Here is a 47,960-nt window from a genome sequence, read left to right as displayed (position 1 = left end):
CTTAACGACTACTTGATAATCAATTCTGTTGGTTGAACCTCGTACGGTGTTCTCTTCCCTTTAATGACGTCTAACATTTCGGCATGGGTAGCCTTGATTTCTCGCACAAAGTCTTCATAGGGCCGATGGCAGACGTCGACGATTCCGATTTGATAGTTTTCTCCGTCGAAACGGCCCAGCGTAGCTTGATCATTCAATATAAAATAATGCGTCCCTACCAAATACTTCTGACTTGCTGCAAATTCCGTGTAATAACGGTAGGCTTTGCCGCGATCGGCTTGGGTGTACACGCCTTTCAACCCGGGGCTTAACAGCCCAACATCCGGGGCTCCAAAATGGAACTCTCCGATCAGGATCGGTTTACCGGTTCGTTCGTAGATCGCGCGGAGGTCAGCCTCATCCGGTCTAAACTTATAACAGTTATAAGTAAAGACATCATAGTACTCACTTCCCTCCAGGACCAGTTCCGAAGAAATAAAAGCATACCGCATTCCGAGATTTAAATGATGGGGATCGATCCTCTTCAACGCTTGAGCCGGGATGCGAACATACTCATGGGCCATCCGACGTGAAAATTCTAATAAATCCGTATCGGCCGCATCAGAAAATTCCTCAATGCGAAGTTTGCGGATCGCGTCGAAATCCACCAACTCCATCCCCCATGCTTCACGTAGGGCGTCCGCACTGCCTTCATATTTCTCCTCCAAATAGCGAATCAACGCTTCCTTACTTGCCAAAGAATGTCCGCTGCGAAACATTTCCCGTGCCAGATTGACTCGCTCGCCAAACGCCCAATGCGGTTCATTCGTCATAAAATACCCAATCAGGCAACGGTCCTCCTTAAACGGCTCCAGCTGAGCGGCATACCGTTCGGAAGCCTCGAGGTATTCCTCGCTGAATACGTCCGGGAAATCCCGGTACACGGTCTCTTGGGTTGTCGGAAATCCGGCCAACGGCATAACATAGGGCAGCTTCGCTTCTTGGGCAAAGTTCAGATCCGACCAGTTCCCGATCGTATTAAACCCCCAATCGATCAGCCGAGATCGGGTCATTTGGCCCCACGCCACATGATAATCCTCGCCGAAGGCCCGAATGAGATTGCTGACGGCGTAATTATAATAACGATGCCCGTTTAGCGTTTCTCCCGCCTGGAACGCCGGTTGGAAAGGTCCATCCTCTTCCGGGATCCACTCCAGACAAGGCTCAATGCCATCGATTCGTCCCGCTTCCCCAGAATTGACCACATCCAGCCCCTTACTATAGAAAGCGTATCCCTCCGGGTCCACCAGCCAGAACCGCTCCTCCTGCTGCGTGACATAAAAGAATCCCGTAGGTTCAAAAGGAATGGATTTGCATCCCCCATAGGTACTGTATTCCGGTCCAAAATGCGCGGTCGAGCCGGCTTTCACCTCCATCTGCAAATAACGGACAAGTTCCTCTGCGGACTTGGTTTTGCCGTTCCAATCCTTGATTTTCAATTGACCCAGCTCGTCGACGATCGGCTCTCCCCCCTGTCCCAGGCTGCAATCGGGCTTCTCGTCTGCCAGATACAAATCATGCAAAATAAAGGAACGGTTCGTATAGAACGGCAAGAAAATCATTTCAAAATGTTGGACTTGCTCCGGTTCCATGGCGGTTCCCTGCAAAAATGATTTTAGTTTACCCGGTGTCCGCTCCAGAAAGATATGCTGGGCATCTAAATGCTCGAGGTCAAAAAACGTTCGAATACGGATCTGCGGCAAGAATCCCGTCAGGCAATACAAGTCCGGTATACTTTGTTCCGAACTGGGAGTACGCTTCGAAAAGCCAAGCGCCATCTGAAACTCCGTGATCGATTGAACGGTCAATTCCAGCACCAGGTATTGGCCTTTCTTAAACTTCAGGCCTTCGAAATGGAGCCTTCCCCCCTCCGGGGAAATATCGATCAAACGCCCGCCCTCTGGAAGCGATTTCATTTCTATGTTGCCGCTCACGTTAATCTTTATTGGTCTCATTGGTTCAGTCGCCCCTTCGGATTGGTTAATTCACAAAAATTATACGACATTTCGAACACCTTCTAGCTGTTATCCGAAATTGTGTGACCAAGCCCGAAATTGCGTGAACCTTCCGAAATTATCGAACAGCCATAACGCGCTTATTCCAAGGAAAACGAAGCCAAGTCCGCGCTTCCGTTCCCGGTATACTTGAGATATACGGCCTGTACGCCGTACGGAATGGCAATGTCTGCAGCGTATTCCGTCCAGACGTTCGTGAAGTCAACCGGGATAATTCCAAGCGCCGGACCCTTCCAAGCCGTCAGGACTTCGAAAGCCCCTTGGCAATACCCGCGCACCTTGATTTTGACTCTGTTAACGCCACGGCAGTCGAAATACTTGAACCCGGCCGTAGCTGAATCCGTCATATTGGCGATATATCCGATTTCCTTCTCCCCGTCCCTGCCCTCTTGGGTGATCTTCGGAAACCGGCTGTCCATCCAGGCTCCTGCGCCGAAGCCTCCGGTATACATCGCCTCATCTTTACTAAACAGATGGCACGCTAGATAGGCCGGATATTCCCCGCGACCTTCAAGCGGACCTCCATTCGGGCCGCAGGAGGTCATCTCCGCTTGGGGGATCGTTCCGTCTTCACGGAAGCGAATATGCTCCATGCAGCCCTGTCGACTGAACGCTGTACCGTTGGTATGCCGGTGATAGAAGACGTACCATTTCTCATGGATTTGTTCGATGCTGCCATGATTATTTCCGCCGTAATACATCGGCTTGTCCGCCGGTTTATAGGAATCGATATGAAGATCGTTGTTGCTGATGATAACTCCTTGATAGACAAAGCCGTGAGTCGGAAATCGACTGGTGGCGTAACACAGCTCATGCATGACGATAGAGGAATAAATCAAGTAATAAATATCGCCTTTCTTACGGATCGAGGGGGCTTCAAAAAACGCATGCCCTTCAAACCCGCTCCCCTTGCTATAAGGTTCGCTTGGCATGACAAAAGCCGGTTCCTCTATGATCGTAAGCATGTCAGGACCCAGCACCGTAACCATCGCGCCGTGTCTGGATCGGTCCCCGGCCGCACAGAATCCGGTATATAAGTAAGTCAACTCCCCCTCCGTCAACACCCCGGGGTCAAACTGAGGCTCATCGCCGGCTTTTTCTCCCAAACGCGTACCGTCAGCATACTTAGCGTACCCGTAGAATTCAAACTTCCCTGCCGGTGTCTCGCAGACGGCGACAGAAACAACCGGAACCTTATCGAGCACATAATAAAGGTAATACCGCCCATCCGGCCCGACGGTAACGTCTGGGGCATAAAGGCACATCCGGCCGTCCGGATTCAGCGGGTCATCGGTTTTCTTGTAGATGACGCCTTCGTATCGCCAGTCCCCCAAATCCTCCACCGGAGCCGACCAGCACACATAGTCGTTCAAGCAAAATACATGGCCGTTAAACCGGTCATGCGACCCGTATACGTAAACTCTATCGCCCCAGACATGCGGCTCCCCGTCGGGGACATACTCCCAGGACGGCAGATACGGATTGAATCCTTGCTTTTTCATCGGCGGGTCCCCTCTCCCGGTTCACTTCTGAAAATCCGTTTAGAAAACTCGCTAAGTCCGTTTCTCCATACAGGCCAGTCGTGGCCTCCCTGCTCCTCCACCCAAATGTGGGGGACCCCCTGCTCAGCGAAGTAAGCATGTGTCCGGTCGCTGACGTATTTCAAATTGTCCTCATCGCCGCAAGAGAGCCATAGCAGGCTCATTCGCGTCGCCAACTCCTGCGGATTCGGAGCCAGTTGCTCGGGAGTTTTCGTATTGGGAGCCGGGGAGAATGCGCCGATCCAGGCGAATTGATCCAAATGGCTTAATCCGATGTTCAAGGACTGCCCGCCGCCCATGGACAAGCCGGCGATGGCGCGGCTCTCCCGCCCGGCACGGATCGGATAATTAGCTTCTACAAATGGGATCAGGTCATGAAGTAAGTCCCATTCGAACCGTTCGAACGCCTGAAGCTTCTCAGGAGCGAACAGGTCGCCCTCGGCCCGATCCTCCGGCATCGCGCGGCCGTTAGGCATCACCACAATCATGGGTACAAGCTTCCCGTCCGCATAAAGCCGATCCAAAATGAGATGCGGGTCCCCATGATCAAACCATTCGTTTTCATCTCCGCCTATGCCATGTAATAAATAAAGTACCGGATACGTTTGATTCCGGGAAAATCCGGGAGGGGTATATACTCTAGCTTTACGCTGGGTTCCAACGGTTGCGGAGTAATATTCCACGACCTCGAGGCTTCCGCATTGCGGAATACTGGATGCCTCCGATGGTTTCCTATCCATAATCCTCATCCTCTCCATTATTAGATAGATGAATTATAGCGCTTCCAAAAAAACGATCGCTAGGCTAAAAATAAAGAATTCATCCGCATTTCTTTAAAACAAAACAAGCGATCGTCAAGAGAGTCACCCCACTTGACGATCGCCTGTGTATTTAGAGAGGTACGTCCTTTATTTTGCGGTAAAGCCCAATGCTTTCATCATCTTCGTGAAGATTTCCGTATTCTCGAAGGCGCCGGTGAACAGATTCGCGTTCTTGCCCATCGCCGTAACCGGAATGTCGACCGCCGTATGTCCGGACGTCGTCCAGTCCACAATGAATTGCTCCTTGGAACCCGCGATTACAAACGGTCCGTCTTCCTTAGAGATAGCGTCCCCAGATTCATCCTCCGCATCAACCGACTCGATCGAAAGACCGCCGGTTTCATGGTCGGCCAAGACCAATACGAGGGTATCCGGGTTTTTCTTGGCGAAATCCTTAGCGACTTGCACGGCTTTATCCAGCTGTTGACCGGCTTTAATGGTCAATGCGGCGTTGTTCTCATGCGCCATCTCATCGGTTGCTTCCTCCTCAACCATGAGGAAGAAACCCTTTTTGTTTTGGGACAATGTGTCAATCGCCTTCTTGGTCATATCCGGAAGAGAAACGACCGGGTTATAGATATCGCCGTCCCCTTCTTCTCTTTGCTGGAACATCTCTTCATTCGCGAACAAACCGAGCAGCTTACCGCTTTTTGCTTTTTGCAGGTCCGCTTTATTGGTGACGTAGGTGTAACCCAGTTGTTTGGCTTTGTCGACCAGATTGCCTTGGGTCCCCTTGCTCTTCTCGGAAGGATCCTCCGCCGGTTCGTCTTGGAACGCGCCCGGGTTACCGGCCGGGAACCAGAAATCCTCGCCGCCGCCCAACAGCACATCCACTTTGCTCTTCGTCAAAAATTGCAGCGCGATATCGCTTTGCGCCGACCGATTCTCCACATGGGCACCAAACGCCGCTCCCGTCGCGTCCGTCACCTGACTCGTCGTAACGACCCCCGTGGACAATCCCGCTTGTTTCGCGTATTCCATAATCGTTTTAACCGATTTCTTGTTCGCGTCCATACCGATTGCACCATTATACGTTTTCACCCCGCTGGCATACGCCGTAGCGGAAGCCGCCGAGTCGGTTACGGCCGACGTCGAGCTCGTATGTACCAGTCCGGCATACGGCATGTCGTCCATCGCCAGTTTGCCTTTCTCTCCTACTGTAGCCAACCGGATGGCGTTGCGTGCGGCATTCCCCATCCCGTCCCCCACGAACAGGATCACGTTCTTCGTCTTAGAGGAGGCTGCCACTGCCGGACTCGGGGTTTGTGCGGTCAAAATGCCGGTTATCGCTACCGCTGCCGCCGCAGTCACCACAAATGCCGTTCTTAAGCGCATGTTTTTTACAAGTTTCATAAAGTACGAACCTCCTAAATGTTTTGAGTTCCGTACTCTATGATAAATACCATATATTATGAAAATGTATGAAGTATGTAAAATAATGTTAAACCGATCGCTGCAGACTGCGCCAACCGCTCACTTCTAATTGGCCGTAATGATTATCGCCTGAAGCGATCACCTTGCCATCCGACTTTAGGCCAAGCGTATGGGCACACCCCGCGACGATCGCTACAACCTCTCGCCAGTTGCTGATCTCACCTTGCCCATGTTGATTCGAGCCGGTTGCCACGACGGTTCCGTCCGATTTTAAACCAAGGGTATGATAGCTGCCCGCTGCTACCGCCACGATATTACGCCAGTCCTCAACCTTGCATTGGCCGTGTTTAGGATCGCCGACAGCGATGACCGTCCCGTCCGATTGAAGCCCGACGGAATGCCGTGGGCCTGCCGCCAGCGTCGCTTTATATAATGTAGGGTCCATGTCTTACCTCCTTGTGTCATGGATTCCGATTGAATTCATCATACGAAAAGCTTCTGAAAGAAATCAAACAAAATCATAAGATTAACGTCTCGAACCCGGGGGCCGCTGAAACTTATGATGAGAGTGTGACATAGCTACCCGCCCTACAAATCGGGTACCCCGGGGGTGATGTATGAATCAACCTGCGCAAGTCATTCTGATTACGGACGCCGACCATCCCACAGGCAAGGCCATGATCCGCCGCTTCGTCGAGGATGGCGCCCATTTCCTGTTGAACAGTTTGTCTGATGGCACGCAAATTGCCGCCGAGATCGACATGGCTAAAGCTTCCAGATCCAAAGTGATCGTGAAGAATGTCGACTTGAGCGCCGGGGCGAACGCAAGCGAGCTTGTCCTGCTGGCCGAGCGAGAACTCGGCGCGCTTACTGTCCTGATCCATAATAACGACCGGTACGTCCCTATATCCGTTGAAGCCGGATCCGAAGCGTCGTACCGTGAAGTAATGAATACCAACGCAAAGTCGGCCTTTCTTTGCACGCAAGCGGCCGGAAAGGCGATGGCCGCACGGGAGGCGGGCAATATCATCTTCGTCTCGTCCATCCATGCCGAGAAGCCGACCGGCTCCTCCTTCGCCTACAGCGCCTCCAAGGGCGCCGTCAAGATGCTGGCCAAAGAAGCGGCCCTTGAGCTGGGGCGGCACGGCATCCGCGTGAATACGATTGAGGCCGGCCTGATCGAAGGCGACGGTGAACGGTTCCGCAGTCCGCTGACGACGCTCTACCGCAGTTACGAACTCAAGGTTCCGAACGCTCGGCTGGGCACAGCGGAAGACATTGCAAACGTCGCCCACTTCTTGGCGTCAAAAGAAGCGGGGTATGTGAACGGCGCGGATATCCGGCTGGACGGAGGGTTCCTCCTGCATTATATGGATCACAAAATGAAACGGCCAAGGAGCAGTGATTCGCCATGAGCTTAGCGGGCAAGGTCGCACTCGTAACCGGAGCCGGCACCGGCATCGGCCAGGGCATCGCCATCGAGATGGCAAATAGAGGCGCAAGAATGGCACTCCACTATAACCGGAGTGAAGCCGGCGTGCTCGAAACGAAGAGACGAATTGACGAAGCGGGGGGCGACAGCTTCATTGTCCGGGCGGATGTCTCGAATCCGCAAGAGATCGCCGCGATGGTGCGCCACATTGAGAGCCGCGCCGGCGATATCGATATTCTGGTCAACAACGCCGCCGTACAACTGAACTACGATCTCTTTAAGCATGATGGCGATACGTTCGACCGCATGTTTGATACGAACGTAAAGGGCTACTGGCAGTGTATCCAAGCCGTTATTCCCGGCATGAAGCAGAAAGGAACCGGTCGAATCATCCTGATCTCCTCGGTACATGCCAAACGGCCGACGGATTTCGACCCGGTTTATGCCATGACCAAAGGCGCGATCCGCATGCTCGGGCGGGAAAGTGCGATCGAGCTGGCCCCGTACGGCATTACGGTGAATACGATCGAGCCGGGAGCCGTCGATGTGGGCAAATACAACCTCATCTCGCCGGACGATCCGGATGCGGAGAAGAAGCGGGAGGCGCGGCGCAAGCACCAGTTGGAGAAGTTTCCGCTGGGGCGCGTGGGACTCCCGCTTGATGTCGCTCACCTCGCCTGCTTTATCGCCTCGAACGAAAGTGAGTATATGACAGGCTCCGCCATCCGGCTCGACGGCGGAAGCATGCTGCTGTAACGAGGCTGCAGTACACCAACCGATTAGGAGTGATTTCATGGTAAACAAAGAAACGTACGAACAAACGCTGGCCCATGTTCGTACCTCCTCCAGCCCTTCGGAGCTGCGGATTACCGATATCCGCTTTACCGATATCGTCGGCGGGCCTTTCCACAGCAGCCTGATCAAGGTATACACGAACCAGGGGCTGGTTGGTTTCGGGGAAGTCCGCGACGGTGCGGATAAGGTTTACGCCCTCATGCTGAAAAGCCGGTTACTCGGGGAGAACCCGTGCAACATCGACAAGCTGTTCCGCCGGATCAAGCAGTTCGGCGGACATGCGCGTCAAGGCGGTGGCGTCAGCGGAATCGAGCTTGCGCTCTGGGATCTGGCCGGCAAGGCATATGGCGTACCTATCTACCAAATGCTCGGCGGCAAGTTCCGCGACCGGGTCCGCATGTATTGCGACACGGATGTTGTCGGCAAGGACACCGGTAAAGCGATGGGCGAAGCGCTCAAGAAGCGGATGGAAGCCGGCTTCACCTTCCTGAAGATGGATCTTGGGATCGGCCAGCTCATCGACGAACCAGGCGCACTTAGCGCACCGCTGGGTTTCCTGGAAGAGATGCGGGAGATCTCGAAACGCCGTTACCGCCGTGACAAAGGCAATCTCACCGAACAGGAGCTGCGCGAAATCAAGAACCGTCACTACGATATTTACAACATCCCTCATCCATTCACCGGCATTCATGTGACGGAAAAAGGCCTCGACATCCTGGAACAATATGTCGCGGACGTACGGTCGGTCATCGGCAGCTCGGTGCCGCTCGCCATCGATCACTTCGGCCATATTGGACTTGAGGACTGCGTAAAGCTGGGTAAGCGCATCGACAAATTCAATCTGGCCTGGATGGAGGACATGATTCCATGGCGGTATACGGATCAATACGCCCGCCTCTCCCGCGCCGTGACGACACCGATCTGTACGGGAGAAGACATTTATTTGAAGGAGAACTTCAAACCTCTCCTTGAAGCCGGCGGGGTGTCCGTCATCCATCCGGACGTGCTGACGACCGGAGGCATTCTCGAGACGAAGAAAATCGGGGACATGGCGCAGGATTACGGGGTTGCGATGGCGATCCATATGGCGGAAAGCCCCATCGCCTGTCTGGCCGCCGCTCACGTCGCCGCGGCGACGGAGAACTTCCTTGCGCTCGAATACCATTCCTGCGAAGTGGAATGGTGGGATGACATCGTCATCGGCAGCCGCCTCCCGGATAAGCTGGTCCAGAACGGCTTCATCACCTTGACGGACGCTCCCGGACTGGGAATCGACGATTTGAACGACGAAGTATTGGCTGAGCATCTTCATCCCGAAATCGGCGGCCTCTGGGAATCAACGGATCAATGGAATCATCATTATTCTAACGACCGGCAGTGGAGCTGAGGCTCCTCTGCTTTTTCTTTCACAAGAAAAGGATCGTCCTGTCCGGCATAGGCCGGTCAAGACGATCCTTTCCATTTCTATTAGCGGGGGGCGGAAGCGCGGCTCATCTTGGCCGCCGCCTCCATCAAGCCGGTGATATACCCTACGCCAAACAGGCGGCCAAGCAGCTCATACCCCGGGTTTTCGTTATCCTCGCCTTCCATTGTCGGTACGTGGTCTGGTCTAGCCGGGCCGCTAAAACCAACTTCGTAATACGTCTTCATCGCTTCGAGCATATCCGTCTGGCCATCGTCATGGAACGTCTCCTCGAATTTCTCCGGCGTCCCCTTCACGTCGCGGAAATGCACGAAGAACAGCTTCTGCTGGTCGGCGAACTGCCGAATGACCGCCGGAATATCCTCTCCGGCTGTCGCCAGAGTCCCCTGGCATAACGTAATGCCGCTGTAGGCGTTTGGCACCAGATCGATGGCCCGCTGCAGAGCCGATGCGTTCCGCAAGATCCGCGAGACGCCGCGGATCGGCGTAATCGGTGGATCGTCCGGATGAAGCGCAAGCTTCACCCGGGCGGATTCCGCAACGGGAACGATCTTTTCCAGGAAATAATGGAGATTCTCCCACAGATGCTCCTCCGTCACAATTCCGGCTTCCGTGAGCGGCGCATCCGCCATCAGGCTGTGATCGTAGCTGGAGACCAGCGCCCCGCCCCGCGTTCGGGTCGTCGTCGACGTTCGGAACCAGTTGAACTGAGCCATAAAGTTATAGCAGAGCACGGGAATGCCGGCGGCTCCCATATTCACGATCAACTGTTGAAAATTCTCGATCTCCTCGTCACGGCCGGGCGCACCCAGCTTAATCTTGTTGCTTGGAGGCATCGATTCGATCACGGACAACGTCAGACCAAAATCGGCGTAACGTTGCTTCATCCGGATCAGCGGCATCAAATCCCAAGGTTTCTCCGTTTTCTCTTCCCACGGCAGCCCGCTGACCGCGTAATTGACGTTCATCTGTTTCGCCAAATGCCACAGCCGGCTTGGCTGGGATGGAAGAAATTCCGCAAGCTGCATGTCGTTATCCGCCTCTTTCTATCGTTTAGTTGCCTGCCTTGGCAGCCAGCTCCTTACCGAGCTTATCGATTTTGTTGAAAGCTTCTTCAATGGACTGCTGACCAAACGTCACCGCGTCCATCTCCTTCTTATAAGCATCCACCCACTCTGTAAAGCCGGGTGCCGGTGAATAGAAGGGTAACGCTTTACCCACAGACAGGTCGTAAATTTCTTTGCCGAGCTTATCCTTCGCCTCCAGATTCGGTTCAAGCTTCTTGTAGATGTCCGGATTAATTGGAATCCCGCGCGTCAGACCCAGCGCATCCCCTGCGGCTTCATCGGTAATAAACCATCTGACGAATTTCTTGGCTTCTTCCTTGTTCTTCGAATTGGTGCTGACGCTGAGGAAGATCGTCGACTGCGCCCAGCCTCCGCCCGCAGGTCCGGTCGGCATATTCACAACGCCCACCTTGCCCGGCATGAGCTGCTTGAGCGCGCTGACCGAGCCGGTTGTTGCGCCTCTCGTCATTACGACCCCGCTTGCCATCGGGTCAGCCTGCGGATCGTTCTCGAGGAAGGCGGCGGACTGCTCCGCCGGAGGAACGATTTTATCCTTGCGGAATTGTTCATAGGTTTGATAGAACTTCATGAACAGGTCTTTATCGAGTGTAAACGTCTTCCCGCCGTCAGACATGATTGGCGGTTTCCCCATCGCCGTCTGGTAATAATTGTAGAAATCCCAGGTTGTCGTGTCGCCGATCGGGTATTTGCCCTCCGGCAGCTTGGCGCGGGCGTCCTTCGCCCATTGGAAGTACTCGTCATAGGTCCAATCCTTATGCGGCAAAGGGATGCCGTATTGCTCGAGATCCGCCTTGTTGAAGGCCGTTCCCTGTGCATTCTGGCTCAGAGGGATGCCGTACAGCTTGCCGTCGATCTTCAGATTCTCGATGACACCCGGGTCGACGATTCCGGTCAGGTCGATATCCGACAGGTCCTCCAGCTGTCCCCGACTCACGTATTCTTGCAAGTACGCCGCATCCATCTGCAGCACATCCGTCATTGTTTTGGATGCCGCTAGCGTCGGCAGCTTCTGCCAGTACGCATCCCAAGCCATATGCTCGGGTTTGAATTTAACGCCGGGGTTTTGCCGGGTATAGAGATCCAATGCTTTCTGCGTTGCTTCGTGACGTGCGTCCGTCCCCCACCACATGATGCTGAGGGTCCTCTCTCCGCCGGAATCTCCATTTCCACCGCTCACGCCGCCGTTTCCTCCGGAATTGCCACCGGAATTGCCACCGGAATTCCCACCCGAATAATTTCCTCCAGCACTGCCTCCTCCACCGCCGCCGCAAGCCGTCAATACTAGAAACAGCGCCAGCAGGAGTGCGGCCATGCTCATCCATCTCGATTTGCTCATTGTCGATTTCCCCTTTCCATTTCTCTTAATCAAGCACATGACTTCAATGGGTAACGCCAAAGTCAACCTTTCAGCCCCGTCGTTGCGATCCCTTCCACGAAATGCTTCTGTGCGAAGAGGAAAATCAGTGCGGAAGGAACGACGGACAACAGCGACATCGCGAGCAACTGCCCCCACTGAATCTCGAACTGGTCGATGAATCCCCGGAGCGCCAGGCCAACCGTAAATTTATCAACCGAGCTGAGATACAGCACCTGCGAGAAGAAATCGTCCCAGCTCCAGATGAAGGTGAAGATCGCAACCGTTACGAGTGCCGGCTTGATGAGCGGGAAGACGATCCACGCGAAGATGCCGTATACGGAAGCGCCATCGATCTTGGCCGCCATGTCCAAATCGCGAGGGATGCCTCGGATGAACTGGACGAGAAGGAAGATGAAGAACGCGCCTCCGCCGAAGAAATGCGGCAGAACAAGCGGCACATAGCTGTCCACGAAGCCAAAGGAGTTAAACAGGATATATTGCGGAACGACCGTAACCTGACCGGGCAGCATCATGGTCAGCAGAAGAATCGAGAACCAGAAGCCCCGCAGCTTGAAGTTCAGTCGGCCGAAACCGTAGGCTACGACGGCGGCAGTCAACACGCCACCAAATACGTTTCCAACCTCCATCAGAAGCGTATTGCCGAAGAAATGGGCAAACGTATAATCGCTGGAGTAATGCCACCCATTGCTGTAGTTCTCCCATAGCGGCGTCTTCGGCCAGAGCGTCGGCAAGCTCAGCTCCTCCGTCTTCTTCAGCGAAGCGCCAACCCACCAGATGACCGGATAAAGCATGAGGAGGGAGAATAAAGTCAGAAGCAGATGATTCGTCAGCTTGGACCTGAGCTTCATTTCGACCCTCCCCCTTCCGATTCGTAGAACACCCAATAACGAGATGCGGCAAAGTTAATGACGGTCAGCAGACCCACGATCGCAAGCAAGATCCAGGCCAGAGCCGAGGCATACCCCATCTGGTAATGCTTGAAAGCCTTTTCGTACAGGAACAAGGCGTAGACGTACGTGGAATTGACCGGCCCCCCTTTGGTGATGATGAAAGCGGAGGTGAAGGTTTGGAAGGAGCCGATCACGCCGAGAATTAAGTTAAAGAACATGACGGGAGACAACATCGGCAGCGTGATGCTGAAGAATCGGCGAAACCTGTATGCGCCGTCCACTGCCGCGGATTCATATAACTCCTGGGGAATCTGTTTGAGCCCAGCCAGGAAAATGACCATCGTAGACCCGAACTGCCATGTATTTAGCAGAATGAGTGTTCCGAGCGAGGTGTCCGGATTGGTGATCCACCCCATGCCTTGGATGCCAAACCAGGCGAGCACCTGATTGATGTAGCCGTCTAGACCGAACATATTGCGCCATAAAGCCGCAACCGCGATGCTTCCGCCAATCAGCGACGGGAAATAGATAGCCGTTCGGTACAGGTTCATCCCTTTCAATTTCTGATTGAGCGCCATAGCGACGAGGAGGGAAAAAAGTAGCTTGAGCGGTACGGAGAATAGGACAAACGTGAAGGTTACGGTGAGAGATTTCGTAAAGGTTGAATCATTCGTGAAAATATTGACGTAATTGCTTGTTCCCGTCCAAACCGGATCCTCTAGGAGTGAATAATCGGTGAAAGACAGGTATAACGATTGTGCGATCGGCCATAACGTCAGTAATAGAAAGCCAATGAGCCATGGGGAAATAAAAATATAACCGGCTAGATGGTTTGCGCCGGTCTTCGCGCGCTTTCGGACGGCGCGTCCAGCTTTTCCAGTTGGGTTAGCAGTATTGGTTTGTGCAGCCATCCTTTTCGATTCCTCCCCTCTTGCGATACACCTTGTGATAAATGTTGTAGTAGTACTACTGTATTCGAAGGCGGTTTCACGATTAAAGGTGACGAAATTATGATATTGTTTGATTTTTTAAAATCCGTGGATCCCATGAGAAACGCCGGCGACAGCGGTGGAAAAAATTATGATTTGGCGGGGAAAATGCCTTAAGAAAGTCGCATCGACAAAACGGCGGCCCTCCCTAACAATAGAGTCATGTCGAACAAAGAGGAGGCGCTTCAATGAAATTCGATAACCCGGAAGAACTCATTCAATTGACACCGCTGTGGAAGGGCGAACGGTTCGAGAATGGGCGGCCTAAGGTGCCGGATGATGTCCTGCGAAGAATACGGAAAATTACGCTGGAGGAAGCATGGGGGCCGCTATGGCACCGTGGCTATACGTTTCAGTTTGAAGGCGACTTTAAGATCGTCCATCCCGACCAAGTGATGGTGGGACGGGCCGTAACCGCCGTTATGGTGCCAAAGCGGCCCGATCTGCACGAGACGCTGCTGAATTACGGGCATGAACAGGAAGGACGAAGGGGCTTCTTCAATCAGTGGGTCATCGATTCCCTGGTCGAGGATGACGTTGTTGTCGTCGATATGTTCGATAAGATCCATCTCGGCACCTATGTCGGCGGTAACCTGTCCACAGCCATCTCGACCCGCACGAAACGGGGCGGCGCCGTGATCTGGGGCGGGATCCGCGACAATCAGCAAGTGTCCGAGATCAAGAACATTAACGTCTATTATCGCGGAAGTGACCCGACGGCGATCGGCGATGTCACGATGGTGGGAATGAACGTGCCGACCCGGATCGGCAAGGCGATATGCCTTCCCGGCGACGTCGTGCTCGGAACGCCGGCGGGCGTCATCTTCATCCCTCCCCATCTTGCCGAGTTGACGGCCGAGCAAGCGGAGAAGTCGCAAGTCCGCGACGTATTTGGTTTCATTCGCTTGAAGGAAGGCGTCTATTCCACCGCACAAATCGACGCCTCTTGGCCAACCGCGCTGTGGGAGGATTTCATTCAGTGGTTTCAGAGTGATGAAGCGGCTGCCGAATACCGCCATTTAAGCTGGGAGAAGGAACTCGAGGAGGCGCGCCGGCACGAGTTGGACGGCCCAAGACATGACGTACGTCTATAGAGAAGATGATCACGAACCAGGAAGCGGGAGTTGAACCCGCTTCCTTCTTTATTTTCCCATCGATTCCCGATACTCGCTTGGTGAAACTCCGACCTTCTTCTTAAAGATTTGGCTGAAATAACGGGAATCCTGATAGCCGACCTTCTCGGCGACTTCGTAATTCTTATAATGCGTCGTCCGGAGCATATCCTTGGCCTTGTCGATCCGAATATCGGTCAAATGCTCAATAAACGTCTTCCCAGTATTTGCCCTGAAGAGCATGCTCAAATAGGTTGGCGTCATGTACACCTTCTGAGCAACACTCTGCAGCGAAGCGTATTGGCAATCCTGCTCCATATAGAGGATCGTCCTCTTAATGATGCTGCGATGGCTCTCTTTCTGACCCGGCGAGACGACCTTCCAGAGCCCGGTCAGAAACAGGCAGACGTAGTGCTTCAGCTCTTCCAGCGTGCTTAACCTTACAAGCGATGTCGCCTCAAAAGGTCTGTAAGCGCCTACATTTTCTTCATCGGCAAGGACCCTTCTTTCCACTCCGACCAGCAATCGGATCGTCAGCTCGTACATGCTCTTGATGTCGATCGGACCCTGCTCCAGCACCGCAGAATAAAACGACTCTACCGCCTCTAAGATTTCCTGTTCCGAGGCCGCTGAGCGGAAACTCTCAACCAACTGTTTTTCCTTCTCCACTGGGTAACGGTCGATCGGCTCCAGACGGCGAAGCTCGCCAAAATGAATGATTTGGCCAGTTCCGCTGTAGAACTTGTTCTGCAACGCCCATGAAGCTTGCCGATAGGATAGGTGGATGTCGCTCAACTGGCTGCAAGGCTTCCCTACTCCGATATTCACGGGATGAGCGAATTGTTCCAGAAGTACAGCCTGCAGCCGCTCAAGCACATCCTTGGACACCCACGAGAACAGCAGCCCGATCCGCCCGTCTCCATCGAGAAAAGCGATACCGTTGCCCGGCATTCGTTGCTGAAGGCTTTCTCGCATACTCTCCAGATAAGTCAGCTTGTCGTGCTCATTGTCAGCGGGAGCAGTTGGCTCCAACAGGGCAATGGTAGGGAAAGTATAGTAAGGATTCAAGTGAAGCTTAGCCAAGCTCTCCTTCAGATCCGCCTTTGCTTCCGTAGGCCCGGATACTAGATACCGCAGAAGGCGGTCTTTCATCCACGTCGTAATCGCTTGGTGGTCCAATAGAAGACGTTCATTCAGCATACTCCTTTTCCCCCTTTGGATAAAGAATGACAACTGAGATCAAGTCCTTAATCCAGATGAATGATTTTATAGGCATGCATGTGCTCGATAAACGCTTCCTCCGCAATGTCGCCGTCCCCCGTCCGGAGGGCGTCAATCAACATTCGGTGCCAATCGGCCAGCATATCCGTCGTTGAATGCCGATTGGATATGGCCATGAAACGCATCACCTTCGTCCGCATGTGGTTCCATAGTTCCAGGATGGCTTGATTATCACAGCGCTTGTAGAAAAAACCGTGAAAGTCCATATCCAGTTCGAGAATGCTTAGCGTGTCGCTCTGCTCGACGGCTTCCTCCATCTTCTGGATAATCGTCTCCAGCGCAGCGTAATCCGCCTCCGACAGCGTCGACATGGACGTGCGAACGGCGAAGCCCTCTATGATTTCACGGAGGACAAACAGATCCCGAATCTCCTTAGAGGTAATATTGGATACGACCGACCCTTTGTTTCGAATCCCAATAATCAATCCTTCTTGCTTCATCCGTTCCAGCGCTTCCCGTACAGGTGCCTGGCTAACCTGGAATTGTCCCGCGATATCCAACACGATGAGCCGGGTTCCCGGGCAAAGATCGCCCGTGAGTATTTTTCGTTTGAGCGTTAAATAGATTTGTTCACTTATGGAATTCACCAGCGGGACGATATCGTTGCTTGGCATCCTTGTTTCGTCTCCATTCGCGATCATCGTTTATCGATTATCGATAATCCATTTTTTTCTATTGTATGAGGGCACCCACACATCTGATACCGGAAATTTAATATTTCTCTAGCAAAAAAAAGCCCGCGAAGCTTTCGCCTCGCGGACTTTATAAACATTCTTACTCCTAATCAAAATAAACAATTTTCCCCGTCTCAGCCGATTGATAGACCGCCTCCAGGATCTGAGACACGATCATCGCTTCCCGTGGCTTCACCAAAGGTTCGGTATCGTTCACGACGCTGTGAATCCATTGTTTGGCTTCATACTCGAAGTCGGACATGTTCTCTCCACGGAAAAGTTCCCTTGCATTCGGATCCACATCAAGCTGATTCAAGAACAAGCTTCCGTCCCGCTCCCCGTTAATCCGCAATTTATGATGATTGAAATCCGCGCCCCCCTTCGTTCCGCACAGCAGATTGCCTCCGCCGTCCGCAATGTTCAGGGCCCAACTGGTTTCAATAATAACGGTAGCACCATTCTTGAATTTCACGTATCCGAACGCGGAATCTTCGACCTCGAATTTATTAGGATCCCAGGATCCCCATTCATTTGCGGCATTTTCGGTGTCCTTCAGTTTATGGAAGACGCTACCGACGACGCTTTCCGGTTCATAGTTATCCATCAACCAGAGGATGAGATCAAGGGAATGAGTTCCGATATCGATCATGGGGCCGCCCCCCTGCTTCTCTTTATCCAAGAACACGCCCCAGGTCGGTACGCCTCTTCTTCGGGTAGCGACCGCTTTAGCGAAATAAATCTCTCCTAGTTCCCCGCCTACGATCATCTTCTTTAATAGTTGGCTTTTGGCGCTGGACCGGCTCTGGTACCCGACGGTGAGCTTCTTGCCTGCTCGCAGGTGGGCTTCGTACATCGCTTTCGCCTCCGCACCGGTGACGGCCATCGGCTTCTCGCACATAACATGCTTGCCGCTTTCAAGCGCATCGATGGCAATCGCGGCATGGGCGCTATTGGGGGTGAGCACATGCACGACTTCGATCTCTTCCACCGCCAGCAGATCCTTGTAATCGGTGAACACCATTGCTTCCGGCGTGCCGTATTTTTTCGCAGCAGCCTCGGCTCTATCCGGAATCAAGTCACAGAAGGCCACCATCTGCACGTTCTCCACCTTAGCTAAACTTGGCATATGTTTGTCATTGGCAATCAATCCACAACCGATGATTCCTACTTTTACAGTTCGCATCAGCTTTCCCTCCCCCGTTATTTGAACTCTACTGTTCGGTGTTCCTGATGGGCGATGTAGGCTGCTTCCAAGAGCTCCGTCAATTTCGTTCCCTCTTCCAGTCCAAAGGGCATCGCCTTGTCATTAAGCACGGCATCCACCCATTGGAGGATCGGAAGCGGCTGCTCTGCTGGGAGTTGATTCGGCGAAATCCATCCGCCAAAGGGCAAATCCAGATTCTTCGAAGTGACTTTAACGGTATGATCTGAGATGATCAAAGTCCCTTCGGTCCCGTAAATTTCAAGTGCGGAAGGGGTCCGATACGTAACCAGGCTGGTTTCGACCAAAGCGACCGCATTGTTGGCGAACTCGATGGAGCATTGCGCATTATCTTCCACGGCACGATTCGTGAAATAGTGGAACATGGAGTTGATTCGTTTGGGCTTACCCAAATACCAACTGGCGAGGTACATCGGATGACAGCCTAAGTCCATCATGGCCCCGCCCCCGGCTTGCTGCTTATCGTACCAGTACTCCGGAAGCCAATTGTTCAAAGCCCCGTCATGTCCGTTACGTATGCGCAGAAGCGTAACGTCTCCTAAGATTCGGTCATCGATCAGCTGCTTCGCGAACAATTCATGTGGTCTCGTACGTGCCGGAAATGAAATGCCAAACTTGACGCCGGCTTGACGTACCGCGGCCGAAATTCGATCGCATTCCTCCGTGGTAAGCGCCATCGCCTTCTCGGTGAAAATATGTTTCCCCGCCTGAGCAGCAGCAATCATCACGTCGGCGTGCATACTTGTAGGGGCATCCACCACGACGGCATCAACATCTTCGCGCGCTAGAAGAGTATCCAAATCCGCCTCAAAGTCCGCTCCCAGTCCAGTTGCCCATTCCTTCCCCCGATCGAGTTCTTCATCCCAGACGGCCGCGATCTTCACGTTCCCATGGGATTGCAACTTTCTGGCGTAATCCTCCGCATGCACATGCCATTTACTTAACATTGCAACGTTCAACATATCATGTTCCCTCCTTCGTCTTGAGTATGAGTAGGATTAGAATCCGACATCATCGCGTTCCGCCGCTTTTTGAGCGACAAACTCCGCCATCTCATCCACACCGGCAGCTTTAAACTTGTCTTGCACCTCATGAAGCATTTTTAGAGCTTCTTCATCTGACGCAGCAAACAATGCTTTCTTAAATTCCTCATCGAAATTCAAACTGCTGGTTTTATCGATAAACTCCTGATATTTAGGCCACTCTCTCGCAAGATAGCTGGCGCTGACCTTGTCGATGATTTTGATCGGCAATTTGGCCGAGAAGCTCTCCTCCAGCTTTTGCCACTGCGTCTTCTGATCCTCTGGCGTAGGCCAAGTGACGGTATCGGAGAAGGCGCCAATGAACCTTCCCGGAAGGTAATTGAGTCCTGCATCTCTCTTCAAATCCGGATTCTCATCGAATTGTTTCTTCACATCCGGAATCCATTGAGGGATCCCGTTCTCCAGCGTGTAGTGGGTTCCTTCAATTCCGAAGTACGCTAGCAACCGGCCTTCTTCGCTGTTGACGTAATCAATGTACCGTAAGGCCGCATCGGGATCTTTAATGTTCGCGCTTAAGAAAAGGACAGGAAAACCGGAACGGCCGGGTTTTTCCACTTGCGTCCGAATTTGTCCGCTCTTATTCTTCATAGGTCCGAGCAGCTCATATTGCATATCCGGATTCGTCTTATACAACGTCTTGGACAAATCAGGCAACATCGGTTGAGCTCCGAATACGGCGAGCTTGCCCGTAGTCAGCTTCTCATTTGCGGTTGTGCTCGTATTGCTGAAAGCTTCTAGATCAAATAAACCTGCCGTTAATAACTTCCTCATATATAGCAGTCTGTCTTCATGATCCTTGGTTTGCGTCCAGTGGATCAGCTTTCCGTCCACCTCACGGTAGTCCGAAATGTTGTAATCCGTCCAACCGGCAAGGAATTGACCATAATCCCATCCATTCCACATCGTTCCGGCCGGGATCACCGGCTTGCCGGCAATATCCTTGAACCCGCCGTCTCTGATCTTGACCAATAAATCATACAGTTCCTCTTGCGTATCGATATCTTCCGCTTTCACATTTAACGCCTTGAGAATATCCCCCCGGGCAAAAAGGCCGTAATTCCAGTTATGAATGCTCTCTGGGGTTCCGTCCGGGGTTTCCGTAGGAATGAGATAGGTTTTCCCTTCGAAATCCGGGCTATTGAGATCGAACTCGTTAAAATCCTTCGCAATCCCGGTAGTCACAAGTCTTTTCACATTCGGGTATTTATCAAGATAAGGGGTGAGATCCAGAAGCTGACCTTCCATCGCGGCCTTCTTGATTACTTGCCCTTCTCCCCCAGTGGTTGACCAGAATGGGGCGTTCACAATATCCGGAACGGTACCGGAGGCAAAGATGGTATTCAGCTTTTCAACCTCGCTGGTCGTGATGGATTCCAGTTTCAAGGTGACTCCGGTCTTGTCCCGGATTTGCTTAGCTACCGGATTATTCTCCTGATCCTGCGGAAACCCGGCTCCGCCCCCGTTCCAAGCACTAAGGAAAGTTAAGGTGACCGGCTTCATTTCTTCCGTGCCCGACTCCTTCACGGTCCCAGGCTCATTTGAGCCCGTGTTCCCTGTTCCCGCTTCCTCCTTCCCGCCTGAACCCATACATGCCGTCATCGTTGTAAACAGCAGTAAAGCGATCAGCGGAATGCCAAAGACACCCCTCAATTTGTTCTTTCTCATACTACACTCCCCTCTCATTGGACATTTTTTATATAAAAGGCTTAGCCTCTTATATCAGCTACTCTTTAAGGGAACCTACCAATACGCCTTTCACAAAATACTTCTGCAGAAACGGATACACACAAATGATCGGTGTCGTAATGATAATGACGAAAGTCATCCTCAGCGCTTCCGGAGTGACGCCGCGCAGCTCCATCTGAGATTCGGTCATATTTTGAATCGCAGATCCGCTATTTCCCGACGATGACGTCATTGATTGAAAAGACGCTTCACTGATCATCTTGTTCAGGAACGTCGCTGCAGGCTGTAATTTCTCATTCTGGATAAAAAACTGCCCGGTGAACCAGTCATTCCACACGCCCACTCCGACAAACAAAGCGATGGTAGCCAGCACCGGCATCGAGAGAGGCAAGATGATTCTGGCGAACACCGATAACTCGCTGGCTCCGTCGATTCTGGCCGATTCCGATAGGGCTTCAGGAATCCCATCGAAGAAGGTTTTCATGATAATTGCATTAAAGAAGCTATACAGGGAGGGCAATACCAGTACCCAAAACGTGTTCAGAATGTGTAACTGCCGGAACAGGATAAAAGTCGGGATCAGCCCCCCGCTGAACAAGGTGGTAAAGAAAAAGAAAAACACAATATATTTTCTCCCCGGCAGGCCTTTCCGCGAAAGCGCATAGGCTAACAAAGCCGTCAGAAACACGGATCCGATCGTGACCACAAGAGTTCGAGTAACGGAAACATAAAACGAATTTAAGATCAATGGATTGGTGAACGCCTTTGCGTAGTTTTCTAAGGTGAACACTCTAGGAACAAAGTAGATACCACCCTTCATCGCGTCATAGCCGTCATTGAAAGAAAGGGCTAAGAAATAAATAAATGGGTACAGCGCCGTGGCGCAGAAAATAAACAACACCGAATAGTTAAGCACCATATATGTTCGATCCGCCGACGTCAGCCTTTTCGCACCCATGCCCACACCTCCTCCTGCGTCGTTGGCCTATTTACCATAGCGATACCTCGCTCACACGCCTTGAAATATGATTGACAGCCACAATAAGCAGTAACGAGATCGCGGATTTGAATAAGCCGATGGCCGTGGAATAAGCGAGTTGCCCTTGTTGGAGTCCAGTTTTTAACACATACGTGTCCAATATCTCCGAAACACCTAAGGTAGCTGGAGTTTGCATCAGCCAAATTTGGTCAAAACCGGCGTTCAGGATACCGCTGAGAGAGAAGATCAGCAGGATCGCGATCGTCGGCGTTAAGCAAGGCAGCGTAATTTTAAATAATTTACTCCACCTTCCCGCCCCGTCGATTTCCGCCGCTTCATACAAGTGCGGGTCGATGTTCGTTAACGCGGCTAAATAAATGATGGAACCCCATCCAACCCCTTTCCAAATGTCGGAAATGATGACCAACGGATAAAACAATTCCGGTTTCCCCATAAAAAAGATCGGATCCAAACCCATTTGATACCGTATATCGTTGATCAGCCCTACGTTCGGAGACAAAATTTTTTGAAGTAAAGTCACGACAACAACCCATGAAACGAAATGCGGCAAATAAGAAATGGTTTGAAACACTCTTTTGATTTTTTCGTGCATGACGGCATTTAACATCAACGCTAAGATCAATGGAGCCGGAAATCCAAAAACAAGTTTCAGCGCACTAATGGACAACGTATTGCGAAGGACTTCGTAGAAACTGGAATCGTGTAAAAACTGTTCGAAGTACTTAAAACCTGCCCACGGACTCCCCAATATGCCCAGGTTGTATTTGAAATCTTTGAACGCTATTAAAATGCCGTACATCGGATAGTAAGTAAAAACCAGGAACCACATGATAGCCGGAAGTAAAAATAAATAGATATGCCGGAAATACCATACTTTTCGAAATCTATTGGGTACCATTCCCCGATCACCTCCTAGATCCTCGTCGGGTCGATTCTATAGAACCACCAATCCATAAGCCGGTAACCTAACCCCCTCCCCCTCTTGCAAGCGGTTTCATTTAGTTGATTATAAATATTCGATATAAACAAATATATTCAATATACTATAGGAAAAATTCCATCATTCTTTGTAAAATGAAACCTACCGCGCGAATTATTACGGAAATTCGGTACTAAAGACCCTCCAACAACAGAAAACTATAATGTGTATATTTAATATATACTTTTAGATCCCGACGAAGCACAAAAAAGGAGCCTAACTGTGGCCGATTACTGTCATGTAGTCGTTCATCCGTACCAATTCATGTTATTATTAATAGGTTTATATTTAGCTTTCCATAATATTGAATCGATTTCTCTCTGTGGGGTCATTTCGGAACAAAAGTACCGTTTAACCAGCAAGGTATTACGACCTTGCTGGTTAAACGGTACGGAGTTGACAGCTTTATACGGTTATATGCTTATCGGTATTTCTTCATCATCCCTGCCCGTATCCGACAAATAGATGGGATGAGTCCCACATGAAGTTAATTATAATTTTTCGCAATAGTTTCCAAATATTGCTCAATCGGAACCGAGTTCCGAAGGGCCATTAGATTCTTGCCAGCCTCGCCAACGATCGTCCGGAATTGGGTGCTTGCCCCTGTTGCTTGTGCTGCGATGGCATCCACAATAGTTTGCGGATCGTCCAACTGACTTGGATCAGGATTAGACATCATCGCTTGAACTTTGTCCATATAGTAATCATAGTCTTTAATTCGCTCGTCCTTGTTCCATCGAATACTATGAGTAAAGTTGTTACCCGTAGAACCGCCTTGTTCAATTAGCCGAAGCTCGATGTTCAGGGGCTTGAGTTCGTAATACAACCCCTCCGTCAAACCCTCAAGTGCAAACTTCGACATATTGTAAAGTGAACCCAGAGGAACTGCCGTTGTGATGCCCATAAAGGAACTGATGTTGATAAACATCCCGCCGCCGACGGCTCGAAAATGAGGCAGGAATTTGCGCATTACATTGATCGGTCCCCGTGTATTCACTGCAAACTGCCAATCAATCGTATCCTCTGTAGCTAACTCAAGTGCTCCGTAAGAACCCATCCCAGCATTATTAACTACCACGTCTACCTTCCCGAAGGCCACAATAGCGTCATTCACGGCAGAATCCACTTCAGCCAAATTCGTAACGTCAAGCTTGAACAGCTTGATATTACTATACTGGGTGAGCTCGTTTTCTTTCTCGGGAGTACGCATGGTTGCAGCGACTTTCCAGCCCATCTTGGCAAAATGAATAGCGGTCAATTTCCCGAGTCCCGAGCTGGTTCCTGTAATAAAAATCGTTTTCGTTTGCATGTAAATTATCTCCTTAGGTATAAGTCCACGCAAGAATTCACGTTGTACTTGGTTCTACTCTTATAGCGAGGCAGTGAAGGGTGGTTGATTGAACTATTTCCCCCATTCCTCTGCGTCAAACTTCAAAGTATTTTTAAATCGTGAATTTATTTCCTGTTAATTGTTCACTTAATTTCCATAGCCGCTCAGCGTCTGCGGGATTGACTGCCCACTCAAATACGCCAGGAGTGTGGGGTTTGTCAGTAATAACCGCAATATCTCCATTCTCGCAGTATACACCGCCCTTTCCGTCTAGTTGAGGATGAACCGAGCACCAAATTAAAGTGGCAGCTCCTTCTTCAATCGTTTTGATTTCATCGTTGTACTCCGTAAAACCGCGTTCTCCTAGTTCGTTTAAAGCGCCCATTGCACGTAATTCGTCATCAGTCAAATGACGAGCTAAATCCGTGAGGATCGTTCCCGGATGAACGGAAAATGCCCGAACACGGTGTGCCTCTCCGCGCATGTCCATCGCTACGGCGAACAAAGCGTTAGCTGTCTTCGACTGTGCATACGCAAGCCATTTGTCATATTCCCGCGTATTGAAGTTGGGATCTTCAAAATGGAAGGCACTTAGTTGTAAGGCGCGTGAGGATACAGAAACAATTCTGGCACCTCCCGCCTTCTTAAGCGCCGGCCATAACTTCGACACAAGCTGGAAATGTCCTAAATGGTTGACCGCTAGATGGGATTCAACCCCTCGCGAATCGCGAGCAAGTGGAGCCGCCATAATGCCTGCGGCATTGATTAAAATGTGTAAAGGACGTCCAGAATCGAGAAATCGACTGGCAAATTCATCAATTGAAACGGGATCAATAAGGTCCAATCGTTCCAGTTCCACACCAGGAATTCCGTTAAGCGCGGCTTGTGCTTTTTCCGGAGTGCGGGCAGGTACAATAACCGTTGCTCCTGCAGCTGCAAGAGCTCTTGCAGCTGCAAGGCCCAGACCGGAATAACCGCCGGTCACGATAGCGATCTTACCCGTCAGATTCTGACCAACTAATATTTCTTTCGCCGTCGTTCTTGGTCCAAAACCAGAGGAAATAGGCCTTTGTTGTTCGAAATGATTTTGCAACTTCATATCTTTAACCTCCATGATGGGCCAGACCACCGCTAATACCAGTCTGCCTAATTACACTACTGTTCTGTATTAGTTTTCCGGGAAATCTGTACTGCGAGAAATGGTTTCCCAAGCGCTGTACTCCGTCTTCAAGTCATCAAGTTTCTGCATGATTTGGTCAAAGGCAGCATTCCCAAGTATAAGTCGATTAGGCTTATCCTCCAGTTCAACCGTCTTTATAATCACCTTGGCTATTCTCTCTGGATCACCCGTCAGTAAGCTATCCCCTTGCTTTTCCAGAAGATCCCTCACTGCACCTGAAGTTTCCGCATAGGCCGGATTACGGACGCTCTGACGGTTCTTCTGCAAAATTCCTGTTTTCATACCTCCTGGCTCCAGTAGCAAAACCTTTATGCCTAGTGGCGTTACCTCTTGCCAAAGAGCTTCCGTCAATCCTTCAACAGCGAACTTGCTCGCGCTATAGTAACCAAGCGATGGCATCGCTACTACTCCACTATTGGAGGAGACATTAACGATTGTACCTTGTTTCCTTTCACGCATGCCCGGAAGAACGGCGCGTATCATTGAAGCGAGACCAAAGAAGTTCGTTTCGAAAAGAGATCGAATCGCATCATCTTCTCCCTCTTCAATTGCGGAACTATAACCAATCCCCGCATTATTCACGAGAACGTCAATCCGTCCAAATTTGTTTTCTGCTTCTTCAACCACTTTCAGGACCTGCTTGGGATCAGTTACATCGAGTGCGGCAGCGTGGGCCGTATCCGGAAAACGATCCGCAAGATCCTTGAGAGATTCCAGGTTCCGTGCCGTCAATACAACACGATGACCATGATTCAAAACCGCTTCTGCTAAAGTCCTCCCAACGCCGCTGGAAGTGCCCGTAATTAGCCAAACGGGAATGTTATTTTGTTCCTGCATCATTTGAATACCTCTTTCAGTTTTTTTGGGCTTGGTTGCCTCGGTGTTACTATAGCAGTTCTGTTTTTTTCATATAAGAAGGCACTTTTTTTAAACATGCTTTAGAAAAATAAAGCCTGAAATTATTGCGCATTGTTTTCGATTTATATTAATGAATGATCCCTTACACTTTAATTTAATAAAGTATATTAAAAAAAGTTGCCTTCTTACAATAAATAAAAACTGCTGATATAGTTGTCCTCGGGGCGATTGAAGCTCTAAACTTACAAGAGAGGTTGTTCAACGATGCGACACAAAACATTATTCATCCACCTGTAGTTCATCTGGATCATATCGAATATAGTTTTTGACCACATGTCACTTAGAAAAAGAAATATGCTGTGACGAAAAAAAATTCAACTAAAGGACGTGTAACAATGCTAACCAATAAAAAGTTTTTTATGAGTCTAGTTGTTTTAGGTGTTCTGATTATTTCCGGATGGTCCGCAAAAAATAATCAGGAGCACGTTGTTCACGCAGCAGATCAAAATCATCAAGAGCTGCAAGCAAAAATTAATGAACTTGAAGAAAAATATCAACGCTTAGAGGACATTGAGCAAATCAAGCAGGTAAAGGCACGTTATTTCCGTTATGTAGATGAAAAAAAATGGACGGACCTTGCAAACCTCTTTACAGATGATGCTAAGATTATAGCTGATGGAGCCGAATATCCTGGCGGAGGACCGGCATTTGCTAAGATGATCGGAGATCTTGTAGGTGATGCACCAACCGTTCATCATGGTCATATGCCTGAGATTGAGATAATTGACAAAGATAACGCGAAGGCGGTTTGGGCTATGGAGGATTTATTGACCTTCCCTGATAAAAAAGGTTCTCCTCCAGGGCACAACGGATACGGTCAATATCATGAAACTTACAGAAAAGTGAATGGTGTCTGGAAAATCAGCAGTATGGAGCTGACACGGTTCCGCATGGATCCCCTGAAAAACTGGGATCCCAACACGGACCCTGTAACCGGTAAGTAATATACGATAGCTGAGTGATCAAACGAAACCCCGACAACACTTTTTACGAGTGTTATCGGGGTTTTGCTAAACACATTTATTTGGTATCTTTCTCAAGGTCCCAATGCTCGAGAGGGTCCATCCGGAATCGAGTCAGGATCAAACTACTGATTTTCCAATCTCCGTTCACACGACGATAAGTCTCTCTATATTGACCATAACCGTTATGGCCTTCAGGTACTCCTTCTTTGTTTGCTGGGAATGTAAACAAATCCTCCATTGCCCAGATTCCTTGAGCATTATCATCGTCGATAAATTCAATTTCTGGCATATGGCCATGGTGTACCGAAGGAACTGCTTCAACCATACTATTAATCACAGAAGCCATCTCTTGCGAGTTTTTGAATAAATAACCATCTGGGTAAATATTGGCGTCTTCTGTGAACAGATCCGCAAATCCGGGCCAATTCTTTTCATCAACGAAGCGGAAATAGCGAGCCTTCAGTTTTTTGATTTCTTCAAGATCCTCTAAACGTTTGTACTTCTTTTCGAGTTCACTGATTCTATTCAGAAGAGTATCTTGTTCTTTGATTGACATAATGTCACTCCCTTTTTTATTTTGGTTCTTTCGCAAAAGTAGCCGAACCTTGCATTTACTTTAACAGGTGCGTTTTTTTTTTGTAAGGAGGCATATTTTTTATACATGCTGTAGAAACAGGGCACAAACTGTAAAAAAATAAAGTTATCCAATTACGAAAATACGGAAGTTGTCCTAAGCATTACAACATAGCTTTATTTTTATAAAGCACGTATAAAAAAATATCGTTCTTACAAAAAAAACTAACACCTGCTATTGTTTTTGCATGGAGATGGACTCCACGAAATAAATGCATAAAGGAGATGGAGCTTCTTGAGAACTGGTGCTCATCAATGAGTGCTATTTTTCCTCTGATTATATCTGAGAAGGCGGATATCCTCTTAAATAATAAAAAAGGATGTTGATCAAAATGACAAAAGCAAGCAATACGAAACCGATAGTCTCACGAGTCGAGAATCTTGAATGGTTTAATACCATGCCAGGAGAAAAAATGGCTATTCGCATTCACAGCAACCTAGTTGGAGGAACGCTAAGCATAATAGAGGCTAGGGTTCCTGCCTTGATGGGGCCTCCAAAGCATATTCATAATGAACGTGAAGAAACATTTGAGATACTAGAAGGGACTTTTCGTTTCCAATGCGGTGACGAGGACTTTATTGCTACGCCTGGGACAACCGTCACTGTTCCACGCGGATTACCACACGTATGGGCAAATGTTGGATCCGAAACGGGACGACTCCTATTCATTTTCACACCTGGCGGGATCGACGATTTTTTCAAAGAAATCAGCAAACACTCGCTTGAAGCAATCGTTGACGTTGCGGCAGATAACGATACGATCATTATGGGTCCCCCATTACTTCAAACCCAATAATTAATTTGCATTCAATATATTGGAGGTTCCTACAAATGGATATCGAGACAAAGAAAAAAGAGCTCATCGATGCTTATTACTTCCGTCATGCGACCAAAGAATTCGATACAACAAAGAAAATCTCCGATGATGATTTCCAATTCATTCTCGAGGCAGCACGGCTTTCGCCGAGCTCAGGAAATAATGAACCATGGAAGTTCCTTGTTATACAAAACCCTGAATTTAGAAAAGAGTTAGCTCCACTGGCATCAGGTGCAATTCGGCAGTTGCCGACAGCAAGCCATTTCGTTCTTATTCTGGCTAGAAAAGGACTCACTCATAGTAACCCCTATCTTGTGAAGCATTTAACAGAAGATAATGGGATGCCATTAGAAATTTATCAGAACTTGGCTCCAGCTTATGATCAGTTTTACAATGACCTTCATCTTGATACAGAGCGGGCATTATTGGACTGGTCATCCAAACAAACTTATTTGGCAATGGGCAATATGATGACCGCAGCGGCATACATCGGTATTGATTCGTGTGCCATGGAGGGTTTCGATCTGGATGCCGTAAATGATCTCCTCAGTAAAAAAGGATTGCTTGGAGACGACGAATTCGGTTTAAGTGTCATGGTTGCCTTTGGTTATAGGAAAGAGAATCCAAAACGACCTAAAAGAAGGCTTCCTCTGGAGGAAATCGTACAGTTCATTTGATATCAATAGATAATATCTTTATACCTTTTTATGTGGGGAGGAAAAAACGTGAAAGTAGAAATTTGGTCAGATATTGTTTGTCCGTTTTGCTACATCGGTAAACGCCGATTTGAAGCTGGATTGCATGAATTTTCCCAACGTGATGAAGTGGAAATCGTGCATCGAAGCTTCGAACTGGATCCATCGATTCCTATTCATCCTGAGAAGACTTTGTTTGAGATCGCAGCAGCGAAATACGGCACTACGCCTGAGTCCACTAAAAAGGATAGTATAGCTGTTACGGAGCGTGCAAAAAAAGAAGGTCTGATCTTTAACTACGAATCGGTTAAGCATACTAATTCTATGGACTCGCATCGGCTTATTCTTTTCGCTAGGGATTTCGGCAAAGAAAATGTTGTTCTTGAATTGTTGTATAAAGCTTACTTTACCGATTCCCTGCACATTGGGGAAAGAGAAACGCTTTTGTCGATTTCGGAACATGCCGGTCTCGATCGACTTGAAACAGCAAACATGCTTGATAGCGATCGTTATCGCGATGCAGTCAGGGAGGACGAGCGCATAGCGAGTAAATTAGGAATTAGAGGAGTCCCGTTTTACCTTGTTGATGGAAAATATGCGGTATCCGGAGCCCAACCGGCAGCTGTCTTTGCCGAGGCACTTCAGAACGCTTGGGAAGAACGTGCCAAGGAAAAGAATAAGGCTGCTGAGGAAGATGCAGGTATGTGTACGGACGGATTCTGTTAATCAACAAGAGGGTGTCCCAGGTCAGGCGTTCGACCCTTGGGACACCTTACTGTATTTCTAAAGACATAAAGTGCATCCGTCAAATAAAGATACGTAAAAAAGACAATAATACCATTAAGGGATGAAATGTGGGGTGAATGAATTTGGATACGTCAAAGTTTGAGATAGATTGTGTTGAATCAATATCCGAGGTTTTACATTTTCTATCTGGAAAGTGGACATTTTTGGTGATAACAGAACTTTTGAAAGGTCCACAGCGCTTTAATCAATTACGGAGAAATCTTGGGAATTTAAACACAAAAGGCTTAACTGATACCTTGAGAAATTTGGAAGAACACCAAATGATTAAACGCACCGTATTCCCTACTGTCCCCGTGACGGTTGAATACTCGATAACCGAGAAAGGACTCGCTTTCTCCGAAGTGTTTCAAAAAATCAATCACTGGAAACATGAATGGGACTCTCCTCATTCCACTCCGATAACCCCAAGGAATGAACAAACTCAAAGGACAGAGCCGCAATAACTGTGGTCGTCAATAATGCAGGAAACAATTGAGCATATCGACCGATTATGAGGTGCTCCGCTTGAAGAGGTAAGTGATCCATAACAACAACGGAATAATGATTACGCATATCGGGACTACAAACATGCTCCATATTTTTAGAAAAACTCCCATGTAAGTCGGCCCATGTAAGTTCATGGAAATAATCATAATAATGGGTACGACAAACCAAACCATGGGCTTCCAGTTTTTTAGATTCAGCCATTTAGACATCTCATAGCTCGCCACAAAAGCATAGGAAGATAATTTGATAACTGTACCGAATATCGCTATAAATATAAAGAACACATCCAGATTCTGAATGAAATCCATAATATCAATTGCTCTTATCGTTACAAAAATAGGAGTATTCAGTTTCATCGTTAGTTCAGGTCCTAAAACGACGATACACATCACCACTGACATTACAATTGTAAAGGAAGCAATTCCAGCGGCAGCCACCGCATGCGATGGAACCTGTTTGGGATCGGTCATAAAAGATGATAATACCAACAAAACAATCGCTTGTCCCGCAAGCAACGGTGCAAAAGGAACCATCCCTTGTACGATCTCCAGTCCTCCGTGATCAACATAAACGGGCAAGAGCCTCTCTAATCGGATATTCCCCCAATTTAAGATAAAGCTCAAAAAAATGAGAAAGTAGAAGATTGGCCCCGTAATTTCACTAAATCGGCCAATATTCGTAATCCCACCCAGAGTTAAATAAAAGGTTATGCTAAATAATATGATCATAATCGCCCATGTTGGCGTTCCGTTTAATAGTATACTTTGAATAAAATCAACCTGTGCGCGAACAACGACGGAGGTAATCCCGATAAAAGCGCAGAAATACGGCAGGACAATGATTCTCCCCAACCACTTCCCGAGAAGCTTCCGACATACCTGAAACAAGGATTGATCTGGATGAAGGAGAGCTAACTTTCCAAGTAAGATCGTAATAATCACTCCTGCTGCTCCGGAAGCCAGCAAGGAGATCCATGCATCTTGCTGCACGATGGATACAGTCGGAGTCAACACAACCCCAATTGCCATAACAATATATGTCGTTGCAAGTATCCAAAAAAGCTGTGACCCTTTTATTTTCACCGTTTGTCTACTCCTCATGACTTCAACCAAGGTTAATATTTCATCGATGTATTGGATTGCCCAGGGTCATCGCATCGAACATTGAAGTTTATTGATACTTGGAGTTCAGGGAAAATGCGATCCCACTCCTCTTCATATCCCTTCCATTGCTTAGGTAACTGATGATGTACTTTCTTCCCGAAGCCAAAGATGTCGGTTCGATATTTGTCTTGTACAGTGGCAATAAGCTTCGTGACCTCTTGCTGCAAATTCTTCTTCAGTTCCTTTTCGATGATTTTTAGATCCGCAGCTTTTGTGGGATCAAGTTCCGTATTATTCTCAACGATACTCCCTTTCCCCGTGAGTTGGATATGGATTTGAATATCGTCCCCGGACATTTTGGCACGGATCTGACTTTTCAAAAATTTCAGAATCACGCTTATATTGTTCTCTTTCTCCCGAATGAAGAAATCGGAGACAAGACTGTCTTGTCTATTCGAAATCCAATTCGCGTAGGCAGATTCCTGACTGTCCAGGAAGCCGACCAATTTCAAATGGTTATTACTGTTTAAAATAGCAGAGCCGACGTAATGAGGCTTCGAAGAAGGCGATAAACTTAAGGCTGGCACCATTGGGTGAATTCCGCGACTTAAGGAGTCCGCCAGCAAATCCCGGAAATAAGTATGTCTAATATGTAAGATCTCCTCTTGGCGCGTCAGTGATGTTTGAGTATATGGATCAAAGATTGGATCCGTAGTAAAAATATCTTTGGCTCGTCCATCCTTCACAACAAATACCTTCGATCGTAGTTCTGATTTGGGATTACGGACGATTTCGTCGAGGAGTTTGTCTATACCGTGTTCTGCCATTTTCTGTCCGATCAGCAAAACCTCTCGATGTCCTACAAATATCTCTCTGGATAGTTCCTTTTGTAAATTGTGCAAACTATCATAAAGATTCGTACCGCTTGCACTCATGGTTTGAAAAGCCCTCTTCCCCTCCCCTCCCCCACCAGCATCCAGTCCGCCTGAATTTGCCGGTATTGCGATTTGGGTTGTAACTAGAACATGTCCGTTGTCCTCGATATCCCATCCATCTCCCAAATTAAAGGCGAGGTGGTCGGGTTCATTCAAACTCCAGCAACCGGTTATTAAACACAACAAGAACAGGGGTGAGCTCATCTTCAATATTATTTTCATGCGGATCCACCTATTATTTGGCTTTGGACTTTGTAAGTTTACGAGGGGCACGTACTAACCAATCTTTGATCCATCCATGAACCAGCGGAGCCACCGGGGTGAGATATGGGATTCCAAATGGACTTAACCGGGTCAGATGCGCTAAAATGGCGATCATTCCCGCCGCCAGGCCAAATAAACCAAACATGCCGCTTAGAATGATTAACGGAAATCGCAGCATCCGAAGAGGAAATCCAAATCGATAGCGCGGAACGATAAAGGAGGCGATACCGGCAAACGATACTACGATTACAATCGGCGCGGAAATAATTCCGGCGCGTACTGCGGCCTCCCCGATGACAAGCGCGCCAACGATGCTTACAAGCGGACCAATCGTTTTAGGCAAGCGTAAGCCAGCTTCCCGTAACCCTTCAAAAACAACCTCCATCATAAAAACTTCAATGATGGTTGGAAAAGGCGCACGTTCTCGAAGGGACGCTATGCTGATCATCAATTTTGTTGGAATCATCTCCTGATGATAATTGGTTAGCGCTATATAGAGAGCTGAGGTGGTGGTCCCGAAGATGACAAAGACAAAACGAAGCAAACGGGTCATCAATACATACATAGAGCGTTCATAATAATCATCTGGCGCTTGCAGACCCGTCCAGAAAGTCATCGGAACAGATAACGCAAATGGAGTGCCATCGGTTAAGATAGCTACTTTGCCCTCTAACAATCCGGAAGCAATAACGTCAGGTCTCTCGCTATTCAACATCTGCGGAAATGGCGTAAGATGCGTATCTTCGATCGCTTCCTCGATATACCCGGATTCAAGAATTCCATTGGTCTCAATTTGACTTACGCGATATTGAACTTCCTCCAACAGCTTAGGCTCCACTACTCCTTCGATATAGGAAATGACTACCTCCGTTTTCGTTAGGGTACCAACCGTAATGGATTTCATCTTAAGCTTTGGTGTTGTAATGATTCGACGAAGTAACGTCGTATTCATGCGGAGGTTTTCCGTAAAGCCTTCTCTAGGGCCCCGCAGTGTTGGTTCGGCAGAAGACTCTTCGATACTGCGGGTTTCAACTTGTTTAATATCGGCCAAGCATGCGGTAGCATCACCATCGGCTAGAATAGCGACGCTTCCTTTTAAAATACTTTCAACGGTTGCATCAAAATCGGTAAGTCTAGAAATTTGCATAATAGAAAACAGACTTTGTTCGCACATATTGGCGATACTGTCGATGGTACCAAGACCCTGAGGAACCCCTTCATAAATTAGTGGCTTAAGAACATTTGATTCGAAACTTTCGGTATCGATCATCCCATCGATATAAATCATGAGGAGCTTGGTTTGTCCGCTGATCATTAACTCACGAAAAACGACATCTGAACAATCTCGGAAAATGGTTTTGAAGACTTTATCGTTCTCATTAATATCTGGACTAAATTTCTTTTTTTCCTGTTCTGCCGACACTATGGCCTCTCCGTTCATCTTTAAACTATTTTAGCTAAGGGTCATGCTCTTCCTCGCCTTTTTTTTTGTTACCAGCATTTCCATAAGCATCTTATTTCAAACAATACGGCACACGGTGTACATTAGGAATTCATTCCGAGGAAAATAAGGACAAAATGGACGGTTCTTATCAGTGACAATTACAGCACAATTAACTATACTTCTTAATGTAGCTTTACTTTTTAGTCTGACCTCAAAAAAGAATGTGAGATGATAAGAGTGATGGAATCCATAAAGTTTGAGAATAGCTGTATAGAGTCAATTTCGGAAACTCTACAATTACTCTCCGGTAAATGGACATTCTTAGTGATTACGGAGTTGTTAAAGGAATCTCAGCGTTTTAATCAGCTACGTAGAAATTTAGGTAACGTAAATACCAAAGGCTTAACAGATACCTTGCGGAATTTAGAAAATCACCAAATGATCAAACGTCAGGTTTTCCCGACTGTCCCTGTGTCGGTGGAATATTCAATAACTCCAAAAGGCGAGGCTTTTTTGAAAGTTTTTAATGAAATTAATCTGTGGAAAACCAAATGGGATTCCCCTGATGTAATCTGAGATTTGATTCAAGATTCGTCACAATGCTGTCTCAAACGATTTGTTCTGTCAAAAAAAAAGTCCGAAGCAGTAAGTATCTGCTTCGGACTTTTAACCTTTATCATCCCCATGAGGGAATTCTCCCAATATTCAATGCAAATCTACGAGCACTTACTATATCCGCAGTTGCTGCAAGTCTTGCAGCCCTCGATGTTGATCAGCGAGGCCGAGCCGCAGGACGGGCAAAGGTCGCGGGAGGTAGCAGGTGCGCTGCCATGACTATGGCCGCCGTGCGAGCCGTCCGCGGTGCCGTGATCTTGCGCGGCTTCCTCGTGATGCGCGATCGTTGCTGCTACCGGCGCTGGGTCGTGGTCGCCGTATGGTCCGTTTTGCACGTGCGTTTCCAGCGCTTTGGCGACGGCGTCCGCGATCGATTCCACGCGGTTTGGACCAAAGCCGATGGCGCCTGTACCGCCGATGCCTTTGAGATGCTTGATCAGCAGTTCAACCTTCTCGCCGTGGTCACCGTAACGCAGGAACAGCGAGCAGACGCGGCCAAGGGCCTCCGCCATCGCGAACACGTCGGAGCCGGCTTTCCCTACGTTCAAGAAGATTTCGCCCGGGATGCCGTTCAGGTCATTGATCGTGATATACGCCATGCCAAACGGAGTGTTGATCTTATAAGTGGCGCCATGCAGAACTTGCGGGCGTCTCTTGTACTGTTCAGCCGTTTTCGGGCTGCTGGCTTGAATCGGAGCACTTGCCGGCTGTTCCGTTACGGCTGCCGTTGTTGGTGCTGACGCTTCTTCTTGTTTCTCTTCCTTCTTCTCCGTTTGCAGGACTTGTACGTCACGGCTACCGTCGCGGTAGATCGTTACGCCTTTACAGCCAAGGTCGAAGGCCAGTTCATACAAACGTTCCGTTTCTTCCACGGTAAAGTCGGATGGGCAGTTTGCCGTTTTGGAGATCGAGCTGTCTACCCAACGCTGGATCGCGGCTTGTACGCGGATATGATCCTCCGCTGACAAATTCATCGCTGTCACGAAGTAATCCGGCAGCTCTTCCCCTGGATGTGCGTCCAACCACTCTTGCGCGATCGGCACGAACTGCTCGTCGAAGCCAAGACGGCTTTGACGGTAATATTTGAAGGCGAAATATGGTTCGATCCCGGTCGAGGTTCCAACCATCGTCCCTGTGCTGCCGGTTGGTGCCTGAGTGATGATCGTGACGTTGCGGACCCCTTTCGTGCGAACCGCTTCGCCAACTTCCGGATACACTTCCTTCATCACTTTCATGAATCCACTTTGCAAGTATTTGTCCGCTTCGAAAGCCGGGAAGGAACCTTTCTCCTCCGCAATATCCGCGGAAGCTAGGTAAGCTTCCTTGGCGATAAAGCCATATAATTTATCGAGGAATTCCAGTGATTCCGGGCTTCCGTAACGGATGTTCAGCTTGATCATCAGCTCGGCCAGCCCCATCGTCCCGAGGCCAACGCGGCGCTCTTTCTTCTGGTTTTTCTCGTTTTCTTCGAAGTGATAAGGTGTTTTGTTGATGACGTTGTCCAGGAAACGAACCGAATAACGCGTCGTTGTGGCGAGTTCGTCCCAAGCGACATCGTGTTTCTCTTCGTCGTAGAACTTGGACAGGTTCATCGCCGACAGGTTGCAGACGCCCCAGCCCGGCAAACCTTGCTCACCACACGGATTCGTACAGATGATCGGGTTAAAATACCAGCTGTTGGACATTTGGTTGTAGTATTCCATGAACACCACACCCGGCTCCGCGGATTTCCAAGCCGATTCGATGATCGTGTGCCAGATCTCACGCGCTTTGACAGTGCGATAGTGGATCACTCTGCGACCGTCCGCTTTCCACTTATCAAGATCGCCGTCCCACACTTCGTTATAGTCCTCGTAAGTCGTATCCGGGAATACCAGCTCCCAGTCGAGATCCTTCTTCACGGCTTCCATAAAGCTGTTACTCACGCAAACCGAAAGGTTCGCATTCGTGACTTGACCCATCGTCTGCTTGACGGTGATAAAGTCCATGACATCCGGATGCCAGTCGTTGATCATCAGCATCAGCGCGCCTCGGCGGCTTCCGCCCTGCTCGATCAAACCGGTCGTGTAGCTGAACAAACCGCCCCAGGATACGGCGCCGCTCGAAGAGCCGTTTACGCCTTTAACAACCGCACGGCGCGGACGCAAGGAGCTGAGGTTAATACCTACACCGCCGCCGCGAGCCATGATCTCGGTCATTTCGGACAACGTCTCCATGATGCCGCCGCGGCTGTCTTTTGGCGATGGAATCACGTAACAGTTAAACAAGGTCAACTCGTCGCTAGCGCCGGCACCTGCAGCAATCCGGCCGCCTGGTACAAGCTTCCAATCGACCAGAATATAGCGGAACTTCTCTTCCCATTGCTTCTGCAGCTCCGGCGTTTCCTCCACGGAAGCCATCGCTTTAGCAAGGCGGTTCCACATTTCTTCAGGGGTTTTCTCGATATTGAGGGTCAGCTTCTCCACGTCGGACTCGACCAACTCGCCCCGGCGTGTCTTCACCGTAACCTTACGTCCTTTACGCGCAACGACTTCACCGACTTCCTTCGTCGGGAATTTAGGATCATCCTTCGTCAGAACGAGGACGACGTCGCCTACTTTGGCGTGACTAGGGTCCGCGTCTTTCCAGGCGTACCGGTCCAAGAAGATTTTTTCACTTAGCCCCTCAAGGCGCTGTTTTGGCACAGTTTTCAAAGAAAACACCCTCCTAAAAGTTTGGATCAAAGATTCTAAATATATCGGTCATTCGCGCCGAATCTTGAAGTCGAAATCGGGCAAAAAAAACGAAAAAAGCGCTGTTTCAAGCCGTTATTCGCCTGCTTGAAAGCCGCTGCGCACACCCTATAAACGGTATTATCATATGTATGAATCACAATATATTGTGTGCGAATACCATTATACTATACAATATCTCGATGTCACAGCAGAACAGATTGAAATTTTAGGCTTTTTTCCGAATGCTGCTCGCCCAAACACCCGTTTGCTCCGGTTCTCTCTATTTTTTAGACCCGAATCTATGAAACCGTGTTGTAACCATTTCCAAATCAAGCTATAAAAAAGACTCACTCCGCCCCGAGCAGAACCCTAAAAGGCATCTTATACGATTATCCCTTTGGTTAAGGGAACTGGTTCGAGCGGTTCATCAACTCCGATTCGATCTGACCAAACGGGATGTCCCCTCCCTCTCCAAAGTTATGAACTCCTTCATTTTCGTCCATACTACACCTACGTCTGCAAGAAACACGCGATCTATGTCCTGATTCGGATCCTTTCGTTGCCGCAATAGAGCTAGTCAAATACGCATCATTGGGAGGTTTTACATCATGAATCCTCATCCCCTCGGCCCTTCCCCCAACCCGGCCGTTCAGCCGGAACGGAATTCGCAGATCTCCATCGACTTCGACCGGAGTTGGTTCAGTGAACTGGAAACGAGACATCAAAAAGGCGGCCCCTGGGACGATTGGAAGCTGTTTAACCTTGCCCTTGAGGCCGAAACTGCTTCTCTGGTCACAAGCTTTGAGGAAATGCAATGTTTGAAGCATCTGCAAGGCGTCACGCCGCTGCCCCACCAAACCGAAACGGCACGGAAGGTCCTGTTCGAAATGCGTGGACGTGCCATCCTCGCCGATGAGGTGGGTTTAGGGAAGACGATTGAAGCCGGTTTAATTTTGAAGGAATACATCGTACGCGGGTTGGTGAAGAAGGTCCTGATTCTGGTTCCTGCATCCCTGGTGTTGCAGTGGGTTCGGGAGCTGAATCAGAAATTTGGCATTCCGGCAGTGGCTCAGAAGAAAGAGCACTCCTGGCATAACGACGTCGTTGTCGCCTCCATGGACACGGCCAAACGCGACCCGCACAAAAATATTTTGCTCAATAACGAATACGATCTGGTCATCGTGGACGAAGCCCACAAGCTGAAGAACAAGAAAACGACCAATTACCAGTTCATGCTGCAACTGCGAAAAAAATATTGCCTGCTCCTGACCGCCACCCCGGTGCAAAACGACCTGGGCGAGCTGTTCAACCTGATCACGTTGCTCAAACCGGGGCAATTGGGCGGGCAAAGTGAATTTGCCGCTAATTTCGTTGTCGACAAGCGGCAGCCCAAGAATGAGGGTCAGCTCAAAGATGAACTGGCTAAGGTGATGATCCGCAACCGTCGCGGCGACGGTGAGCTGGAATTCACGAAGCGGATCGTTCGCAACATCGACGTAGAGCTGTCCGAGGAAGAGAAGAACCTGTATCACGGGGTTACTTCCTTCATCAAAGACCAATATAACGCCGCTGGCGGCGACCTCAACAGTATGTTGTCCCTGGTTACCTTACAACGCGAGGTGTGTAGCAGCCGGGATGCGGTATTCGTCACTTTGGTTAATTTGTCTAAGAAGCTCGCCCCCGATTCTCCGATTCGCGATCGGATTTGGGATCTTGTCGATCTGATTCGCCAGATCAAAGCGAACAGCAAAGCGGAGAAAGCAATGGAGTTGATCCGCGAAATGAATGACAAGGTGATCGTATTCACCGAATACCGGGCTACGCAGGAGTACCTATTAAAGTATTTCCGCGACCGCGGCATGACGGCAGTTCCTTACCGGGGCGGGATGAATCGCGGCAAAAAAGACTGGATGATGGACCTGTTCCGCGGCCGGGCCCAGGTGATGATTGCGACCGAAGCCGGCGGCGAGGGCATCAACCTACAGTTTTGCCATCAAATGATCAACTTCGACCTGCCTTGGAACCCGATGCGAGTGGAGCAGCGAATTGGGCGGGTACACCGGCTGGGTCAAACTAACGACGTTCATATTTACAATCTGTCCACCAAAGGCACGATCGAAGAGCATATCCTCCACCTTCTGCATGAGAAGATCAACATGTTCGAATTGGTCATTGGGCATCTTGATGTGATTTTGGAACGGTTTGAGAAACAGCATTCCCTGGAAAAAAGCATTTACCAAATCATCCTCGAATCCGGCAGTGAAGAGGAAATTGCCAGCCGTGTCGACTCGCTGGGACGCGAGTTCCATACCATAAAATCCGAGCTCGATGCAGAAGCCGAGGGAACCGATCATGAAGGCGGCCTGCAGCAGCTGTTGGGAGGTTGATCTGCGGTTATGTCCATGACCCGTGAACAGATTCGCGATTATGTCTTAACGTATTTGGAAGCAACCGAATGTCAGTTTCTCGAAAAATCACCTCATCACGTCACGGTGAAGCTCTCTCCCCGTGCAGACCGAGACTTGACGAACCGTCCTTATTATTGGGGGTTTATTGAACGGACCGGAGCGGAGCCGGAAACGATGTCGTTTTCGTTTATTTTTGATCCGGAGGCCCACCAGGCGTCCGAAGAAGCGAAGGCCGCACGGGAACAAAAGGGCCCCGGGGCCCAGCAACAGATGGAAGCCGCGCAGGAAGACACGCTGCTCGGCCGTTACTATGGCGCGGTCCGCCCCCTTCCGATACTGGGACCGGGACGGATTCAGCGCGAGGAGCTCGCGTTTGGCAGTCCGCGGCTGAAACAGATTTTCGAAGCGACACGAAGAGGCGGCCGTTATGTGTATCTGTTCGAGGAGCCGGAGCAACGTCAGCGGATGGCCTTGCTGCCCGCCGCATATGAGCCTTGGCTTGGCGTCTGCTTCAAGGTGGAGTTCTGCTGCGATATGAAACGCGAGGAGCTGCATTTTTACGGAGTGTCCCTGCTGACGGGCGCGATCGATGAGTCGTTTCAGACTCGAATTGCGGCGAAGCAACTGGTTCCTCGCCTGCCTGAAAACGTCCACATCGAGCCTACTAAGTTCACCTTGGACGCCGGACGCACCGTACTCGAGCAGAGACTTGCCGAGCAGATCGCCGCTTATGACGACCGCTGGGCCCAGGAGGCCCGCGAACGCCTGAACGACGAGCTGTCGCTGATTGACGCTTATTACAAGGATCTCGTGAACGATCCCGAACCCGAACGGGCTCAAGGCGCCAGTGAGCAATATGAAGCGAGACGGGATGAAATCCGCTGGCAGTACGAGCCGAGAATTGTCGTATCCGCTTTGGGCTGCGGCATCTTTCATCTGCGTTCGCCGCGGTGACGAGAATTCAGACGGATCTCGCTAAAAGACCGCAAAAATAGAAGCCGTTTGCCGTAAAACCACACGACAGGTTGTAACAACCTTTTTGAGACGGCTTCGGTACAATGGACAAGCAGTCGAAACCAGGCTCGTGAGGCCTGACGAATGGCTAGGGAGGCGATACCATGCCAGAACCACGCAAATCTCAAAAGAAATTAACCATCGCTTGCAAAATTCTCTTATGCGCAAGCATCTTATATAACGCATCAGGCGCCGGTCTGCCACTGGCGGGCGGCTTCGGTGGCCTGAGCACGGCGGAGGCCGCAGGCGGGCCTGCTGCGCTGGCGGCGCTTGGGGCGCCAGCGGATACGCCTGCGCCCGAGGCGCTGCGGCGCTTCGCCGCCGAGGCGATCGGCCAGCTGGCCCAGGCCAAGCCGTTTACGGCCTGGGCCGGCGCCGCCACCGCCATCGAGCCGCTGGGGCCGGGCACGCACAGCTGGCTCGTCACGGTGGCCGCGGCCGCCGGGAGCGGCCAAGGCGGCGAAACCGGGGTGCCGCCGGGAGCGTCAGCCCCGCGCGGCTACCTCATTATCTCCGCGACGGAGAGCGGAGATTACAAGCTGGTCGAATACGGAATGGGCACCTATTCCGTATTCGACCCGGCGCTGCTCGAGGCCGCGCTCCGGCAGAGCGGCCTCGGCGCAGCCGCTGCGGGACGGGTCACCGCCGTCCCGCTCTACGCCGGCCCGGCATTGGCCGCGTGGAAGATTCGCTTGCCGGATGGCGGCGAACCAAGGTACGTCAATGCCGCCGACGGCGAATGGCTGCCCGAAACGACGGGCAGCTGGGACAAGCAGGCGGGCGGCTATGCGCCACCGCGGCTGGCTTCGAGCAGCCGCGCGCCGTTATCGCCCGCCCCTATCGTCTATACGTCATCCCGCTTTGATCCCTACGACAACCTGTTATGGATGACGGCCAAACCGCTGGCGCTAAAGTCGGATGCCTTCATCGGTAAGCTAAAAGCCAGCCGCCAGCTCGTCTACGCGGCTTCCGGAGCCGAACGCACTTATTCCTTTCCTCTACCGGTCTACGGCTATCAAACCTGGACGAACGGCGACCCTTCGGCAACGCCGATCGCAGGATCCGAAGCCGTTTACGTCGTCACCGGTACCGACACCGCCATTCGGTTGATCGCGCTGGACGCTTTGATGGCGAGCGGGAAATTCGTCACGTTCTAACTGCTGAAATGAGATTACTTAGAAGAGCACTACCGTTAGCAGGCAGTGCTCTTTTTGGCTCATACTACGATCCCTGCAAAAATACAGTTATTTTGAGTCGAAATCGCCGTTTACCTAAAATTCCTGCAAAAGCACGCCTAATTCCTCCATTTGTCCCATTTCGTAAAAAATAACTGCACTTTTCCAGGTTTCTCTGAGGCAAATCCCTCCGACGGCCCCTACGATCCCGCCGCCGAACCTGTACCTCCCTCTGTGGACGCCTGAGGCGTCAGCCGTGGCGATCTGCCAAGCAGCTGGCGCAGGCTGTCCAGATTGGTCAACACCGTGCCAGCGATAATCGTTCCCCCACCCAGCACCGCAAACCATCCGGCCGATTCTCCATAAAACAGCACGCCAATCGTCATCGCAATGAGCGGCGAGACATACAGCCAAGTCGACGGAAACACCGGATTAGTCTTAGCCACCAGCCAATAAAACAAGCTGTGCCCCACCATCGAACCGACCACCGTCAGATAGAACAGCGAGCCTAACGCGGAGGGCTGCAGCAAAACCTCGGCCGACACCCGCTCGGTGAAAGCCGCCAGGATAAACAGCAACAAGCCCCCGTATAACATTTGCGCGGCGTTTAGCGCGATTGGCGACTCGTCCGCATAACTTTGGGTCACGCGTTTGGTGTACAGGGCGCCAATCGAATACAGCACTTCCCCGATCAAAATCGCCGCACAGCCGATCGCCCAACGGGGTCTCGCTTGCACCGAAATCATGTTGGGCAGTACGAGCAGCATCACGCCAGCCAGGCCGATGAGGATGCCCGGGACGGCGCGTTTGGCCGTTTTTTGCCGCATCACGATCATCTGCAACAACACAATCATTAACGGCCCGGTAGCCGATAAGACCGCAGCGACACCGGAGGTCACGTATTGCTCCGCCCAGTACAGAAATGAAAACGTCCCGAAGGTCAGCAAAGCCCCCGTTACCAGCATTTCCTTGCGCAGCAGCAAGGACCATGCGGCTTTTTTTCTCCAAACCATCCATAGAAACAGGATCGTCCCCGCGGCAAAGAAACGCAGACCCGCCGAGAAGAACGGAGGCGCCGCGTGGTCCACTCCGATTTTTATCGCTAAAAAAGTCGTGCCGAACACGAGACATACGATCAAATAGTTGAACACAATCATCGAGATCTTCCCCTTTCGCCTACTGAACTGTATCATACAGGAAAGAAGACAGAACAGATGGAACATCATAGAACAGATGCTTAGGCGCTTCGCTTAAAATGGATTCGTGATGCAAGGAGGGAAGGGAGATGGGGATGAACACAAGACCCAGGTCGGCAGAGTCCGGCAAGATTCTCTATACGCAAGTTTATGATTATATTGGGGACCGAATCCGTCGGGGAGACTGGAAAGCACATGAGAAACTGCCCTCTGTGCGCACGTTGGCCGAGGAACTTCAGCTCCACCGATTAACCGTCTTCCGGGCCTATGGGCTGTTAAAGGAACACGGGATCGTTTACGTCAAGGAGAAGTCTGGCTATTACGTTTCCGAAGAACAGCCGCATGCAGATCTTGCCGGACCCAAAGGCGAAGAAGCTGCATTCTCCGTTTCACCCCCCCGCTGGAGCCGGCGAGAAGCTTCACGGCCCCCGGTACGGAGTCGGACGATTGCAAAACACCTTAAGCGAAATCCACCAAATTCCGGCCGTCTGCTCGTTCTCCCAGGCGCTTATCGATCCGAATCTTCTGCCTAATCTGTTCCTATCGGATCATGTGAAACAGGTGTTCGACCGTTATCCCAAACTGCTTGGCACCTACTCTTCCGTCCAGGGGGACGAGGAACTGCGGGAACTTCTCAGCGCGGATTTGCAGCGAAAAGATAAGCTTCAGGTCTCCCCTGACGAGCTGATGATTACAACAGGCGGTCAGCAAGCGATTGATCTGTTGTCCAGCGTTTTCCTTCGCCCTATGGATTATGTCCTGGTGGAACGCCCAACCTATAGCTCTGCGCTCGATTGCTTCCGTCAACGAGGTGCTCGTCTCCTCCCAGTGGAGATTCGCCGGGAAGGATATGACCTCGACCTTGTCGAGGTTTTCATGAAGCGCCATAAACCCCGGTTGTTTTATACGAATCCAACGTTCCATAATCCGACGGGGTTTACCGTGCCGGCCGCCCAACGCAAGCGGCTAGTTGAACTGGCGGAGCGCTACGGCTGCTTAATTGTCGAAGATGATGCGGTACATGACGTTTACTTCGACGCGCCGCCTCCACCGCCTCTTTATTCCTACGATACGGAAGGCTGGGTCGTCTACCTGCGCAGCTTCAGCAAGTATTTGGCGCCTGGGCTGCGCATCTGTGCCGTTGCCGCACGAACGGCCGTAATGGCCCCGCTGCTGACCGCCAAATCGCTGGCCGATAACGGGACGCCGCTCGTCAACCAGAAGTTGTTCCAGCATTGCTTTGAGTCAGAGCGGCTCCAGCAGCACCTGGAGAAGCTCCGCACCGCGCTGCAAATGCGCCGAGACGTGATGGAGCAAGCGCTCTGCGCCGGACCCGCCAGCTGGCAGTGGCATCGTCCGCAGGGCGGGTTGAACTTGTGGGTTCGCCTCCCTGATGGTCTCAATGCGAATCAACTGCTCACCGAGAGCGTCCGCCGCGGGTTAACGTTCGTTCCCGGCACGATCTGCGATCCCTTGGGTGAAATGACTAACCGCATTCGGCTCAGCTATTCGTTTATGAATGAAGCGCAGACGCGCGAAGGCGTTCATCTGCTGGTCCAGGTGGCCGAGCAGCTGGCACAACATTGAGCATATGATGATGATGAATTATACACGGGCACTTTAGGCGCACCTAAAAACAGCCGCCTTCTCCCTTTAGGGACAGAAGGCGGCTGTTATCGTTGGATGGACTGGGCTGGCTTATACTTCCCGTGAGCGAGACGCATGCTCTTTCCTCCGGGTTTCCTTCTTCTTCGGTTTAGGAATTTGTCCGGCCCACAGGGAGATGGAGAACGGGATCATGCCGAACCAGCGTCGGCTCCACGGTTCCTTGACCTTCGAGCGCTCGCGGCGGACTTCCCGCGGCGTTTCCACGTAATCCACCACCCGCTCCGTGATGTATTTAACTAATTCGTCGCCTTTAGCCATAAGAAAACAGCTCCTTTCCAGCTTTGTCGTTCTTCGTTAGCCCTAGTTTGTGCCGATTCACACCGCCTTAAACCCCTGAAGCCCCCGGCGATGAACGGCAAATCGTCAATGCATGATTTTCCCGCCGCAGGTTCAATCTATAAGTGAAGAATAGCCTGAAAGGTGAGACACATGGGAAAGATGACACGAAGCCTGCTAGCCATCATGATGACGTTCCCCATCGTTTTGGGTCTTGGGAGCGCCCCGGCGGCGGCTGACGAAGGCAAGGACCTTCGGCATGCCTTCCCCGAACCGGTGATTCTGATTGACGCCGGTCACGGGGGGATTGACGGGGGAACGTCTTATGAACAGATTCTCGAGAAGGATATCAATCTCGAAATTGGGCGGCGGCTCTACGTCGTCCTAAGAAGCCACGGCTACCGCGCGATACTCAACCGGACGGGGGATTACGCGCTCAGCGACGATAATCGCTGGCTTCGCAGCCGTTCACGGCACATGCGGGACCTGGCCCAGCGTAAGGAACTTAGCGAACAGCTGCCCGCTTCGATCGTCGTCAGCCTGCATGTCAACTGGGGGCGAAACAAATCAAAACGCGGACCGCTTGTACTCCATCAGAACGAAGGACGAAGCGTAGTGCTGGCGGACTCGATTCAACGGTCACTGGAAAGGTTCTATCAGTTGGAAGCGGCTCGGATTCCAGAGCATGGCAAGCCGTTTTATTTGCTGAATCATATCGATTGCCCGGCCGTCATTGTGGAGACAGGATTCCTCAGTAATGCCGAAGACCGCGCCATTCTCACGAACGGGCGCGGTCAACAGAGGATTGCCGAGGCGTTGTATCGAGGGATCTCCGAATATTTTACGGTAATGTGAACCCCGGTCCCGGCTTTACGCCGGGACTAATTTGTTCCCGGGCCAACTCGCTGATTCCGATGAATTGGATGCCTTCCGCCTGGAGCATCGGGATATTTTTGTTCAGTGCAGCCGCCGTTTTCTTGCCTTGTACCCCCACATGTCCGATAGTTACACAGCTGCCGCGATTGTCCTTCTTCAACAAGGCAAGGACTTGCTTTAGTTGCCCGGTGACATGTTCTATGCTGCCCACATCGTCCAGGAAGACGTCGTTTTCAATTCGAGGCAATCCCTTCTCCACGCTTAAACGCGGGATGACGGACCGGAAGTTGGTTTTGCTGTCCACGAAAAACAACCCCCGCTCGCGACAAACGTCCAAAATCACCGACATCACGCGTTCGTCCCCGGTCACCTTCGAGCCCATATGGTTGTTCATTCCAACAGCATAAGGCACTTGTTCGATCGCTGCTTCAACCCTCTGACGGATCTCCTCATCCGTCATGCTGGAGAGAATCGCCCCGGGGCCAAGCCACTCCGGCTTTCCTTGCTTCGGCTCCATCGGCAGATGGATAATCACATCATGCCCTCGCTCATGCGCCCGCCGCGCATCCTCCTGCGTGGTTTCCAGAAACGGCATGACGGCAACGGTCAATTTGATCGGCAGATCCAGCACTTCGTCCGTTCCGTCCATTCGATTGCCCAAATCATCGATAATCACCGCAAGTTCGCGGGAAGGTATGGGTTGTTGGCGGTCCCGTGTCGACGTATCTGTTCCCTGCTCCCCTACGCCAACCGGAGGTGCAGCTCGTCCGCTGCCAGGAGTCGTCAGCAACAGCGCCGTCAAACAACTGACAGTCAGTAACGGTAACCATCGAACCGGGTTGCGGAAATTAAACAATTAGGCCCCTCCTTTACTCATCTCCACTTGGAGTTAAAATCAGGCTTCCCCGAAATTCCCGCCGCCGCGTCAGACAAGTCCACACTAGATCGGCCGCAAGCAACAGCAATAGTAACGGGCCTGCTACGGACCACACCGAAGAAATGCTTCGATACGCTTGTTCCACCAACGGGTGCAGCACTTTGAGCATCAATGCCGACAGGAGTCCCCAGTACAGTGAGAATCGCAGGCAGACATGACCCCCAAGCTGAAACCGCAGCCCTGTATAATCCCACCATCTTCGCCCAAACATCATGAACAGCACATAGCCACTGACCCCTTCAACAATGGTTGGGATAATGAGACATAGTAAAGCCCCTAGCAGCGATTGTGCTCCAACTCCTTCCTGCAAAAATAGCAATAGGAGCAGCGGAGCCACGCCGTACATCGGCTTAAACGGGCCCTTCAAGAAACCCTCCTTCCAGAACACCCCCTGTGTAAACAGACTATATACATTTTCGAGCAGCCAGCCGAACAGCGAATACAGCAGAAAATAAAACCCGAGTTCTCCCGTCGTCATTGTACACCATCCTCCTTTCTGCTAGTATGACTGTCCCTGTCCGTAATCATGCGCAAACGCTCCGCTGCTCACCAGGGCTTAGAAATAAAGGTAAAAATACCCGTAATTCTGCGAAAAGACCCCCTTTTGAACAAAATAGCGGTATTTGATGGCCTTATTTTTCCATAGGAGCCTCAAATGGGACGGTTTTGCTTCTGTCGAACCAAATTAAGGACATTTTTTACCGCTATATTTCCCCGCCCC

Annotated in this window: 43 protein-coding genes and 1 pseudogene; 16 read left to right on the top strand and 28 right to left on the bottom strand. The window is 50.5% G+C overall.

Features of this window, described 5'->3' with window-relative positions; genetic code table 11:
* Positions 1-8: 8 nt before the first annotated feature.
* The 5 genes and pseudogenes from M0651_RS22470 to M0651_RS22450 all read right to left on the bottom strand — a co-directional run.
* Positions 9-1,994 (bottom strand): hypothetical protein, encoded by a 1,986-nt coding sequence (locus M0651_RS22470; RefSeq protein WP_248553920.1) that lies wholly within the window; start codon positions 1,992-1,994, stop codon positions 9-11.
* Positions 1,995-2,134: 140 nt separating this feature from the next.
* On the bottom strand, positions 2,135-3,556 hold the full coding sequence (locus tag M0651_RS22465; protein WP_248553919.1) for a family 43 glycosylhydrolase: 1,422 nt from the start codon (positions 3,554-3,556) through the stop codon (positions 2,135-2,137).
* Positions 3,553-4,335 (bottom strand): alpha/beta hydrolase, encoded by a 783-nt coding sequence (locus tag M0651_RS22460; protein WP_248553918.1) that lies wholly within the window; start codon positions 4,333-4,335, stop codon positions 3,553-3,555. Before M0651_RS22460 ends, M0651_RS22465 begins: the two co-directional genes overlap by 4 nt.
* A 168-nt stretch (positions 4,336-4,503) precedes the next feature.
* On the bottom strand, positions 4,504-5,769 hold the full coding sequence (locus M0651_RS22455; RefSeq protein ID WP_248553917.1) for an alkaline phosphatase: 1,266 nt from the start codon (positions 5,767-5,769) through the stop codon (positions 4,504-4,506).
* Positions 5,770-5,857: 88 nt separating this feature from the next.
* Positions 5,858-6,208 (bottom strand): annotated as a pseudogene (locus M0651_RS22450) (chromosome condensation regulator); the annotation flags it as partial.
* Positions 6,209-6,407: 199 nt separating this feature from the next.
* On the opposite strand from M0651_RS22450, the gene M0651_RS22445 reads away from it, so the two are divergent.
* The 3 genes from M0651_RS22445 to M0651_RS22435 are packed head-to-tail and all read left to right on the top strand — an operon-like array spanning position 6,408 to position 9,404.
* The gene (locus tag M0651_RS22445; RefSeq protein ID WP_248553916.1) at positions 6,408-7,205 is read left to right on the top strand and encodes an SDR family NAD(P)-dependent oxidoreductase; all 798 of its coding nucleotides are present in this window, start codon (positions 6,408-6,410) and stop codon (positions 7,203-7,205) included.
* Positions 7,202-7,978, top strand: coding sequence for an SDR family NAD(P)-dependent oxidoreductase (locus tag M0651_RS22440; protein WP_248553915.1), 777 nt, complete (start codon positions 7,202-7,204; stop codon positions 7,976-7,978). The genes M0651_RS22445 and M0651_RS22440 overlap by 4 nt, the downstream gene beginning before the upstream one ends.
* Positions 7,979-8,015: 37 nt before the next feature.
* Entirely contained in the window at positions 8,016-9,404 is a 1,389-nt protein-coding gene (locus tag M0651_RS22435) for a mandelate racemase/muconate lactonizing enzyme family protein (protein WP_248553914.1), read from the top strand.
* Between the two features lie 80 nt (positions 9,405-9,484).
* Here the strand turns inward: M0651_RS22435 and M0651_RS22430 are convergent, their stop codons facing one another.
* From M0651_RS22430 to M0651_RS22415, 4 genes are all read right to left on the bottom strand, one after another.
* A complete protein-coding gene (locus M0651_RS22430; RefSeq protein ID WP_248553913.1) occupies positions 9,485-10,468 on the bottom strand; it encodes a mannonate dehydratase in 984 nt (327 codons plus the stop codon).
* A gap of 25 nt (positions 10,469-10,493) precedes the next feature.
* Positions 10,494-11,864, bottom strand: coding sequence for an ABC transporter substrate-binding protein (locus tag M0651_RS22425; RefSeq protein WP_248553912.1), 1,371 nt, complete (start codon positions 11,862-11,864; stop codon positions 10,494-10,496).
* A gap of 62 nt (positions 11,865-11,926) precedes the next feature.
* Positions 11,927-12,754 carry a carbohydrate ABC transporter permease gene (locus M0651_RS22420; protein ID WP_248553911.1) on the bottom strand — a complete coding sequence of 276 codons (828 nt, stop codon included), beginning with the start codon at positions 12,752-12,754 and terminating at the stop codon, positions 11,927-11,929.
* A complete protein-coding gene (locus M0651_RS22415) occupies positions 12,751-13,707 on the bottom strand; it encodes a carbohydrate ABC transporter permease (protein WP_248553910.1) in 957 nt (318 codons plus the stop codon). The genes M0651_RS22420 and M0651_RS22415 overlap by 4 nt, the downstream gene beginning before the upstream one ends.
* Positions 13,708-13,973: 266 nt before the next feature.
* Between M0651_RS22415 and M0651_RS22410 the strand changes: the two genes are divergently transcribed.
* Complete coding sequence (locus M0651_RS22410; RefSeq protein ID WP_248553909.1) at positions 13,974-14,879, top strand: RraA family protein; 906 nt, start codon at positions 13,974-13,976, stop codon at positions 14,877-14,879.
* Between the two features lie 48 nt (positions 14,880-14,927).
* On the opposite strand, the gene M0651_RS22405 is transcribed toward M0651_RS22410, so the two are convergent.
* From M0651_RS22405 to M0651_RS22360, 10 genes are all read right to left on the bottom strand, one after another.
* Positions 14,928-16,097 (bottom strand): helix-turn-helix domain-containing protein, encoded by a 1,170-nt coding sequence (locus M0651_RS22405; protein ID WP_248553908.1) that lies wholly within the window; start codon positions 16,095-16,097, stop codon positions 14,928-14,930.
* 47 nt (positions 16,098-16,144) lie between these two features.
* A complete protein-coding gene (locus M0651_RS22400; RefSeq protein ID WP_248553907.1) occupies positions 16,145-16,792 on the bottom strand; it encodes a GntR family transcriptional regulator in 648 nt (215 codons plus the stop codon).
* Between the two features lie 166 nt (positions 16,793-16,958).
* Positions 16,959-18,035 carry a Gfo/Idh/MocA family protein gene (locus M0651_RS22395; protein ID WP_248553906.1) on the bottom strand — a complete coding sequence of 359 codons (1,077 nt, stop codon included), beginning with the start codon at positions 18,033-18,035 and terminating at the stop codon, positions 16,959-16,961.
* A 17-nt stretch (positions 18,036-18,052) separates the two neighbouring features.
* On the bottom strand, positions 18,053-19,036 hold the full coding sequence (locus M0651_RS22390; RefSeq protein WP_248553905.1) for a Gfo/Idh/MocA family protein: 984 nt from the start codon (positions 19,034-19,036) through the stop codon (positions 18,053-18,055).
* Positions 19,037-19,072: 36 nt separating this feature from the next.
* The gene (locus M0651_RS22385) at positions 19,073-20,782 is read right to left on the bottom strand and encodes an extracellular solute-binding protein (RefSeq protein WP_248553904.1); all 1,710 of its coding nucleotides are present in this window, start codon (positions 20,780-20,782) and stop codon (positions 19,073-19,075) included.
* A 58-nt stretch (positions 20,783-20,840) separates the two neighbouring features.
* Positions 20,841-21,761, bottom strand: a complete 921-nt coding sequence (locus M0651_RS22380) for a carbohydrate ABC transporter permease (RefSeq protein WP_248553903.1) — start codon at positions 21,759-21,761, stop codon at positions 20,841-20,843.
* 31 nt (positions 21,762-21,792) lie between these two features.
* Positions 21,793-22,701 (bottom strand): ABC transporter permease, encoded by a 909-nt coding sequence (locus tag M0651_RS22375; protein ID WP_248553902.1) that lies wholly within the window; start codon positions 22,699-22,701, stop codon positions 21,793-21,795.
* 568 nt (positions 22,702-23,269) lie between these two features.
* Positions 23,270-24,091, bottom strand: coding sequence for an SDR family oxidoreductase (locus M0651_RS22370; protein WP_248553901.1), 822 nt, complete (start codon positions 24,089-24,091; stop codon positions 23,270-23,272).
* Positions 24,092-24,224: 133 nt separating this feature from the next.
* Positions 24,225-25,211, bottom strand: coding sequence for an oxidoreductase (locus M0651_RS22365; RefSeq protein ID WP_248553900.1), 987 nt, complete (start codon positions 25,209-25,211; stop codon positions 24,225-24,227).
* Positions 25,212-25,280: 69 nt separating this feature from the next.
* On the bottom strand, positions 25,281-26,132 hold the full coding sequence (locus tag M0651_RS22360) for an oxidoreductase (protein WP_248553899.1): 852 nt from the start codon (positions 26,130-26,132) through the stop codon (positions 25,281-25,283).
* Positions 26,133-26,545: 413 nt separating this feature from the next.
* Here M0651_RS22360 and M0651_RS22355 point away from each other — a divergent pair, with 413 nt between their 5' ends.
* Positions 26,546-27,154 (top strand): nuclear transport factor 2 family protein, encoded by a 609-nt coding sequence (locus M0651_RS22355; protein ID WP_248553898.1) that lies wholly within the window; start codon positions 26,546-26,548, stop codon positions 27,152-27,154.
* A gap of 76 nt (positions 27,155-27,230) precedes the next feature.
* Here the strand turns inward: M0651_RS22355 and M0651_RS22350 are convergent, their stop codons facing one another.
* Positions 27,231-27,731 (bottom strand): nuclear transport factor 2 family protein, encoded by a 501-nt coding sequence (locus M0651_RS22350; RefSeq protein ID WP_248553897.1) that lies wholly within the window; start codon positions 27,729-27,731, stop codon positions 27,231-27,233.
* A 409-nt stretch (positions 27,732-28,140) separates the two neighbouring features.
* Here M0651_RS22350 and M0651_RS22345 point away from each other — a divergent pair, with 409 nt between their 5' ends.
* The 4 genes from M0651_RS22345 (at position 28,141) to M0651_RS22330 (ending at position 30,571) form a co-directional block, all read left to right on the top strand.
* Positions 28,141-28,605, top strand: coding sequence for a cupin domain-containing protein (locus tag M0651_RS22345; RefSeq protein WP_248553896.1), 465 nt, complete (start codon positions 28,141-28,143; stop codon positions 28,603-28,605).
* A 41-nt stretch (positions 28,606-28,646) separates the two neighbouring features.
* On the top strand, positions 28,647-29,303 hold the full coding sequence (locus M0651_RS22340; protein WP_248553921.1) for an NAD(P)H-dependent oxidoreductase: 657 nt from the start codon (positions 28,647-28,649) through the stop codon (positions 29,301-29,303).
* A 48-nt stretch (positions 29,304-29,351) separates the two neighbouring features.
* On the top strand, positions 29,352-30,047 hold the full coding sequence (locus tag M0651_RS22335) for a DsbA family oxidoreductase (RefSeq protein WP_248553895.1): 696 nt from the start codon (positions 29,352-29,354) through the stop codon (positions 30,045-30,047).
* Between the two features lie 137 nt (positions 30,048-30,184).
* A complete protein-coding gene (locus M0651_RS22330) occupies positions 30,185-30,571 on the top strand; it encodes a winged helix-turn-helix transcriptional regulator (protein ID WP_248553894.1) in 387 nt (128 codons plus the stop codon).
* A gap of 45 nt (positions 30,572-30,616) precedes the next feature.
* Here M0651_RS22330 and M0651_RS22325 read toward each other — a convergent pair whose 3' ends face one another.
* The 3 genes from M0651_RS22325 to M0651_RS22315 are packed head-to-tail and all read right to left on the bottom strand — an operon-like array spanning position 30,617 to position 34,339.
* Positions 30,617-31,696 carry a GerAB/ArcD/ProY family transporter gene (locus tag M0651_RS22325; RefSeq protein ID WP_248553893.1) on the bottom strand — a complete coding sequence of 360 codons (1,080 nt, stop codon included), beginning with the start codon at positions 31,694-31,696 and terminating at the stop codon, positions 30,617-30,619.
* Between the two features lie 32 nt (positions 31,697-31,728).
* Complete coding sequence (locus M0651_RS22320) at positions 31,729-32,874, bottom strand: Ger(x)C family spore germination protein (protein ID WP_248553892.1); 1,146 nt, start codon at positions 32,872-32,874, stop codon at positions 31,729-31,731.
* A gap of 13 nt (positions 32,875-32,887) precedes the next feature.
* Positions 32,888-34,339, bottom strand: coding sequence for a spore germination protein (locus tag M0651_RS22315; RefSeq protein WP_248553891.1), 1,452 nt, complete (start codon positions 34,337-34,339; stop codon positions 32,888-32,890).
* Positions 34,340-34,600: 261 nt separating this feature from the next.
* Here M0651_RS22315 and M0651_RS22310 point away from each other — a divergent pair, with 261 nt between their 5' ends.
* The gene (locus tag M0651_RS22310) at positions 34,601-34,936 is read left to right on the top strand and encodes a winged helix-turn-helix transcriptional regulator (protein ID WP_248553890.1); all 336 of its coding nucleotides are present in this window, start codon (positions 34,601-34,603) and stop codon (positions 34,934-34,936) included.
* Positions 34,937-35,076: 140 nt separating this feature from the next.
* Here M0651_RS22310 and M0651_RS22305 read toward each other — a convergent pair whose 3' ends face one another.
* Positions 35,077-37,668 carry an adenosylcobalamin-dependent ribonucleoside-diphosphate reductase gene (locus tag M0651_RS22305; protein WP_248553889.1) on the bottom strand — a complete coding sequence of 864 codons (2,592 nt, stop codon included), beginning with the start codon at positions 37,666-37,668 and terminating at the stop codon, positions 35,077-35,079.
* A 629-nt stretch (positions 37,669-38,297) separates the two neighbouring features.
* Here M0651_RS22305 and M0651_RS22300 point away from each other — a divergent pair.
* From M0651_RS22300 to M0651_RS22290, 3 genes are all read left to right on the top strand, one after another.
* Complete coding sequence (locus M0651_RS22300; protein ID WP_248553888.1) at positions 38,298-40,076, top strand: DEAD/DEAH box helicase; 1,779 nt, start codon at positions 38,298-38,300, stop codon at positions 40,074-40,076.
* Between the two features lie 9 nt (positions 40,077-40,085).
* Positions 40,086-41,051, top strand: a complete 966-nt coding sequence (locus M0651_RS22295) for a YqhG family protein (protein ID WP_248553887.1) — start codon at positions 40,086-40,088, stop codon at positions 41,049-41,051.
* A 164-nt stretch (positions 41,052-41,215) separates the two neighbouring features.
* Complete coding sequence (locus M0651_RS22290) at positions 41,216-42,268, top strand: hypothetical protein (RefSeq protein WP_248553886.1); 1,053 nt, start codon at positions 41,216-41,218, stop codon at positions 42,266-42,268.
* 218 nt (positions 42,269-42,486) lie between these two features.
* Here the strand turns inward: M0651_RS22290 and M0651_RS22285 are convergent, their stop codons facing one another.
* The gene (locus M0651_RS22285; RefSeq protein WP_248553885.1) at positions 42,487-43,443 is read right to left on the bottom strand and encodes a DMT family transporter; all 957 of its coding nucleotides are present in this window, start codon (positions 43,441-43,443) and stop codon (positions 42,487-42,489) included.
* Positions 43,444-43,571: 128 nt separating this feature from the next.
* Here M0651_RS22285 and M0651_RS24320 point away from each other — a divergent pair, with 128 nt between their 5' ends.
* Together M0651_RS24320 and M0651_RS22280 are read left to right on the top strand one after the other, a co-directional pair.
* Positions 43,572-44,015 carry a GntR family transcriptional regulator gene (locus M0651_RS24320; protein ID WP_372491035.1) on the top strand — a complete coding sequence of 148 codons (444 nt, stop codon included), beginning with the start codon at positions 43,572-43,574 and terminating at the stop codon, positions 44,013-44,015.
* Complete coding sequence (locus tag M0651_RS22280) at positions 43,930-45,069, top strand: aminotransferase-like domain-containing protein (RefSeq protein ID WP_372491034.1); 1,140 nt, start codon at positions 43,930-43,932, stop codon at positions 45,067-45,069. Before M0651_RS24320 ends, M0651_RS22280 begins: the two co-directional genes overlap by 86 nt.
* Before the next feature lie 111 nt (positions 45,070-45,180).
* Here the strand turns inward: M0651_RS22280 and M0651_RS22275 are convergent, their stop codons facing one another.
* Positions 45,181-45,408 (bottom strand): YqzE family protein, encoded by a 228-nt coding sequence (locus tag M0651_RS22275; RefSeq protein WP_248553884.1) that lies wholly within the window; start codon positions 45,406-45,408, stop codon positions 45,181-45,183.
* A 162-nt stretch (positions 45,409-45,570) separates the two neighbouring features.
* Here M0651_RS22275 and M0651_RS22270 point away from each other — a divergent pair, with 162 nt between their 5' ends.
* Positions 45,571-46,281: an N-acetylmuramoyl-L-alanine amidase family protein gene (locus M0651_RS22270; RefSeq protein WP_372491033.1), complete on the top strand. Its 711-nt coding sequence runs from the start codon at positions 45,571-45,573 to the stop codon at positions 46,279-46,281.
* Here M0651_RS22270 and M0651_RS22265 read toward each other — a convergent pair.
* On the bottom strand, positions 46,268-47,158 hold the full coding sequence (locus M0651_RS22265) for a divergent polysaccharide deacetylase family protein (RefSeq protein ID WP_248553882.1): 891 nt from the start codon (positions 47,156-47,158) through the stop codon (positions 46,268-46,270). The two genes, M0651_RS22270 and M0651_RS22265, sit on opposite strands and share 14 nt — an antisense overlap.
* 13 nt (positions 47,159-47,171) lie before the next feature.
* Positions 47,172-47,717 (bottom strand): putative ABC transporter permease, encoded by a 546-nt coding sequence (locus M0651_RS22260; RefSeq protein ID WP_248553881.1) that lies wholly within the window; start codon positions 47,715-47,717, stop codon positions 47,172-47,174.
* Positions 47,718-47,960 lie beyond the last annotated feature (243 nt).

It is taken from the genome of Paenibacillus mellifer, from assembly GCF_023195895.1.
GTDB classification, from domain to species: Bacteria; Bacillota; Bacilli; order Paenibacillales; family Paenibacillaceae; genus Fontibacillus; species Fontibacillus mellifer.
The sequence above is the reverse complement of the archived record's forward strand: the minus strand, read 5'-3'. Positions and strand labels throughout refer to the sequence as shown.

Bases quoted from the DNA above. Each gene is read 5' to 3' on its own strand.
- M0651_RS22470 (WP_248553920.1), bottom strand. From the start codon at position 1,994: ATGAGACCAATAAAGATTAACGTGAGCGGCAACATAGAAATGAAATCG.
- M0651_RS22465 (WP_248553919.1), bottom strand. From the start codon at position 3,556: ATGAAAAAGCAAGGATTCAATCCGTATCTGCCGTCCTGGGAGTATGTC.
- M0651_RS22460 (WP_248553918.1), bottom strand. From the start codon at position 4,335: ATGGATAGGAAACCATCGGAGGCATCCAGTATTCCGCAATGCGGAAGC.
- M0651_RS22455 (WP_248553917.1), bottom strand. From the start codon at position 5,769: ATGAAACTTGTAAAAAACATGCGCTTAAGAACGGCATTTGTGGTGACT.
- M0651_RS22445 (WP_248553916.1), top strand. From the start codon at position 6,408: ATGAATCAACCTGCGCAAGTCATTCTGATTACGGACGCCGACCATCCC.
- M0651_RS22440 (WP_248553915.1), top strand. From the start codon at position 7,202: ATGAGCTTAGCGGGCAAGGTCGCACTCGTAACCGGAGCCGGCACCGGC.
- M0651_RS22435 (WP_248553914.1), top strand. From the start codon at position 8,016: ATGGTAAACAAAGAAACGTACGAACAAACGCTGGCCCATGTTCGTACC.
- M0651_RS22430 (WP_248553913.1), bottom strand. From the start codon at position 10,468: ATGCAGCTTGCGGAATTTCTTCCATCCCAGCCAAGCCGGCTGTGGCAT.
- M0651_RS22425 (WP_248553912.1), bottom strand. From the start codon at position 11,864: ATGAGCAAATCGAGATGGATGAGCATGGCCGCACTCCTGCTGGCGCTG.
- M0651_RS22420 (WP_248553911.1), bottom strand. From the start codon at position 12,754: ATGAAGCTCAGGTCCAAGCTGACGAATCATCTGCTTCTGACTTTATTC.
- M0651_RS22415 (WP_248553910.1), bottom strand. From the start codon at position 13,707: ATGGCTGCACAAACCAATACTGCTAACCCAACTGGAAAAGCTGGACGC.
- M0651_RS22410 (WP_248553909.1), top strand. From the start codon at position 13,974: ATGAAATTCGATAACCCGGAAGAACTCATTCAATTGACACCGCTGTGG.
- M0651_RS22405 (WP_248553908.1), bottom strand. From the start codon at position 16,097: ATGCTGAATGAACGTCTTCTATTGGACCACCAAGCGATTACGACGTGG.
- M0651_RS22400 (WP_248553907.1), bottom strand. From the start codon at position 16,792: ATGCCAAGCAACGATATCGTCCCGCTGGTGAATTCCATAAGTGAACAA.
- M0651_RS22395 (WP_248553906.1), bottom strand. From the start codon at position 18,035: ATGCGAACTGTAAAAGTAGGAATCATCGGTTGTGGATTGATTGCCAAT.
- M0651_RS22390 (WP_248553905.1), bottom strand. From the start codon at position 19,036: ATGTTGAACGTTGCAATGTTAAGTAAATGGCATGTGCATGCGGAGGAT.
- M0651_RS22385 (WP_248553904.1), bottom strand. From the start codon at position 20,782: ATGAGAAAGAACAAATTGAGGGGTGTCTTTGGCATTCCGCTGATCGCT.
- M0651_RS22380 (WP_248553903.1), bottom strand. From the start codon at position 21,761: ATGGGTGCGAAAAGGCTGACGTCGGCGGATCGAACATATATGGTGCTT.
- M0651_RS22375 (WP_248553902.1), bottom strand. From the start codon at position 22,701: ATGGTACCCAATAGATTTCGAAAAGTATGGTATTTCCGGCATATCTAT.
- M0651_RS22370 (WP_248553901.1), bottom strand. From the start codon at position 24,091: ATGCAAACGAAAACGATTTTTATTACAGGAACCAGCTCGGGACTCGGG.
- M0651_RS22365 (WP_248553900.1), bottom strand. From the start codon at position 25,211: ATGAAGTTGCAAAATCATTTCGAACAACAAAGGCCTATTTCCTCTGGT.
- M0651_RS22360 (WP_248553899.1), bottom strand. From the start codon at position 26,132: ATGATGCAGGAACAAAATAACATTCCCGTTTGGCTAATTACGGGCACT.
- M0651_RS22355 (WP_248553898.1), top strand. From the start codon at position 26,546: ATGCTAACCAATAAAAAGTTTTTTATGAGTCTAGTTGTTTTAGGTGTT.
- M0651_RS22350 (WP_248553897.1), bottom strand. From the start codon at position 27,731: ATGTCAATCAAAGAACAAGATACTCTTCTGAATAGAATCAGTGAACTC.
- M0651_RS22345 (WP_248553896.1), top strand. From the start codon at position 28,141: ATGACAAAAGCAAGCAATACGAAACCGATAGTCTCACGAGTCGAGAAT.
- M0651_RS22330 (WP_248553894.1), top strand. From the start codon at position 30,185: ATGAATTTGGATACGTCAAAGTTTGAGATAGATTGTGTTGAATCAATA.
- M0651_RS22320 (WP_248553892.1), bottom strand. From the start codon at position 32,874: ATGAAAATAATATTGAAGATGAGCTCACCCCTGTTCTTGTTGTGTTTA.
- M0651_RS22310 (WP_248553890.1), top strand. From the start codon at position 34,601: ATGGAATCCATAAAGTTTGAGAATAGCTGTATAGAGTCAATTTCGGAA.
- M0651_RS22300 (WP_248553888.1), top strand. From the start codon at position 38,298: ATGAATCCTCATCCCCTCGGCCCTTCCCCCAACCCGGCCGTTCAGCCG.
- M0651_RS22295 (WP_248553887.1), top strand. From the start codon at position 40,086: ATGTCCATGACCCGTGAACAGATTCGCGATTATGTCTTAACGTATTTG.
- M0651_RS22290 (WP_248553886.1), top strand. From the start codon at position 41,216: ATGCCAGAACCACGCAAATCTCAAAAGAAATTAACCATCGCTTGCAAA.
- M0651_RS22285 (WP_248553885.1), bottom strand. From the start codon at position 43,443: ATGATTGTGTTCAACTATTTGATCGTATGTCTCGTGTTCGGCACGACT.
- M0651_RS24320 (WP_372491035.1), top strand. From the start codon at position 43,572: ATGGGGATGAACACAAGACCCAGGTCGGCAGAGTCCGGCAAGATTCTC.
- M0651_RS22275 (WP_248553884.1), bottom strand. From the start codon at position 45,408: ATGGCTAAAGGCGACGAATTAGTTAAATACATCACGGAGCGGGTGGTG.
- M0651_RS22260 (WP_248553881.1), bottom strand. From the start codon at position 47,717: ATGACGACGGGAGAACTCGGGTTTTATTTTCTGCTGTATTCGCTGTTC.